The sequence below is a fragment of the Curtobacterium sp. 24E2 genome, from assembly GCF_016925595.1.
GTDB lineage: Bacteria > Actinomycetota > Actinomycetes > Actinomycetales > Microbacteriaceae > Curtobacterium.
In genome coordinates, this window is sequence record NZ_CP068987.1 from 3,757,548 (window position 1) to 3,805,409 (window position 47,862).

General features: G+C 69.1%; 46 protein-coding genes and 4 pseudogenes (1 of these 50 cut by a window edge). 16 read left to right on the top strand and 34 right to left on the bottom strand.

Annotation, left to right across the window (positions count from 1 at the left end; all coding sequences use genetic code 11):
* Both JN350_RS18480 and JN350_RS18485 read left to right on the top strand, forming a co-directional pair.
* A protein-coding gene (locus tag JN350_RS18480) for a LacI family DNA-binding transcriptional regulator (RefSeq protein WP_205463124.1) crosses the window boundary here: on the top strand, nt 1-643 show its 3' portion. It extends 356 nt beyond the left edge of the window; the window shows 643 of its 999 coding nt (coding positions 357-999); its start codon lies beyond the left edge, outside the window; it ends in the stop codon at nt 641-643.
* Nucleotides 640-1,578 (top strand): phosphotransferase, encoded by a 939-nt coding sequence (locus tag JN350_RS18485; RefSeq protein WP_240347433.1) that lies wholly within the window; start codon nt 640-642, stop codon nt 1,576-1,578. Before JN350_RS18480 ends, JN350_RS18485 begins: the two co-directional genes overlap by 4 nt.
* On the opposite strand, the gene JN350_RS18490 is transcribed toward JN350_RS18485, so the two are convergent.
* A complete protein-coding gene (locus JN350_RS18490) occupies nt 1,556-2,392 on the bottom strand; it encodes a serine hydrolase domain-containing protein (protein WP_205463126.1) in 837 nt (278 codons plus the stop codon). The genes JN350_RS18485 and JN350_RS18490 overlap by 23 nt on opposite strands.
* Before the next feature lie 86 nt (nt 2,393-2,478).
* Here JN350_RS18490 and JN350_RS18495 point away from each other — a divergent pair, with 86 nt between their 5' ends.
* Nucleotides 2,479-2,820 carry an SdpI family protein gene (locus JN350_RS18495; protein ID WP_205463127.1) on the top strand — a complete coding sequence of 114 codons (342 nt, stop codon included), beginning with the start codon at nt 2,479-2,481 and terminating at the stop codon, nt 2,818-2,820.
* Nucleotides 2,821-3,325: 505 nt separating this feature from the next.
* On the opposite strand, the gene JN350_RS18500 is transcribed toward JN350_RS18495, so the two are convergent.
* The 11 genes and pseudogenes from JN350_RS18500 to nrdH form a co-directional block, all read right to left on the bottom strand.
* Entirely contained in the window at nt 3,326-3,565 is a 240-nt protein-coding gene (locus JN350_RS18500; RefSeq protein WP_461963347.1) for a GntR family transcriptional regulator, read from the bottom strand.
* Between the two features lie 20 nt (nt 3,566-3,585).
* Nucleotides 3,586-4,461 carry a hypothetical protein gene (locus JN350_RS18505; protein ID WP_205463128.1) on the bottom strand — a complete coding sequence of 292 codons (876 nt, stop codon included), beginning with the start codon at nt 4,459-4,461 and terminating at the stop codon, nt 3,586-3,588.
* 77 nt (nt 4,462-4,538) lie between these two features.
* On the bottom strand, nt 4,539-5,501 hold the full coding sequence (locus JN350_RS18510; protein WP_205463129.1) for a hypothetical protein: 963 nt from the start codon (nt 5,499-5,501) through the stop codon (nt 4,539-4,541).
* Between the two features lie 74 nt (nt 5,502-5,575).
* Nucleotides 5,576-6,178, bottom strand: a complete 603-nt coding sequence (locus JN350_RS18515; protein WP_205463130.1) for an ABC transporter ATP-binding protein — start codon at nt 6,176-6,178, stop codon at nt 5,576-5,578.
* Nucleotides 6,179-6,232: 54 nt separating this feature from the next.
* Nucleotides 6,233-7,330, bottom strand: a complete 1,098-nt coding sequence (locus JN350_RS18520) for a peptidoglycan-binding protein (RefSeq protein ID WP_205463131.1) — start codon at nt 7,328-7,330, stop codon at nt 6,233-6,235.
* 1 nt (nt 7,331) lies between these two features.
* Nucleotides 7,332-7,823 carry a hypothetical protein gene (locus JN350_RS18525; RefSeq protein ID WP_205463132.1) on the bottom strand — a complete coding sequence of 164 codons (492 nt, stop codon included), beginning with the start codon at nt 7,821-7,823 and terminating at the stop codon, nt 7,332-7,334.
* Complete coding sequence (locus JN350_RS18530) at nt 7,820-8,257, bottom strand: hypothetical protein (protein ID WP_205463133.1); 438 nt, start codon at nt 8,255-8,257, stop codon at nt 7,820-7,822. The genes JN350_RS18525 and JN350_RS18530 overlap by 4 nt, the downstream gene beginning before the upstream one ends.
* Before the next feature lie 428 nt (nt 8,258-8,685).
* Nucleotides 8,686-9,660 (bottom strand): class 1b ribonucleoside-diphosphate reductase subunit beta, encoded by a 975-nt coding sequence (gene nrdF, locus JN350_RS18535; RefSeq protein WP_079237121.1) that lies wholly within the window; start codon nt 9,658-9,660, stop codon nt 8,686-8,688.
* A 111-nt stretch (nt 9,661-9,771) separates the two neighbouring features.
* Nucleotides 9,772-11,878: pseudogene (nrdE, locus tag JN350_RS18540) on the bottom strand (class 1b ribonucleoside-diphosphate reductase subunit alpha).
* A 17-nt stretch (nt 11,879-11,895) separates the two neighbouring features.
* Nucleotides 11,896-12,312: a class Ib ribonucleoside-diphosphate reductase assembly flavoprotein NrdI gene (gene nrdI / locus JN350_RS18545; RefSeq protein WP_071291227.1), complete on the bottom strand. Its 417-nt coding sequence runs from the start codon at nt 12,310-12,312 to the stop codon at nt 11,896-11,898.
* Between the two features lie 112 nt (nt 12,313-12,424).
* Nucleotides 12,425-12,658 (bottom strand): glutaredoxin-like protein NrdH, encoded by a 234-nt coding sequence (gene nrdH / locus JN350_RS18550; protein WP_017886897.1) that lies wholly within the window; start codon nt 12,656-12,658, stop codon nt 12,425-12,427.
* Nucleotides 12,659-12,993: 335 nt separating this feature from the next.
* Between nrdH and JN350_RS18555 the strand changes: the two genes are divergently transcribed.
* The 3 genes from JN350_RS18555 to JN350_RS18565 all read left to right on the top strand — a co-directional run bounded on the left by JN350_RS18555 (nt 12,994) and on the right by JN350_RS18565 (nt 15,815).
* Entirely contained in the window at nt 12,994-14,199 is a 1,206-nt protein-coding gene (locus JN350_RS18555; RefSeq protein WP_205463134.1) for an MFS transporter, read from the top strand.
* Nucleotides 14,200-14,389: 190 nt separating this feature from the next.
* The gene (locus JN350_RS18560) at nt 14,390-15,208 is read left to right on the top strand and encodes an aldo/keto reductase (RefSeq protein WP_205463135.1); all 819 of its coding nucleotides are present in this window, start codon (nt 14,390-14,392) and stop codon (nt 15,206-15,208) included.
* Between the two features lie 34 nt (nt 15,209-15,242).
* A complete protein-coding gene (locus JN350_RS18565) occupies nt 15,243-15,815 on the top strand; it encodes a hypothetical protein (RefSeq protein WP_205463136.1) in 573 nt (190 codons plus the stop codon).
* Here the strand turns inward: JN350_RS18565 and JN350_RS18570 are convergent.
* A complete protein-coding gene (locus JN350_RS18570; protein ID WP_205463137.1) occupies nt 15,812-16,063 on the bottom strand; it encodes a hypothetical protein in 252 nt (83 codons plus the stop codon). The genes JN350_RS18565 and JN350_RS18570 overlap by 4 nt on opposite strands.
* An 85-nt stretch (nt 16,064-16,148) precedes the next feature.
* Between JN350_RS18570 and JN350_RS18575 the strand changes: the two genes are divergently transcribed.
* The 3 genes from JN350_RS18575 (at nt 16,149) to JN350_RS18585 (ending at nt 18,827) form a co-directional block, all read left to right on the top strand.
* Nucleotides 16,149-17,009: a LysM peptidoglycan-binding domain-containing protein gene (locus tag JN350_RS18575; RefSeq protein ID WP_205463138.1), complete on the top strand. Its 861-nt coding sequence runs from the start codon at nt 16,149-16,151 to the stop codon at nt 17,007-17,009.
* 70 nt (nt 17,010-17,079) lie between these two features.
* Nucleotides 17,080-17,601 (top strand): ribonuclease H family protein, encoded by a 522-nt coding sequence (locus JN350_RS18580; protein ID WP_111086567.1) that lies wholly within the window; start codon nt 17,080-17,082, stop codon nt 17,599-17,601.
* 188 nt (nt 17,602-17,789) lie between these two features.
* Nucleotides 17,790-18,827, top strand: coding sequence for an NAD-dependent epimerase/dehydratase family protein (locus tag JN350_RS18585; RefSeq protein WP_205463139.1), 1,038 nt, complete (start codon nt 17,790-17,792; stop codon nt 18,825-18,827).
* Between the two features lie 147 nt (nt 18,828-18,974).
* Here JN350_RS18585 and JN350_RS21245 read toward each other — a convergent pair.
* Nucleotides 18,975-19,133, bottom strand: a pseudogene (locus JN350_RS21245) (GNAT family N-acetyltransferase); the annotation flags it as partial.
* Between JN350_RS21245 and JN350_RS19965 the strand changes: the two are divergent.
* Nucleotides 19,081-19,260 carry a hypothetical protein gene (locus JN350_RS19965; protein ID WP_240347434.1) on the top strand — a complete coding sequence of 60 codons (180 nt, stop codon included), beginning with the start codon at nt 19,081-19,083 and terminating at the stop codon, nt 19,258-19,260. The pseudogene JN350_RS21245 and the gene JN350_RS19965 sit on opposite strands and share 53 nt — an antisense overlap.
* A gap of 88 nt (nt 19,261-19,348) precedes the next feature.
* On the opposite strand, the gene JN350_RS18595 is transcribed toward JN350_RS19965, so the two are convergent.
* Complete coding sequence (locus JN350_RS18595; protein WP_205463140.1) at nt 19,349-21,952, bottom strand: DEAD/DEAH box helicase; 2,604 nt, start codon at nt 21,950-21,952, stop codon at nt 19,349-19,351.
* Nucleotides 21,953-22,049: 97 nt separating this feature from the next.
* On the opposite strand from JN350_RS18595, the gene JN350_RS18600 reads away from it, so the two are divergent.
* Nucleotides 22,050-23,066 carry an LLM class flavin-dependent oxidoreductase gene (locus tag JN350_RS18600; protein WP_205463141.1) on the top strand — a complete coding sequence of 339 codons (1,017 nt, stop codon included), beginning with the start codon at nt 22,050-22,052 and terminating at the stop codon, nt 23,064-23,066.
* Between the two features lie 448 nt (nt 23,067-23,514).
* Here JN350_RS18600 and JN350_RS18605 read toward each other — a convergent pair whose 3' ends face one another.
* Complete coding sequence (locus JN350_RS18605) at nt 23,515-25,974, bottom strand: glycoside hydrolase family 3 C-terminal domain-containing protein (protein ID WP_240347435.1); 2,460 nt, start codon at nt 25,972-25,974, stop codon at nt 23,515-23,517.
* A 48-nt stretch (nt 25,975-26,022) separates the two neighbouring features.
* Nucleotides 26,023-27,003 carry an MFS transporter gene (locus tag JN350_RS18610; protein ID WP_240347436.1) on the bottom strand — a complete coding sequence of 327 codons (981 nt, stop codon included), beginning with the start codon at nt 27,001-27,003 and terminating at the stop codon, nt 26,023-26,025.
* Nucleotides 27,004-27,421: 418 nt separating this feature from the next.
* Between JN350_RS18610 and JN350_RS18615 the strand changes: the two genes are divergently transcribed.
* Together JN350_RS18615 and JN350_RS18620 are read left to right on the top strand one after the other, a co-directional pair.
* Nucleotides 27,422-28,012, top strand: coding sequence for a TetR/AcrR family transcriptional regulator (locus JN350_RS18615; protein ID WP_123294964.1), 591 nt, complete (start codon nt 27,422-27,424; stop codon nt 28,010-28,012).
* A 110-nt stretch (nt 28,013-28,122) separates the two neighbouring features.
* A pseudogene (locus tag JN350_RS18620) lies at nt 28,123-28,981 on the top strand (NAD-dependent epimerase/dehydratase family protein).
* Nucleotides 28,982-29,015: 34 nt separating this feature from the next.
* On the opposite strand, the gene JN350_RS18625 reads toward JN350_RS18620, so the two are convergent.
* Together JN350_RS18625 and JN350_RS18630 are read right to left on the bottom strand one after the other, a co-directional pair.
* Complete coding sequence (locus JN350_RS18625; RefSeq protein WP_461963356.1) at nt 29,016-30,602, bottom strand: DUF7059 domain-containing protein; 1,587 nt, start codon at nt 30,600-30,602, stop codon at nt 29,016-29,018.
* Nucleotides 30,599-30,964: an ArsR/SmtB family transcription factor gene (locus tag JN350_RS18630; protein ID WP_123314349.1), complete on the bottom strand. Its 366-nt coding sequence runs from the start codon at nt 30,962-30,964 to the stop codon at nt 30,599-30,601. The genes JN350_RS18625 and JN350_RS18630 overlap by 4 nt, the downstream gene beginning before the upstream one ends.
* A 94-nt stretch (nt 30,965-31,058) precedes the next feature.
* Between JN350_RS18630 and JN350_RS18635 the strand changes: the two genes are divergently transcribed.
* Nucleotides 31,059-32,318, top strand: coding sequence for an MFS transporter (locus tag JN350_RS18635; RefSeq protein ID WP_240347437.1), 1,260 nt, complete (start codon nt 31,059-31,061; stop codon nt 32,316-32,318).
* Between the two features lie 85 nt (nt 32,319-32,403).
* Here JN350_RS18635 and JN350_RS18640 read toward each other — a convergent pair whose 3' ends face one another.
* From JN350_RS18640 to JN350_RS18650, 3 genes are all read right to left on the bottom strand, one after another.
* The gene (locus JN350_RS18640) at nt 32,404-32,859 is read right to left on the bottom strand and encodes a TIGR02611 family protein (RefSeq protein ID WP_240347438.1); all 456 of its coding nucleotides are present in this window, start codon (nt 32,857-32,859) and stop codon (nt 32,404-32,406) included.
* A gap of 119 nt (nt 32,860-32,978) precedes the next feature.
* On the bottom strand, nt 32,979-33,905 hold the full coding sequence (locus tag JN350_RS18645; RefSeq protein ID WP_205463143.1) for a hypothetical protein: 927 nt from the start codon (nt 33,903-33,905) through the stop codon (nt 32,979-32,981).
* 219 nt (nt 33,906-34,124) lie between these two features.
* Entirely contained in the window at nt 34,125-34,457 is a 333-nt protein-coding gene (locus JN350_RS18650) for a TraR/DksA family transcriptional regulator (RefSeq protein WP_205463144.1), read from the bottom strand.
* A gap of 50 nt (nt 34,458-34,507) precedes the next feature.
* Between JN350_RS18650 and JN350_RS18655 the strand changes: the two genes are divergently transcribed.
* A complete protein-coding gene (locus tag JN350_RS18655) occupies nt 34,508-35,545 on the top strand; it encodes an LLM class flavin-dependent oxidoreductase (RefSeq protein ID WP_205463145.1) in 1,038 nt (345 codons plus the stop codon).
* Between the two features lie 9 nt (nt 35,546-35,554).
* Here the strand turns inward: JN350_RS18655 and JN350_RS18660 are convergent, their stop codons facing one another.
* Nucleotides 35,555-36,064, bottom strand: coding sequence for an ASCH domain-containing protein (locus JN350_RS18660; protein WP_240347439.1), 510 nt, complete (start codon nt 36,062-36,064; stop codon nt 35,555-35,557).
* A 123-nt stretch (nt 36,065-36,187) separates the two neighbouring features.
* On the opposite strand from JN350_RS18660, the gene JN350_RS18665 reads away from it, so the two are divergent.
* Entirely contained in the window at nt 36,188-36,634 is a 447-nt protein-coding gene (locus tag JN350_RS18665; RefSeq protein WP_205463146.1) for a DUF2510 domain-containing protein, read from the top strand.
* A gap of 114 nt (nt 36,635-36,748) precedes the next feature.
* Here JN350_RS18665 and JN350_RS18670 read toward each other — a convergent pair whose 3' ends face one another.
* The 11 genes and pseudogenes from JN350_RS18670 to JN350_RS18715 all read right to left on the bottom strand — a co-directional run bounded on the left by JN350_RS18670 (nt 36,749) and on the right by JN350_RS18715 (nt 47,502).
* Nucleotides 36,749-37,765 carry a site-specific tyrosine recombinase XerD gene (locus tag JN350_RS18670; protein ID WP_205464524.1) on the bottom strand — a complete coding sequence of 339 codons (1,017 nt, stop codon included), beginning with the start codon at nt 37,763-37,765 and terminating at the stop codon, nt 36,749-36,751.
* 19 nt (nt 37,766-37,784) lie between these two features.
* Nucleotides 37,785-38,366 (bottom strand): DUF1349 domain-containing protein, encoded by a 582-nt coding sequence (locus tag JN350_RS18675; protein WP_240347440.1) that lies wholly within the window; start codon nt 38,364-38,366, stop codon nt 37,785-37,787.
* Complete coding sequence (locus tag JN350_RS18680; protein ID WP_205463147.1) at nt 38,363-38,938, bottom strand: NUDIX domain-containing protein; 576 nt, start codon at nt 38,936-38,938, stop codon at nt 38,363-38,365. The genes JN350_RS18675 and JN350_RS18680 overlap by 4 nt, the downstream gene beginning before the upstream one ends.
* 168 nt (nt 38,939-39,106) lie before the next feature.
* On the bottom strand, nt 39,107-40,822 hold the full coding sequence (locus JN350_RS18685; RefSeq protein ID WP_205463148.1) for a CTP synthase: 1,716 nt from the start codon (nt 40,820-40,822) through the stop codon (nt 39,107-39,109).
* A 94-nt stretch (nt 40,823-40,916) separates the two neighbouring features.
* Nucleotides 40,917-42,610: pseudogene (recN, locus tag JN350_RS18690) on the bottom strand (DNA repair protein RecN).
* Between the two features lie 25 nt (nt 42,611-42,635).
* On the bottom strand, nt 42,636-43,565 hold the full coding sequence (locus JN350_RS18695) for an NAD kinase (protein WP_111086586.1): 930 nt from the start codon (nt 43,563-43,565) through the stop codon (nt 42,636-42,638).
* Complete coding sequence (locus JN350_RS18700; protein WP_240347441.1) at nt 43,562-44,374, bottom strand: TlyA family RNA methyltransferase; 813 nt, start codon at nt 44,372-44,374, stop codon at nt 43,562-43,564. Before JN350_RS18700 ends, JN350_RS18695 begins: the two co-directional genes overlap by 4 nt.
* 13 nt (nt 44,375-44,387) lie before the next feature.
* On the bottom strand, nt 44,388-44,555 hold the full coding sequence (locus tag JN350_RS18705; protein WP_159572718.1) for a hypothetical protein: 168 nt from the start codon (nt 44,553-44,555) through the stop codon (nt 44,388-44,390).
* A gap of 10 nt (nt 44,556-44,565) precedes the next feature.
* On the bottom strand, nt 44,566-45,537 hold the full coding sequence (locus JN350_RS18710; protein WP_131922791.1) for an HAD-IIA family hydrolase: 972 nt from the start codon (nt 45,535-45,537) through the stop codon (nt 44,566-44,568).
* 31 nt (nt 45,538-45,568) lie between these two features.
* On the bottom strand, nt 45,569-46,378 hold the full coding sequence (locus tag JN350_RS19970) for a tetratricopeptide repeat protein (protein ID WP_132100937.1): 810 nt from the start codon (nt 46,376-46,378) through the stop codon (nt 45,569-45,571).
* Nucleotides 46,369-47,502 carry a hypothetical protein gene (locus JN350_RS18715; RefSeq protein WP_205463151.1) on the bottom strand — a complete coding sequence of 378 codons (1,134 nt, stop codon included), beginning with the start codon at nt 47,500-47,502 and terminating at the stop codon, nt 46,369-46,371. Before JN350_RS18715 ends, JN350_RS19970 begins: the two co-directional genes overlap by 10 nt.
* Nucleotides 47,503-47,862 lie beyond the last annotated feature (360 nt).

Consider the following 47,862-nt stretch of genomic DNA (forward strand, 5'->3'; position numbering starts at 1 on the left):
GCGCGTCGACGGGATCGTCGTGACCGGTCGCTCCAGCGACCCGCGACCCTCGATCACCGGGCTGCTCGGCGTGCCCGCCGTGTACGCCCTCTCACCGTCGCTCGACCCCGACGACGTCTCCATCGTGCCGGACGACGAAGCCGGAGCTGCCCGCGCGATCGACCATCTGATCGGCTCCGGCCGACGTTCCATCGCGGTGATCTCGGGCGCCCGCCGACACACGGCGAGCTCGCACCGCGTCGAGAGCGCGAAGCGTGCGATCGCCGCTGCGGGAGCCACGCTCGCCGGTGGCGATGCCCTGTACGGAGAGTGGAGCGAGCGGTGGGGGTACGAAGCCGCCACGCGACTGCTCGGCACCGAGTTCGACGGCGTGTTCTGCACGAGTGACCAGATCGCACGCGGGGTCGTCGACTGTCTGCGCGAAGCGGGGATCGCCGTGCCGACACAGGTCGGGGTCGTCGGGGTCGACAACTGGAGCGTCATCACCGACGCTGCGCGGCCATCGATCACGTCGGTCGACCTCAACCTGCGCGAGGTCGGGCGGCAGGCGGCGGACCTGCTCATGCGGAAGATCGGCGGGGAGGCCGTCGAGGGCGGGGTCAGGACGGCGGATTGCTTCCTGGTGCCGCGGCAGTCGACGTGAGCGCGTCAGGCTCGTTGGCCGCGGTGCTCGCTGCCGCCGGCCTGCCGACCGATGGGCACTACGAGGCGAAGGGTGGGTGGGTCAGTCGGGCGTGGGTCGGAACCTCCTACGTCGTGCGGACGGGTCCGCTTTTTGCCGCGGAGGCCTATGAGCACGAGGCGTCCGTCGTGGCGCTGCTCGAGGGGACGGACGTGCCGCACGCTCGGCACATCGCGCACGGGACGTCGGCCGAGGGTGCGTGGTACGTGTCCTCCCGGCTGCCCGGGCGGACACTGCACGATGCATGGCCGACCGCCTCGGTCGCCGAGCGTCGGTCGATCGTCCACTCGCTCGGTGATGCCTTGCGGGCACTCCATGGCGTGCCGGCCCCCGCTGGACTGATGCCGCCGTGGCTGCGTGGAGCCCTGGACGGCGGGTCGTGGCCGGCGTACCACCCGCCGGTCGTGGGTGCGGCGATGGGACTCGTCGAGGATGCGGTGGCTGCCGGGCTCCTCTCGCCGGCGCTCGCTTCTTGGGTTTCATCCCACTTGCCGCTGTTCGACGCCGATCCGCACGTGCTCGTCCACGGGGATCTGCACGGGTCGAACATCATGGTCGACGACGGGCGGGTCACGGGGTTGATTGACTTCGCCGAGGCCGTGGCGCAGCCGGCGGACGTCGAGCTCGACACCATCCTGCGGTGGCGTGCGCGGCCGGAGGAGTTCCCGCCGACGCCGTCGTCGCGGGGACTCGATGCTGCGTCGTTGGCTCCGGTGCGGGGGTGGCTGGAGGAGGCCTACCCCTCGCTGTTCGCGCGGCCATCCCTTGGTTCGCGGCTCGCGTTCTACGACCTGTGGGTGGAGTTGACGATCTTCGGGCACCACCCGGATGCGGCGGTGCGGGCAGTGGCGGAGGGACGGATCCGGCGGACGGTCAGCGGGCCAGTTCCTGCTTGATCAGTGCGGTGGCGATCTTGTCGGCGGCGTGAGGTGCCTTCGCGAGAGCGTGGACGACGGCAGTGACTCCGTCGGCTTCTGCTATCACCGCGCCGGCCGCTCGCACCTCGCCGTTGATCCAGGTCGTCGATCCCTCGCGCTGCCAGCTCACGCGCCGCGCTGCCGGGGCGCCGTCCGCGAGGGCCCACTCAGCGTAGCGACAGAGGTCCTCGAAGGTCGACCACACGCCACCTGCTGCGGCGTATGACGAGCCGAACAGTGCCCACGGCGTGATGGTCTTCCCGAACATCAGTTTCGGGAGCACACGCTGGTCCGGATCGGGGTCGATCGTCGCCGTGCGGATGCCCGCCGGCTCGAGGACGTGCTCGGTAACGGCTTCGAACCAGTCGCCGTGCGCGTGGTCGAACACCTCACCGAGGAGCGCGTAGCCGAGGTTCGAGTACACGTACTTGCCGCGGGGCGTGGCCGGGACCAGCGCTGCGTGGTCGAGTGGTTGGCCGACCGTCGCCCGGTAGGTGTCGCCGAGTGGGTTGCCGCCCATGCCACTCAAGAGGCGCGGGAGGCCGGAGGTGTGGTGGACGAGGTCGGAGATGGTGACGCGCTTGTCAGGCGCCTGCGGGAGGAAGTCAGCGACGGGGCGGTCGACATCGAGCGTGAAGCAGGCCGTGGTGCCGACGAGGCCTTTCGTGATGCTGCCCCACTCGACGAGGGAGCCCGTCGAGTAGGGGTCGCGGGCGTCGCACACCGATCGCCAAGCCCCACTTGAGCGGACGCTCGCGCGCCATTGTCCAGATGCCTTCCGCGGATCCCGCACGGCCCACCCCTTTGTCGATAGCTCCCAGATGCAGAATATTGCCGTTGCCCTGTCGGGGCACTAGCGTTGGCCGCGTGGGTGGAGCAATGGTGTTCGCATTGGCGTCCGAGATCGGTGCAGCCGGCCTCGTGACCTGGCTGACCTGGAGGGCCGCCAACGGAACCTTGGGCCGGAATGAGCTCGCCGGGGTGCGGACGCGGATCACGATGTCCAGCGACACCGCCTGGCAGATCGGGCATCGTGCGGCGCTGCGTCCTACTGTCATCGCCGGGGCGGTCACTGTGTTGTGGTGCGCCGTGTGCATCGGTCTCGAACCGCTCCGCACATCGGTCTCCGTGATCGTCGCCGCGGTGATGCTCGTAGCAGGTGCACTGCTTTCCATCCCGTTGGCTCATCGTGCCGTGCGCCGAGCATCACCCGATGGCTGAGCGGCTCCTCCCGACGCCCACACCACACCACACCACACCACACCGAGTTGTGAATCAACACCCGATACACCGCAAGGAATCATCGATGTCCCCCTGGCTGCTCACCTTCCTCCTCTTCATCCCCGCGATCGCCACGGTCTGGTGGCTGGACAGTCGCGCTACAAGGCGTAACGACGACCCGAACTAGTACAGCGACCATCGGCTCGATTGCGCCGCCGCAAGGGCCGTCCAGCTGTCCTGCGGAGCTTCGTTCAAGTGGGAGAAGATCCAGGTGCTCACCCGCGGTCACTGCCCGGCACTCGCGATCACGGTGCTAGCCGCTCGCACCTCGCGCGAGCACCGATTGTCTCTCGCACCCTGATTGAAGACCGGGTTGCACGCATAAGGAGAGAATCTTCACTCAATATCGACACGACACTCCTTGAACGCAGCCCTGACCAAGCGGAGGCTGCCATCGAGCCCCACGCCGTGCTCGCGCATCAGGTGTGCGAATGCAAGCGCCGCCTCATGCGTTTCCGCACGGCTGGTCTCGGCGTCCGCGAGGACCGTGGTGCCACAGCGACGACGTGTCTCGACCAACCCCGCAGCTTCTGAGCTCCTTGTAGGCGCGCCCGACCGTATTGATGGCAACTCCGAGATCCGCGGCGAGGCGTCGCACCGTCGGGAGCCGAGATCCGACGAGCAATTCCCCGCGAAGGATCTGCGTTCGAAGCTGAGCTCGGATCTGCTGGTACGGCGGCGTCATCGTGTCCTTTGTTACCGTGATCACCGTCGCGCACCGCTCGTGGTTCGGACCGGCGCGGACGCGACCTGCCGGCGAGAGTAGATCGGCCGCAGCACCAGCATGAGTGCACCAACCGCCAGGAACACGGTGGTCGTCCACCGGAAAGCATCGAAGGAGTGCTGCGAGCCAGCGGCCTGCGCCAAGTACAGGACCGGCATGGAGAACAAGACGCCGGCTGCGCCGAGGATGGTCGCGGACCACGCGAGGTCGAGGATGGCCTGACGACGGAGATGGTCATCGAGCACGAGCTCATCGCGGGATGTCGCAGTTCTCGAAATCGTTGCAGCGCGGCGTCCGCGAACCTCAAACAGCACCCAGCCGACGACCCCGAGCAGTGTCATCAGGACGGGCGGATCAAGCAGGAACAGGACGACGATGCCAGCTGACATGAAGGCCCCGACGCGCTCGATCACGAAATCAGCCATCACCGAGCCAATGAAGGCGATGAGCGAGAGCACCCCGACAGTGCGAACTCCCCAGCGTGCTGCCGGGTGAAGGTAGTCCGTGAACGCAACATGCTGCGATCGAGCCACGCGCACACTCTGCTCAGCATCGCGGGACGATTGAAATCCTCCCCCGACGAGGCCGAGGATTCCTCCGACGCCGGCATCGACGATCAGCATCCAGGTGATAGAGCCGCCACGATCAGCCCCGGAGAACCACACCCAGCCCGCGGCCATCACCGCGCCGCAGATGACGCCGATACCTGCACCTGTCACACGACGCCGACGCCAGCGCACCACGGGTAGCGTCGACGTTCGGCCGACGCTGCACGCCAAGCCAGCGATGTATGTAATCAACCCGACCAACACGGATGCGGAGAGCGCGAGCAGGTTAGTCATCGCGAGGGCATTCATGAGGACTCCTTTGTCGCATGGTTTGTCGCTAGGGTTAAACTAGTCACAAGGAACGAGTTGCGTCCAGTCCAGGGACGTTACCGCTCGCGCGTGAGCGCGGCGGCCCCGACGGTGACTGATCGAATGACGCCGCCGGCGGATGCAAGAATCCATGACGCACTACCAGCGAGGGTCCAGAGAAGTGTCTCCGTCGGGCTGAGGTACGCGCCCACTAGCAGGCAGGTGCCGAGCGTCCCCGAGGTGGCGAAGACCGATGCAGCGAGCAGCGTCTCGAATGTGAGCATGGTGGCAAGCGCTGGCCTGCGAGTCCCGGAGAGTCGGTAGGCGGCCATTTCTCCGGACCTGGTCCAGATCAGCAGGGACATGCAGAGTCCTCCGATGGCCCCGAGCGCTGGCGAGAAGTACTGGGCGGGACGGCTGCGCCATTGCGCGACCGGGTCAGAGCTGGGTGCGAGCTGCCGTGCCGGCACGACGTCGCCGCCGCTAACGACGAGCTCCGCGCCGAGACTACGGGCGAGATCGTTGGGCGACGAGAAGCGGTCGAGGACTACCACGCAGGTGTCTGCTGTCGTTGTGGCGCTGGACAGGGGGAACACGACACCGGTGTTTGTCGGAAGCCCTTCCGGTTGCATCGGTCCAGCAGCGAGTTCGAGCGGACGCGTTCCCTCAAACGCAATTCGCCGTGGCTGGCTCGATTCGTTCATTGTTGCGCCGACGATGCCGTCGGCCGAGCGGAGGCCAGGGAACAGGCTCGAGCTTGCGGCATAGACGCTGATGCGGGCGCCTAGCTCGGGAATGTCACGGGTACCGCCCTCGAGAAGAAGTCCCGCGCGCTGCACCCCGTCGTCTTGTGCCAGCGCCTCGCAGGAGGCTCTGGTGATTGTGACTGTGGTGTTGAGCGACGCTGATCGGAAGGTGACAACATTGCTGCCCTTCGACTCCAACTGCTGCAGCTGCTGAATGAACGTCTCCGCCTCGAGGGCAGCAAACGTCACACCCGCCGATCCGAGGAGTGCGGCAAGGAGGACGGCGCTGAACATGCGAGACCGTACGTTAAATACGTTGCGCGTCGCTTCACGGAGCAATAAAGGCAGCGCCCAGTTAGCCGATGCGCTCACTGGCGCTCCCGGAGCCGGATCACCGCGGAGGCAGCCTCCATCATGACCGGGTCGTGCGTGGCGACGATGACGGTCGCCCGACCCGCGATCGTCGAGAAGAGTTTCGCGAGGCTACGAGTGTTGGCCTCGTCAAGGCCTGCGCTCGGTTCGTCAGCGACGACGAGGGGCCGATTTGATGCAAGCGAGCGGGCGATTGCGACGCGTTGCTTCTCGCCGCCTGACAAGGTTCGGCAGCGTTCGTGCATCAGATCTCCGAGGCCGACTGCACGCAGCGCGGCAACGGCGCGCTCTGAGGCATCCGAATAACTTTGCCCGTCGCTGAGCACGCCGATCAAGACGTTGTCGATCGCAGTACGCGCGCTCAGCACGTTTGCATCCTGGGCGATCCAAGTCACGTCGTGCGCAGTCGGTTCCTTCCGTTGGCCGTCGGGTCGGGCGAACCAAATGTTGCCGACCTGCGGGCGGGTGTATCCCGCGATTGCAGCAAGCAGCGTTGATTTGCCGCTGCCTGACGGCCCAACGAGGGCACTGACCCGGTTGCTTTCGAATTGCGTGTCGAAGTTCTCAAAAACCCGCCGGTTCCGGTATGAGAACCCCACACCCTTGACGATTACTTGCATTTGACAAGATCCCCGCGACGAAGAATCGTGGAGTCACGAACGACGCGCTCGCCAATCAGGGCTGCGTCCACCAGGGTTTGGCCGACTCCCGCAGAATCGACGGACACGGAGGAAACCCGTGTTGCGGAAATCTTTTGAACCGCATCTGCACCGCGTTGAAAGAGGCACGTACGTCCGGAGGCGCCGGTGTAGATGGCCGTGGACGGGACAAGCTCCCCTAAGGGTGGGACGGCCCGACTCGACAAACGCACCAGTGAACCGATGAGTCACAGTACCGTTGTCATCTGAGTCCGTCGCCGCGATCGTGCCGTTCCTTACGCCTTCTCGTAGTGCATCAACAAGCGGGCCGACATCACCGAGCTTGGGAGCGACAGAGGGCAGATTGATCCGATCTGCACCGACATGGAAAACCACAGCGCCGTCAATTCCCTGCAAGCTCGCCCCTTCCGTGGCAGATCGGATTGAGAGCGTCGCGACGGACTCAACTCCCTTCATGAACGGCCAAGCTCCGCTCACCACCTGCCCCCGAACGACGGCAACTGACGAGACCGACCCGAAACTCTCCGGAACGTAGATGACGCTGCTGGGTGCGAATTTCCCGTCAGCACGTACCCCGAACTTCGTCTGGAACATCCGGACCGCAGCATCCATAGCAGGTCCAAACCGCTCTCCCACTGCTCCTTCATTGAGATAGCCGGCCGCGGCCAACACCTTGCCGAGCGCAATGACGTCGGAACCGCTGTCGCCAAGTTGAAGGTCTCGGTACAGCGGCGTTTCCCCCACCAGTGCTAACACCGGACGCCCGTCGAGACTCAGCAGCTGTTGTCCGATGGCGATGGCGTCACCGACGCGCACGTTCACCGAAGTGATCGTTCCGGACGCTTGACTGGAAGCCTCAGGAGGAGCCCCGGCTTCCACGGTGACGGCAACGGCCTGCCGTGCAGCCGAATCACGGCTACCGACAACGACTAGCTCGGGCGTCACTCCAGTAGTTGATCGATGCTGCTCGGCCTTCGCGCCGTAAAACGAGCCCCCAAGCAGGCCAAGCGGCAAACCCCAGAGGACGATCAGCAATACCGTCCCGATCAGGCCGGGCGCGGCACGGCGACCCTTGTGGTCATTCGTCGACATATTATCGCTCGGAAGCGCATTGCGACAAATCGACATTGTGCTTCTGCATCAGCTTCACATTATCGGTGTACTTCCCAGCCGGCGTGACACCATTCGACTCCAGGCATGCCTTGATGATCTCCGCGGACTCGGATGAATCTTCATGTGCAGCCTGCCACGCTCCGTCGAGCTGCGCCCAGTAGAGCTGATAGCATTTCTTTTCCGTGCCGGACTGAACTGCGGCATCTGGAATACCGAAGTCCATGAGCTGAAACTCGTCGACTTGCGGGTCCATCAACTGGTACCCGGCTTCACTCAAGCACGCTTGATAGGCGTCAAAACCAGACTTGTACTCATCCCACGTCACGGCCCCGTCGTCCAGCGCCGTTCGCTGTTGCTGCGAAATCGCTGCTGCAGATTGCGAGCGGGACGGCTCGGGAGCCGTCCCGCTGCAACTGCAGAGCAGAGCCGCGACACTCGTCGCGATCGCGACGGCAAGCAGCCCCCGAATCATGTGGTGATGTTCTTCGGGCTAGCGGCGGGGGTGGGGTCAGTGACGGTGTGCTGGCCCTGGAAAACGTCGTACCCGACGCCGCCCTGAACCACCATACCGCTAGCCTGCTTCCAGGGCGACCAGATCGCGGATCCACCCGTGACCGTGTACTTGACCCGCACCTTGACGTAGCCACAAATGCTCTTCTGACCCGAGGTAGAACTATTGCCCCGCTTCGTGCTCGTACCCACGAAGGAGTCATAGTAGGTGCATTTGCCGTTCTTCGTCCCCAGCGCGCTCGCCGGTGCAGCGAAGAACGTACCCCCGGCGATTATCATGAGCGCAACACCGAACGTTGCGATTGTTCTCTTAGCGAACATGTGAATCCCGTCCGCCGGTAGGAACGATCCCCCGGCTGCTCTTCGTTGAACAGTTTCACGGCGGTTGCCGCTCATCCAGAACGCAACATATCGCACTTCGCATGCTGGCATCAAATCGATCCGGCGGCGCCTAGTTGTTGTGGGTCGTGACGTTGGACACTGTTGTGGGACGCAGAAGCGGCCCGTCGGCAGGATGGGAGTGCTACCCACCCGTTCCTGACAGCAAGGACCCGCTACGTAACCCTCCCGAACGGCCTCGCTATTCGGCGAGGGACGCCGCCGCCTCATCGAACGGCGCCGCACCCGTCCCATCCGCCATGTCGCCGCCGAGATGGGCATCTCACGGGTGCGCCGACCCTCGAGCTCCGTGGACAATCAACCCTGCCGCACACAGCTGGTCCGATGAAGTCCCTGCAGACGGCTCCGCTATCTGCACGCGCAGCGTAGACACGCGAACGCCCCGCCGGCAGAAGCCAGCGGGGCGCTCCCCGTGCGAGCGAGACCTAGAAGTCCCAGTCCTCGTCCTCAGTGTTCACAGCCTTGCCGATCACGTACGACGACCCCGACCCCGAGAAGAAGTCGTGGTTCTCGTCGGCGTTCGGCGACAGGGCGGAGAGAATGGCCGGGTTCACGTCCGTGATGTTCTTCGGGAACATCGGCTCGTAGCCCAGGTTCATCAGCGCCTTGTTGGCGTTGTAGTGCAGGAACTTCTTGACGTCTTCGGTCAGACCGACCTCGTCGTAGAGGTCCTGCGTGTACTGCACCTCGTTCTCGTACAGCTCGAAGAGGAGCGAGAACGTGTAGTCCTTCAGCTCGTCGCGCTCCGCCTGGCCGAGCTGCTCGAGCCCCTTCTGGTACTTGTACCCGATGTAGTACCCGTGGACGGCTTCGTCGCGGATGATCAGGCGGATGAGGTCGGCGGTGTTCGTGAGCTTCGCCCGCGACGACCAGTGCATCGGCAGGTAGAAGCCGGAGTAGAACAGGAACGACTCGAGCAGCGTCGAAGCGACCTTGCGCTTCAGCGGCTGGTCGCCCTGGTAGTAGTCCATGACGATCTGGGCCTTCTTCTGCAGGTTCGGGTTCTCCTCGGACCAGCGGAAGGCTTCATCGATCTCGGGCGTCGACGCGAGGGTCGAGAAGATCGACGAGTAGCTCTTGGCGTGCACCGACTCCATGAACGCGATGTTCGTGTAGACGGCTTCTTCGTGCGGGGTGATCGCGTCGGGGATGAGCGACACGGCGCCGACGGTGCCCTGGATGGTGTCCAGGAGCGTCAGGCCGGTGAAGACGCGCATGGTCAGCTTCTGCTCGGCCGGCGTGAGCGTGTTCCACGACTGCACGTCGTTCGACAGCGGCACCTTCTCGGGCAGCCAGAAGTTGTTGACGAGGCGGTTCCAGACCTCGACGTCCTTGTCGTCCTGGATGCGGTTCCAGTTGATGGCCTGGACCGAATCGATGAGCTTCAGCTTCTCGACCAACGCACGTTCCTTCGTAGAGATGGTGACTAAGTGACGGCCTGGAGGCGCGGTGCGGGCTGGCACCGCGCCTCCAGGCCAAGGATGATTGCGCAAGCAATCAGAGCAAAAGGCTCACAGCATGCAGCTGACGCAGCCCTCGACCTCGGTGCCCTCGAGAGCGAGCTGGCGCAGACGGATGTAGTAGATCGTCTTGATGCCCTTGCGCCATGCGTAGATCTGGGCCTTGTTGATGTCACGCGTGGTGGCGGTGTCCTTGAAGAACAGCGTCAGGGAAAGACCCTGGTCCACGTGCTGCGTCGCCGCGGCGTACGTGTCGATGATCTTCTCGGCACCGATCTCGTACGCGTCCTGGTAGTAGTCCAGGTTGTCGTTCGTCATGAACGGCGCCGGGTAGTAGACGCGGCCGAGCTTGCCTTCCTTGCGGATCTCGATCTTCGACGCGATCGGGTGGATCGACGACGTCGAGTGGTTGATGTACGAGATCGAACCGGTCGGCGGCACGGCCTGCAGGTTCTGGTTGTAGATGCCGTGCTCCTGGACGGACGCCTTCAGCGCCTTCCAGTCGTCCTGCGTCGGGATCGTGATGTTCGCGTTGTCGAACAGCAGAAGCTACGCGAGGGGTCGCGGGGGTCCACGCCTGGTCGGTGTACTTGTCGAAGAACTCACCCGACGCGTACTTCGAGTCGCGGAAGCCGTCGAAGGTCTCGCCGGTCTCGATCGCGATCTTGTTCGATGCACGAAGGGCGTGGAACAGCACCGTGTAGAAGTAGATGTTCGTGAAGTCGATGCCCTCTTCGGAGCCGTAGTAGACGCGCTCACGAGCCAGGTAGCCGTGCAGGTTCATCTGGCCGAGGCCGATGGCGTGCGACTTGTCGTTGCCGTCCTCGACGCTCCGCACCGAGGTGATGTGCGACATCTGCGAGACCGAGGTCAGGCCGCGGATGGCCGTCTCGATGGTCTTGCCGAAGTCCGGCGAGTCCATCGTCAGCGCGATGTTCAGCGAGCCGAGGTTGCAGGAGATGTCCTTGCCGATCTCCTTGTAGGACAGGTCCTCGTTGAAGGTCGTCGGGGTGTTGACCTGCAGGATCTCGGAGCACAGGTTGGACATGTTGATCCGACCCTTGATCGGGTTGGCCTTGTTCACCGTGTCCTCGAACACGATGTACGGGTAACCCGACTCGAACTGGATCTCGGCGATGGTCGTGAAGAAGTCACGCGCCTTGATCTTCGTCTTCTTGATGCGCGAGTCGTCGACCATCGCGCGGTAGTTCTCGGAGATCGGGACGTCGCCGAACGGGACGCCGTAGACCTTCTCGACGTCGTACGGCGAGAACAGGTACATGTCCTCGTTGTTCTTCGCCAGCTCGAACGTGATGTCCGGCACGACGACGCCGAGGGACAGCGTCTTGATGCGGATCTTCTCGTCGGCGTTCTCGCGCTTGGTGTCGAGGAACTTCATGATGTCCGGGTGGTGGGCGCTGAGGTAGACCGCGCCGGCACCCTGACGCGCACCGAGCTGGTTCGCGTAGGAGAAGGAGTCTTCCAGCAGCTTCATCACGGGGATGATGCCCGAGGACTGGTTCTCGATCTGCTTGATCGGGGCGCCGGCCTCACGGATGTTGGAGAGCAGCAGGGCCACGCCGCCGCCGCGCTTCGAGAGCTGCAGCGAGGAGTTGATGCCGCGCGAGATCGACTCCATGTTGTCCTCGATGCGGAGCAGGAAGCAGGAGACGAGTTCGCCGCGCTGGGCCTTCGCCGTGTTGAGGAACGTCGGGGTGGCGGGCTGGAAGCGGCCGGCGACGATCTCCTCGACGAGGTCGATCGCGAGCTGCTCGTTGCCCTGCGCCAGGCCGAGGGCGGTCATGACGACGCGGTCCTCGAAGCGCTCGAGGTAGCGCTTGCCGTCGAACGTCTTGAGCGTGTAGCTCGTGTAGTACTTGAACGCACCGAGGAACGTCTGGAACCGGAACTTCTTCGAGTACGCCAGGTCGTTGAGTCGCTGGATGAAGTCCAGCGAGTACATGTCGATCGTGGCTTTTTCGTAGTACTCGTTCTCGACCAGGTAGTCGAGCCGCTCCTTCAGGTTGTGGAAGAAGACGGTGTTCTGGTTGACGTGCTGCAGGAAGAACTGCTTGGCGGCCTCACGATCCTTGTCGAACTGGATGTTGCCGTCCGCGTCGTAGAGGTTGAGCATCGCGTTGAGGGAGTGGTAGTCCATCCCCGTCTGCGGCGACGTCAGATCGACGTCTGCAACTGCTGCGTCCAAAATGCATCCAATCCTGAGTTGACCGCCGACACGTCGTCAGGGGTCCCGAAGAGTTCGAATCTGTAGAGAAGGGGGACGTTGCACTTCCGCGCGATGACGTCCCCGGCCAGGCCGTAGGCCTCGCCGAAGTTCGTGTTGCCGCCGACGACCACACCGCGGATGAGCGAGCGGTTGTGCGCGTCGTTGAGGAACTTGATGACCTGCTTGGGGACCGCACCCTCGCCGTTGCCGCCACCGTAGGTGGGCAGGAACAGGACGTAGGGCTCGTCCACGTGGAGGAAGGGTTCGCTCGGGTAGAGCGGGATCCGGTCCGCGTCGCGGCCGAGCTTCTCGACGAAGCGCGCGGTGTACCCGGACACGCTCGAGAAGTAGACCAATCGGCTCATGGTGCGCTCCTGTGGTGAAGGTGCGGAACAGGCGGACCGGAGGGTGTCTTGCGGGCGGTGATCCGGGCCTCCTGAACGGAACCGGGTGACCGCCCACAGGACGGGAGGCGACCTACGCCAGTTCGGCGCTGAGCGTCGCGATCTTGTCGGGGCGGAAGCCCGACCAGTGGTCGTCGTCCGTGACGACGACGGGGGCCTGCATGTAGCCCAGGCTCTTGACGTGCTCGAGGGCTGCCTCGTCGGTGGAGACGTCGTGCACTTCGTACTCGATGCCCTTGTTGTCGAGGGCCCGGTACGTCGCTGTGCACTGGACGCAGGACGGCTTGGTGTAGACGGTGACGGCCATGTTCTCCCCTGGTTTCTGGGCCTGATTCCAGGTCCGAAGTTCGTGTGCGGTGCTGAGGACGACGCTACTACATGTTGTGCCCGGCGGACCCGTCGACCACAAGAGAAAGTGTTACACGCCTGTAGTTTCCACAACCCGATCCACAGACTGTGGATTCCCGGAGAGCCCGGTTTTCCGCCACTCTCGCACCGACCACCGACAGTCCTCCACAAGCTGTGGACGGAAGTTCTCGACACCTCCCGTCGGCGTGTCTGAGAACGGTGTCGACGAGGACCTCGTCCACACCTCCCCCGGACGGGTGACACCCCGATCCGTCCGGTCCGTACACTCGTCTCGTGAGCACGTACGGCCCCCTCCTGAAGACCCCCGGCGTGGGTCGTGTCATCGCTGCACAGCTCACCGCGCGCTTCCCGTTCGGGATGCTCTCGCTGGCCTACCTGCTGCACGTCGAGCACGTCTTCCACTCCTACGGCGCCGCCGGCCTGGTGCTCGCGACGACGAGTGTCGGGCAGGCGCTGGCGGGCCCGCTCACCAGCCGGTGGATGGGCAGCTGGGGCATGCGTCCCGTCCTCATCCTGACGAGCATCGTCGCGCTCGTGAGCATGGGCGTCATCGGCTTCGTGCTCATGCCGCTCTGGGGCTACGTGGTGGTCGGGTTCCTCGGCGGCCTCGCGGTCCCGCCCGTGCAGCCAGCGGTGCGCACCATCTACCCCAAGATGGTGACCTCGTCGCAACTCACTCCCTTGTTCTCGCTCGACGCCAGCGCCCAGGAACTCATCTGGGTCGCCGGCCCGGTCATCACCACGTTCGTCGCGACCCAGGTCGGCACGGTCGAGGCGATCGTCGTCGCGATGGTCTTCCTGGTGGTCGGCGGTACGTGGTTCATCGCCTCACCCGAGCTCGGCCGCGTCCGCATCCCCCGCTCGAAGCGCGCGTTCGGCGTGGTGCTGAAGCGCCCGTCGGTCGTCGTCGCCACCCTGACCGGTCTGCTGCTCATCGGGGCGTGCGCGGCGGTCGAGGCCAGCGTCACCAGCGTCTTCGGCGAGGGCAGCCCGAACGCCGGCATCGTCCTGGCCGTCTTCGCGGTCGGGTCGCTCTTCGGCGGTCTGGCCTTCGGCCACCGTCCGATCTCCCCCAACACCCTGTGGACGCGCATGGCGATCGTCTTCGTCGGTCTCGCGCTCGCCCTGGGCGGCACGAGCTTCTGGTGGCTCTGCCTCGCCCTGGTGATCGCGGGCATCGGCATCGCGCCGGCACTCGCGGTGATGTTCGGCTCGGTCTCCGCCACCGTCAAGTTCTCCGACACCGCCGAGGCCTACGGCTGGATGGGCACCGGTCAGCTCATCGGTGCCGCGGGCGGTTCCGCCGTCGCCGGCTTCCTGATCGACAGCAGCGGCTCGATCGGCGGCTTCACCGTCGGTGCGGTCATGGCCGGGGTGGGTGTCGTCGTCGCGCTCGGGGCCAAGCGCTGGCTGCCCGACCTGCGCGGCCGTGACGCGAGCCCCATCCCCGACACCGAGCCGGTGGTCCTGCCGACCTGAGCGGGGCGCGCTTTCGGCGTACCTGGTCGAATCGGGCGTACCTGGTCGGAAGTTCTGACCAGGTACGCCCGATTGCGTTTGCGATCGCGGCCGGCATGGGAAGGAACGTGCTTCCCACGAGCGGGTCGCGTTCTCCACAGATGGCCGGGAGGCCCGGCGCGCGCCCGCCACGCACCGGCAGGATGGGTGCATGGTCAGTTCACTTCCCCTGCGCGACGGCAACGCGATCCCCGCGATCGGGTTCGGCGTCTACAAGGTCGACGACGCCGAGGCCGAGACGGCGGTCGGTCTCGCGCTCGACTCCGGCTACCGGCACGTCGACACGGCCGAGATGTACGGCAACGAGACCGGGGTCGGCAAGGCGATCCGGGCCTCCGGGCTCGACCGTGACGACGTCTTCGTGACGACCAAGGTGTGGAACGACCACCAGGGGCGCGACGCGACATTGCGGGCCTTCGACGGCAGCCTCGAGCGGCTGGGGCTCGACACGGTCGACCTCTACCTGATCCACTGGCCAGCCGCGGCGAACGACCGCTACGTCGACACCTGGCGCGCGCTCGTCGAACTGCGCGACTCCGGCCGGGCACGGAGCATCGGGGTCTCGAACTTCCAGGTGCCGCACCTGCAGCGGCTCATCGACGAGACGGGCGAGGTCCCGGCGCTCAACCAGGTCGAGCGGCACCCGTGGCTCCCCCAGCGCGAGCTCATCGCCTTCCACCAGCAGCACGACATCGTCACCGGAGCCTGGTCGCCGCTCGGTCGCGGTCGGCTCATCGACGAACCGATCCTGACCGGCATCGCAGACGCCCACGGGGTGAGCGTCGCGCAGGTCCTCGTCCGGTGGAACGTGCAGCAGGGGGTCGTGGTGCTGCCGAAGTCGGTGACTCCGTCGCGGATCCGGTCGAACCTCGACGTCGACGGCTTCGTCCTCGGTGACGACGAGCTCGCGGCGATCGCGACACTCGAGTCCGGGCAGCGGACGGGCTCCCACCCCGACTCGGTCTCGTGACGCGGAGCGTGCGTGACGGCGTAGGTTCTTCGGAGTGAACGATCCTCAGCAGACCGCCCGCGAGCACCTCGGGCCGGATGAGCACCTGTACTGGGCCGGCACGAGCGATCCCGCGAAGCTCTTCACGGGGCGCGACGGCTTCCTCATCCCGTTCTCCTTGTTCTGGACCGGCTTCATCCTGTTCGCAGTGGCCGACGTCGTGCGGAACGGGTACCTCGGCGTGGGAGCGATCATCCCGATCGTCTTGTCGCTGGTCGGCCTGCACCTCGTGTTCGGACGTTTCTTCGTGAAGGCCCGCCGCAAACGCACGACCGTCTACGCCGTCACCGACCGCCGCGCGCTGATCATCAGGCCGAACACCACCCGCGAGGTCCCGGTGGGACGCACCGATCGCACCATCACCTGGACCGGCGGCCGACGACACTGTTCGGTGGAGTGGAACACCGGCGATCCGAGCGGAGTGGCGGCGTTCTTCGCCGGCGGAGCGACCGCCAAGATCTACGCGAACACCGGACTCGACGGGCTGTTCGGACCGCAGGTGTTCGCGTTCTGGGACGTCCGCGACGGCGAGCAACTCGTGCGCGAACTCGACCGGGTGTCCGGCTAGCCCCGGCGGTCCTCCTCCGACTGCCACGGCAGGTGCAGGTCGCCCGGTGCGGGCTCGACGTCGCCGGCGTCGTCCGCGCCGCCCGTTCCCGGTGCGGCGGTGATCTTGGACGTGTCGATGCCGTCCGCCTCGAGCTCGGCGTCGCTGCGCTGGTTCGTCTGCGACGCTTCGGTCTCCCGCTCGCTCGACGGGCTGTACGCGGTGTCGGTCGAGTCGGGTTCCGGCGTCTCCGGGATGCTGTCGCTCATGTCCCGGACGGTAGTCCGTGTGCCCCGAGTACCAGTTCGGTCACGACGGTCGATCGCGCCCGGCCCCGGCGATACGCTCGCTGCCGTGGGGGAGATCGAACGACGACGAACACGAGCGCGGACCGCGGCGAGCGCAGTGGCCGGCACCGCACTGGTGGGGTTGCTGCTGACGGGCTGCACGGCGTTCGGCGGGGACGGCACCTTGCCGAAGCCGACCCGACAGGCCACCGAGCGCACCGCGGAGCCGATCCCCGATCCGACGCTCACGACCGAGCAGGTCGGCGGCAACGCGGAAGAGGTCGAGCAGGTCCTGCCCACGGGCACGGTCGCGGCGGAGACCGACGTCACATCCCCGAGCGGTGACACGACCATCCACGTGCGCATCGTGGCGAACGACATGGGTACGTTCACCGCGCAGCTGTCCGACTACCGCACGACCAACCCGCAGCAGATGAGCCTGCAGTTCCGGCACCGGACCGCCAGCCCGCTCGACGGCGGTGACGCGTCGGCGCGGGACACGACCGAGTGGACCGCCGCCTCCGGGCCGCCGAAGACCGTGGTCATGCACGACGCCGGTGCACGACCGGACTACTTGCAGAGTGTCGTCCTCGTCCCTGCCTCGGTGCCGGACGAAGACCCGTCGATGCGCCCGTGGGTGGGATCGGTGCTGGCCGCCAGCGCCCTGGACTGGAAGATCCCGAACCCCTACCCGGACCTGCGCATCACCGTCGGTAAGGACCGACCGGGGGCGTACGGCATCGTCACGGACGCCGACGGACGACCGGCTGACTACCTGGTGGCGCACGGCGACGAGCTGACCACGGTCGCGCAGCGGTTCGGCATCACGCCGGCCGAGGTGCAGTGGCTCAACCCGTACCTGGAGACCCGCGCCGACGACTGGTTGCTCGAGGGCAGCACGCTGAACCTCGACCCCGCGCGCCGCTGACCTCGGAGCGGACGGAACTCGACCGTCCGTTACGCTCGACGGGCACCAGCCCCGACCAGGAGGTCCCCTCGTGACGATCGTCGCCGCAGCAGACGGCTCAGCCCTCGGCAACCCCGGCCCCGCCGGCTGGGCCTGGTACGTCGACGACGACCGCTGGGCCGCCGGCGGCTGGCCCCGGGCAACGAACAACATCGGCGAACTCACGGCCGTCCTGCAGTTGCTCCGCGCGACGAAAGACACCGGCGAGCCGCTGCACATCCTGTGCGACAGCCAGTACGCCATCAAGGCCTGCACCGAGTGGCTCGCTGGGTGGAAGCGGAAGAACTGGCGCAAGGCCGACGGCAAGCCGGTCATGAACGTCGAGATCATCAAGGAGCTCGACGCCGAGCTGCAGGGCCGCAAGGTCACGTTCGAGTGGGTCCGCGGGCACGTCGGCCACGAGATGAACGAGGCCGCCGACGTCCGCGCCCGTGGTGCCGCCACCGCGTACCAGAACCACACCGACGTGCCGCACGGTCCGGGCTGGCCCGGAGTCGAGGTCACCGAGCCGTCCGCACTGCCCGAGGCGACCCCGCCGGCCACACTCTTCTGACCCGGCCGCGCCTGGCCGGTGGCCGAGTCTCGGCCTGAGCGACTGATCTCGCGGCCGCTCGCCCGAGAACTGTCGCTCACCACGAGTCTCGCGGCAGCAGCGCGACCGCCCTCGGTCAGCCTGGGTCTCGGAGACCCAGGAACACCGAGGTACTGGTCCGCGTCGAGACTGCTGGCGATGCTGGACGCATGGAGAACACCGAACACGTCCTGGTCACCGGCGGCTCCGGCTTCATCGCCGGCCACCTGATCCTGCAGCTGCTCGAGGCCGGGCACCGCGTCCGCACCACGATCCGGTCCCTCGACCGTGAACCCACGGTCCGTGCGGTCCTCGCCGAAGCCGGCCTGACCGCCGACGACCGGCTGGAGTTCGTCGCCGCCGACCTGACGTCCGACGACGGCTGGGCCCAGGCGGTCACGGACATCGACGTCGTGCACCACGTCGCCTCGCCGGTGATGCCCGGCCACGTCGAGGACGAGGACTCCGTGATCCGTCCGGCGGTGGAGGGGACACTGCGGGTGCTGCGCGCCGCACACGCGGCCGGAGTCGATCGCGTCGTGCTGACCTCGGCCTTCCACGCGGTCAGCTGGGGCCATCCGCACTCCGACCACGTGTTCACCGAGGCCGACTGGACGGTGCTCGACGGGCCCGGGGTCGACGCCTACGGCACGAGCAAGACCCTCGCCGAACGGGCCGCGTGGGACTTCGTCGCGTCCGAGCCCGGTGCGCCGGAGCTCGTCACGACGATGCCGGTCGCGGTGATGGGTCCTGCGATGGGGCACGCGGTGTCCGGTGCGAACCACATCCTGCAGTCCATGCTCTCCGGAGGGATGCCCGCGACCCCGCGCCTGTTCATCCCCATCGTCGACGTACGTGACGTCGCCGCGGCGCACGTCACCGCGACGACCGCGCCGGATGCAGCGGACAAGCGGTTCCTGCTGTCGAACGGTCCCGCGCTCGAGATGGCCGAGATCGCCGCCACCCTGCGCGAGCACCTCGGTGACGACGCACACGCGGTCCCGACGCAGACGCTGCCCGACGACGTCGTGCGGACCGCGGCCGAGACACAGCCGCAGTTCCGTGCGATGGTGCCCGACCTCGGCTACGCCAAGCGCACCTCGAACGAGCGCGCCCGCACCGTGCTCGGCTGGACACCTCGCGACCCGCACGAGGCGATCGTGGCGGCGGCTCGGAGCCTCGTGGCCAAGGGCCTCGTCCGTCCCTGACCCACGAGGATCAGACCGCCCGCTCCCAGAGCGCCACCGTGCTCTCGAGCCCGTCGTACCGGTACGGCTTCCGCTCCCCGTCGGCGCGTACCCGAGCGCCCGCCAGAACGGCTCGGCACCGGCCGCGTTCGTCGCCACGATCCCCAGTCGCAGGCGGTCGGCGCCGGCGTCGGCTGCCAGGGACACGAGGGACTCGTGCAGGACCCGACCGAGGCCGGACCCCTGCCGATCGCCGCGGACCACGAGCAGTCCGATGTACGCCGTGGTCGGCGCCGGGTACCCGAGCAGCACGTCCGCGAACGCCACGAGCGAGTCGCCGTCCCACAGCCCGATCCCGTGCTTGCCCACGGGGTCGAAGCCGTCCGGCACCGACACGAGTGCACTCAGCGCGTCGGACGGCCCCGGCGGGTACCCGGTGATCCGCTCGGCGTAGCCCGGCACGGTCTCGAGCAGCACCTGCAGCGCGTCGACGTCGTCCGCACCGAGCGCACGCACGACGAACGAACCAGCACCGCCCGGCATCAGTCCACGTCCACGTCGGCCCACCCGTCGAACCGACCGATCTCGGTGACCCGGACCACGGCCTCGCCGGCTTCGTCCGAGGCGTCGAGGTCGATCGTCGCCGAGAACCCGAAGTCCTTGTCACCGGACGGGTCCGCGAAGATCTGCCGAGCGCGCCAAACACGCGACGGGCTCGACGCCCCAGCACCAGCACCAGCACCCACACCCGTCGCGCCCGCCTGGTCGAGCACCAGGTAGGACATGGACCGCGCCTCGGCGTCGGTGCCGATGGTGTCGTGCTCCTCGTAGTACTCCTCGAGCACCGCGTCCCACGCGTCGCCGTCGAACCCGGCAGCGGCGTCGAGCGCCCCGAGCCCGTCGACGTCGTCGCGTGCGGCGAGCAGCACCCGCTGGAACAGCGCGTTCCGCACGAGCACGGTGAAGGCCCGCACGTTCCCGGTGAGCCGTGCCGGCTGCGGCGGCGCGATCTCCTGCTCCTCGGCGAGGGCGAGCAGCACGTCACCGTTGAGCAGCGCTTCCCACTCGTCGACGAGCGAGGAGTCGGTCTGCCGGACGACCTCGCCGAGCCACTCGATCAGGTCGTCCAGCTCCTGGTTCCGCTGTTCCTCGGTGATGGTCTGCCGCATGGTCCGGTAGGCGTCCGACAGGTACCGGAGCACGAGCCCCTCGGAGCGGGTGAGCTGGTAGAACCGCACGAAGTCGCCGAAGGTCATCGCGCGCTCGTACATGTCGCGGACGACGGCCTTGGGCGAGAGTGCGAAGTCGAGGACCCAGGGCTGTTCCGCCGAGTACGCCTCGTAGGCCGCCGTCAGCAGCTCGTCGAGCGGCTTGGGCCAGGTGACCTCTTCCAGCAGCTCCATCCGCTCCTCGTACTCGATGCCCTCGCGCTTCATGCGGGCGACCTCTTCGCCACGCTCCTTGAACTGCTGCTGCGACAGGATCGCCCGCGGGTCGTCCAGTGTCGCCTCGACGATCGAGACCATGTCCAGGGCGTACGTCGGCGAAGAAGGGTCGAGCATCTCGAACGCGGCGAGCGCGAACGGCGACAGGGGTTGGTTGAGGGCGAAGTTCGACTGCAGGTCGACGGTGAGCCGGTAGACCCCGTCGACCTTCTCGATCACCTGTGCGTTCACGAGTGTCCGCGCGATGACGAGTGCCCGCCGGGCCATCGCGAGCTGCCGCGCACGGGGTTCGTGGTTGTCGAACACCAGCGAGCGCACCTCGTCGAACGCCGAACCACCGCGGGCCACCACCGACAGCACCATCGCGTGCGTGATGCGCATCCGCGAGACCATCGGCTCCGGTTCGGCGCCGATGAGCCGGTCGAACGAGGCCTGCCCCCAGGAAACGAACCCCTCCGGCGCCTTCTTCCGCTTGATCTTGCTCTTCTTCTTCTGGTCGTCCCCGGCCTTGGCGACCGCGCGGGCGTTCTCGATGTCGTGCTCGGGGGCCTCGGCGACGACGTCACCCTCGGTGTCGTACCCGGCGCGTCCGGCACGACCGGCGATCTGGTGGAACTCGCGTGCCGACAGCTGCCGCATCTTCGTGCCGTCGAACTTCGTCAGTCCGGTGAACAGCACGGACCGGATCGGCACGTTGATGCCGACGCCCAGGGTGTCGGTGCCGCAGATGACGGGCAGCAGTCCGCGCTGTGCGAGCTGCTCGACGAGCCGTCGGTACTTGGGCAGCATGCCGGCGTGGTGGACGCCGATGCCGGCGCGGATCAGGCGCGACAGGGTCTGTCCGAACCCCGCGCTGAACCGGAAGCCCGCGATCGCCTCCGCGATCTGGTCTCGGCGCGCCCGATCAGCGACCTTCGCCGACATCAGCGACTGCGCCCGTTCGAGCGCCGCGGCCTGGGCGAAGTGCACGATGTAGATCGGCGCCTTGCCCTCCTCCAGCAGCCGTTCGACGGTCTCCTGCACGGGCGTCATCACGTACTCGTACTCGAGCGGCACCGGTCGGCTGACCCCGGTCACGCGGGCGGTGGGTCGGCCGGTGCGCCGTGACAGGTCGTCGGCGATGGTGGTGACGTCGCCGAGGGTGGCGGACATCAGCAGGAACTGCGCGCGCTCGAGCACGAGCAGCGGCACCTGCCACGCCCAGCCGCGGTCGGGGTCGCCGTAGAAGTGGAACTCGTCCATCACCACGACGTCGACGTCGGCGTCAGGTCCCTCGCGCAGGGCGAGGTTCGCCAGGATCTCGGCCGTGCAGCAGACGATGGGGGCATCGCCGTTCACGCTGGAGTCGCCGGTGACCATGCCGACGTTCTGCGCGCCGAACAGCTCGACCAGCTGGAAGAACTTCTCGGAGACGAGCGCCTTGATCGGTGCCGTGTAGTAGCTCCGCTTGCCCTCGGCGAGCGCGGCGAAGTGCGCGCCGGCCGCGACGAGCGACTTGCCGGTGCCGGTCGGGGTGCTCAGCACGACGTTCGCACCGGCCACGAACTCGATGACCGCTTCGTCCTGCGCCGGGTACAGCGGCCGGCCGCCCTCGGCTGCCCAGGCGGCGAAGGCCTCGTAGACCTCGTCGGCGTCGACGACGCCGTCCACCGCCGCCGGGATCGCGGCGACGAGCGAGGGCACGGTGGTGACGTCGGTCATGGCCCCATCCTCCCAGGCTGCGGTGACGAGGTGGTCGGCCCGGCCCGGCCCGGTCGACCGGGAGGCCCGGCTCCATACGCGCGCATAGACTCGCGTCATGCGCGAACTCGGCTTCCTCACCTTCGTCCCGAACCACGGCGGCACTGCGGGTGCGGCGAGCGCCCTGCAGGACGGCCTGCGGCTGTTCGAGACGGCCGAGACCCTCGGCTACGGCACGGGCTGGGTCCGTGGCCGCCACTTCGAGCCCTTCCTGACGAGCCCGATGACGTTCTTCGCCGCCGCGGCCCAGCGAACCAGCACCATCGCCTTCGGCACCGCGGTGCTCGGCATGCGCTACGAGGACCCGGTGCGCCTCGCCGAGGACGCCAGCACGGTCGACCTGCTGAGCAGCGGCCGCGTGCAGCTCGGCATCAGCACGGGCATCGCCGGGTACGGGCCGATCCTGGACCCGGTGTTCGGCGCCGTCGACCGCTCGTTCCGCGACGAGGCCGAGGCCCGGGCTGCCCGACTGCTCGAGGTGCTCGACGGCGACGCACTCGGCAGCGCCGGCTCTGGCTACGAGAGCATCCCGGCCGGTGCGGACCTGACCCTGCAGCCGCTCAGCCCCGGCCTGCGCGACCGCGTGTGGTGGGGCGGCGGGAGCATGGGCACGGCGGTGCGCACGGCCGAGAAGGGACTGCTCCTGCACTGCTCGACCCTGAACACCGAGGACACCGGTGCGCCCTTCGCCCAGGCGCAGGCCGACCAGATCGCCGCGTACCGGGAGCGGTTCACCGAGCTGCACGGCGGGACCGGCCGTCCGTCGAAGGTCGCCGTCGGCCGCATCGTCGTACCGTTGCTCGACGACCACGACCGCGCGGTCCACGAGGAGTTCCTGACCGGGTACGCCTCTGGCATGGACGACGAGGGCCGGCCGCTCTCCGGCCCGCCGTTCCGGTTCAGCAAGGTCCTGTCCGGCGAGCCGGCCGCCATCGTCGACGCGCTGCTCGCCGATCCCGCCGTCACCGCGACGGACGAGCTGGTGATCACCCTGCCCGCGAACGGGGACGTGGCCGCCCACGAGCGGATCCTGCGCATCGTCGCCGAGGAGATCGCGCCGGCACTGCGGGCCTGAGAACGGATCAGGACACCCGGCGGGGCTCAGATCGAGTCGGTGATGCTCGAGAGCCCTGCCGGATGACCATCTCGTCCCTGATCCGCACGGGATGGTGGGACCATCGTTCCACCTACCGAGCGGTTTGTCACACTCAGTCGCGGCCTCAGGACGAAAAAGTTGATCATCCGTCATCCGTTTTGCCCGGATCGCACGAAGTCCGTCAACCGGTTCGCCGAACCCCTTCCAGGACGGAAACGGTCCGGACGAACGAATGCGCCCCCGCGCGGACGCGGGGACGCATTCTGGACGCACCGGGGAAGCTGGGGCATCGTCAGCCGGATCAGGAGGCTGAGTCGCACAACCAGCGACCCCGTAGTCGGTGCGTGCGCCGACGGTAACCAGCCGACTGGCGCACGTCGATGTTACTCAACAGGCGTCGTCGGCGCGCGGAAACCGGACGAACTGGTCACTCCAGTTCGAGGGCCGCGCTCCCGGACTCGTCGGTGACCGAGGCTCCGACGTGCAGCGTGAAGGTGCCGGGCTCGTACTGCCAGGCCCCGTCCCAGTGCGCGAACGCGCGGGCCGGCACCTCGATCGAGACCTCGGTGGACTCCCCCGCGCCGAGGCGGACCGGGGCGAACCCGACGAGCCACCGCGCCGGACGGTCCACCGCCGACGACTCCCGCGAGGCGTAGACCTGCACGACGTGCTTGCCGGCACGCTGCCCGGTGTTCGCGACCGTCGCCGTGACGATGACCGCGTCGCCCTCGGACACAGTCGGCGTCGCGACCACGCCGTCGATGCTCCACGTGGTGTAGCCGAGGCCGTGCCCGAACGGGTACGCCGGCGTGGTGCCGGCACGGAGCCAGGCGCGGTACCCGATGTGGACACCCTCGTCGTACGACACCTTGCCGTCGACCGGGGTGACGTCGAGCACGGGCACGTCCGCCATCGCGACCGGCCAGGTGGTGGGCAGTCGACCGCCCGGTTCCTGCGCGCCGGTCAGGACGTCGGCCAGGGCGTTGCCGTACTCCTGCCCGCCGAACCAGGTGAGCAGGACCGCGGCGACGTCGTTCCGCCACGGCATCTCCACGGGCGAGCCGGCGTTCACGACGACGACCGTGTTCGGGTTCGCCGCCACGACCGCGCGCACCAGGTCGTCCTGGTGCCCGGGCAGCGCGAGCGACGAGCGGTCGTAGCCCTCGGACTCGACCTTCGAGTTCGTGCCGACGACCACCACGGCGACGTCGGCTGTTCGGGCAGCCTCGACTGCGGCATCGATGAGCACCGACGGGTCCTCGTCGGACGGCTCGGTGCCGAACTGGTACGCGAGCACGCCGCCGAGGGTCTCGTCCTGGATGACGTCGTACTCGATGCGGATCGCGACCTGCTGCCCGAACGTCACCGACACGGGCACCGAACGTGCCGGCGGGTTGAGGAAGGCCGCGCCGAGCTGGTCCCCCTCGAAGGGCACGTCCTCGTCGAGGACGAGCTCGCCGTCGATCCACATCCGCGACCGGCCGGCCGCACCGATGCCGATCCGCACGGTGCCGGTGGACGGCGCGGTGTAGGTCGTGGTGATGTCGAGCCGGTCGGCCTCGCGCGTGGGGGCGTCGCCGCCGAACCAGAACAGCGCCGTGGCGCGACGGTCCTCGACGTACAGCTCCTCGCCGTCCTTGACGAAGGCGACGCGGGCGCCGGGCTCGCCGGTGCCGGGGTTCGTGATGGTGGACAGCGGGAACTCCGCGATGCCCTCCTGCACGACGGCACCGATCGCGTAGTCGATCGTGGCGCCCGGGAACGCCGAACGGATCCCGTCGAGTGGCGACACGACCTGCGACGGCACGACCGTGGCCGAGCCACCACCCTGCGTGCGGGCCTGGTCGGCGTTGTGGCCGATGACCGCGATGCGGGAGACGGCGGGCGCGTCGAGCGGCAGCACGCCGGTGTTGCGGACGAGGACGGTGCCCTCGGCCTCGGCCTCGCGCACGAAGGCGACGCCGTCCTCGACGTGCACCGGCTGCGCGGCCACGGGCTCGAAGCCCTCGAGTGCGCCGACGCGGGCGGCCAGGGTCAGGATGCGGCGGACCTTGCGGTCGATCGCCTCGATCGGCACGGCACCGGACTGCACGGCGGCGAGCAGCGGTCCCTCGCTCCACCACTGGTTCGGCCCGGGCATCGCGACGTCCTGGGACGCCTTCGCCGAGTCGACCGAACGCACGCCGGTCCAGTCGGACACGACGATGCCGTCGAAGCCCCACTCCGAGCTCAGCGGCGTCTCGAGCAGGTCGTGCTCCGACGCGGTGACGCCGTTGATCGAGTTGTACGACGACATGATCGCCCAGGCGTGCGCCTCGGTCACGGCCTTCTCGAACGCGAGCAGGTACAGCTCGCGCAGCGCCCGGTCGGGGACCTCGGTCGACGCGGTGAAGCGGTCGGTCTCGTAGTCGTTCGCGATGTAGTGCTTCGGGGTCGCGGCCACGCCGTTCTCCTGCACACCGTCGACGTACGACGCAGCCAGGTCGCCGGTCAGGACCGGGTCCTCGCTGAACGCCTCGAAGTGCCGGCCGCCGAGCGGCGAGCGGTGCAGGTTGATGGTCGGGCCGAGGACGACGTCGACGCCCTTGCGGCGTGCCTCGACGGCTGCTGCGGCGCCGTAGCGCTTCGCGATCGCGCGGTCCCACGACGCCGACAGGGCGGTCGCCGAGGGCAGGTTCAGCGACGGGTCGCGTTCGTCCCAGACCTCACCACGGACGCCCGAGGGGCCGTCCGACATCAGGATCCGGCGCAGCCCGATGTTCTCGATGGGCCAGGTGGTCCAGAAGTCGCGCCCGGTCAGGAGCTGCACCTTCTCGTCGGTGGTCAGTTGGTCGACGAGCGCGTCGATGCGCTCGGCCGTACTGGAGGCAGGTGTCACGTCGTTCACGGTAGTCACGGTGGTCGGTCCTTTCGTTCAGAGCCTGGGGAAGCTTGGTCAGCGCACGCCGCGGATGCGGGACACCGAGACGATGCCGAGCAGTCCGACGACGGCGCCGGTGATGAAGAAGCCGCTGTACCCGCCGGTCAGGGCGATGACGCCCGGGGCCGCAGCGGGCACGATCGACTGGGGCAGGGCCTGCGCGATGTTGACGACGCCGAGGTCCTTCGCGTTGTCCTCGTCGGACGGCAGCACGTCGGTGATGAGCGCCAGGTCGACGGCGTAGAAGACGCCCATGCCGGCACCCATCACGAACTCGCCGACCAGGACCATGCCGAGCGACGGCGCGAGCGCGATGATCACGAGCCCGACCACGCCGACGATGCCCGCGATCGCGACGAACAGCTTGCGGCGGCCGAGCTTGTCCGACAGCCAGCCGGCGATGAGCGAGGTGAGGACGATGCCGACGACGTTCCACAGCGTGCCCTGGAACACCGCGTTCGCGACGTGGTCCGGGTCCACGCCGATGTCGTCCCGCAGGAAGTACGTCAGGTAGCTCACCGCGGTGTACTGCGCAGCGACCATCAGGAACCGGGTGAGCCAGGCCCAGCCGAGGTCCGGGTGCTTCACGGGGTTGAAGACGAACGAGCCGAAGACCTGCCCGATGCCGAGCTTCGACGTCGGCCTGTTGGTGAGCACGCGGTCGCGGAACACGAGCGCGTAGAGCACGACGACGATCGACCCGATCGCACCGGGGATGATCATCTGCGTCGCCGAGGTCGAGAAGAGCTGCACGAGGAACGTGCCGCCGACGAGCGCGAGGTTCTGGGAGAGCCCGAGCAGCGCCGCGACCCGGCCGCGCTGGGACCGCGTGACGTGGTCCGGCAGGACCGCGGTCAGGGCGGCGATCGTGGCGTTGTAGGCGACCTGCGTGACGCCCCACGCGACCACCAGCACGACGGTCGAGGTGGTCGTCGCGACGACCACGAGGCCCGCGAAGCCGACCACGGTGCCACCGATGATCCACGGACGACGCATGCCGAGCCTCCCGGCAGTCCGATCGCTGAAGCGACCGGCCAGGGGTTGGCGACCATCGCGGCGAACGCGCCGACACCGAGTGCCAGGCCGAGCACACCCGCTTGGTTGTCCGGCGCGATCTCGGCGACCTTGAGCGCCATGGCGACCAGCACCGGCGGCAGCAGCGCGATGTACAGGCCGAGCATCGCGATCGGCATGCCGAGCGTGTACATGAGCGGGGCACCTCGGCCGCGCGTGGGTGCGACTGCGGTCGGGGTGTCGTTGATGGTCAGGGCATCGCCAGCCACTGCAACCTCTTCTCAGGGACGCCACCTGCATCGGTGACTCGCACGCCTTCGTCGGCGGCTCGTGCCACCGTAACACCAAAACCAAGCACGGCTAGGTTTTCCGTGTGCACTCCGAGCGGTACAGTCCTGCCATGGCACGACGGGGTTCGTACGCGAAGGGCATCGCGAAGCGCGAGGAGATCCTCACGGTCGCGCTCGACCTCGTCGCCTCGCAGGGGTTCCGCCGCACCAGCATCAAGGACATCGCCGATGCCGTCGGGCTGACCCAGGCCGGCCTGCTGCACTACTTCGACTCCAAGGACGAGCTCTGGGTCGAGATCCTGCGACGACGCGACGAGATGGACCTGCAGCACGACTGGCAGGCACCGGACCCGGCCGCCCTGCTCGCCGCGATCGTCCGGCACAACGCCGAGGTCCCCGGCCTGGTGCAGATGTTCGTCAACCTCTCCGCGGCCGCTGCGACCGACCCCGAGCACCCGGCCCACGCGTACTTCCAGGAGCGCTACGAGCGCAGCCGTCGCGACCTGTCCGCCGACTTCCGCACCATGCAGCAGGACGGCCGGCTCCGCGCCGACGTCGATGCCGAGGAGCTGACGAGCGTGCTGCTCGCCGTGTCCGACGGCATGCAGATCCAGTGGCTGTTCGACCCGTCCAGGGACATGGCGCAGCACGTCGAGCTCGTCGCCCGGCTCGCGATCGCCCAGGTCGCCCCCACCGCCTGACGCTCCCCCGCCGGACAGCGGGGTACGGACAGGGCCTGGTCGGGTCAGGCGGCGCCGGGCAGGATGGGGCGTGCCCGAAGGGCGACCCGACGACGATGTGGAGTGACGCGATGACGCGTGTAGTGGTGACCGGCGGCAGCGGCAAGCTCGGACGAGCGGTGGTGCGCGACCTCGATGCACACGGGTACGACGTGGTGCTGCTCGACCGCGTCCCCTCCCCGACCAGCCCGAGGGCGTGCAGTTCGTCCGGATCGACCTGACCGACTACGGCCAGGTCCTGAACGCCCTGCTCGGCATCGACGACCGGTACGACCACGTGGACGCCGTCGTGCACCTCGCGGCCGTGCCCGCTCCGGGGCAGGTCCCCGACGTGGCGCTCATCACGAACAACGTGACGGCGTCGATCAACGTCTTCCACGCCGCACGTGCCGCGAAGATCAAGAACCTGGTGTGGGCGTCGAGCGAGACCCTGCTCGGCATCCCGATGGGCGAGCACCACCCGCCCTACCTGCCCGTCGACGAGGAGTTCGCGGTCCGCCCGCAGTCGTCGTACTCGCTCGGCAAGGCCGTCGAAGAGGAGATGGCGCGCCACTTCACCCGCTGGGACCCGGAGCTGAAGATGATCGGCCTGCGGTTCTCGAACGTGATGGACGAGACCGACTACCCGGCGTTCCCGTGGGACGCCACCCCGAGGCGAAGACCTTCAACCTGTGGTCCTACATCGACTCGCGCGACGGTGCTCAGGCGGTCCGCAAGGCCGTCGAGGCCGAGCTCACCGGGTTCGAGGCGTTCGTCATCGCGAGCCCCGACACCGTGATGGACACCCCGACGATCGAGCTCGTCGAGCGCTACGTGCCCGACGTCGAGCGTCGCGCGGACATCGACGGCGTCAGCTCGCTGTTGTCGTCCGAGAAGGCCCGCGAGCTGCTCGGCTACGCCCCCGAGCACAGCTGGCGCGACGGCCGCTAGCAGCGCCCGCGACCGCCACTGAGCCGTCCGTTCGCTAGGCCGGCAGCAGCAGCCCGTCGAGCACCAGGTCGCGCGCCGCCGGCAACAGGTCGGCGGCGAGCACCTGCTCGTCGACGCCCGTGATCTGCGCGAGCGCACCGACGATCGCCGCGACCGACAAGTCCCCGTCGCAGGCTCCGACGAACGCGGCGAGCGCCGTGTCCGCGTCCACCCGCCGTCCGAGTCCGCCGCCCTGCACGAGCGTCATCACCGTCGGGTCGTCGTTGCCCGGCCAGTAGTAGCGCTCCTCGGTGACGTCGCCCGCCACCGTCAGGTGCGTCGTGGCGAGCGCGGCGTCGTCGTGCGCAGCGAGCCACGCGGCCGCGTCGAGGACGCGAGCGACCGTGGCACCGAGCCCGGCGGGGTTGGAGCCGAGCGTCTCGGGGACGCGCTCGAACCGGCGGAGGCCCACCGTTCCTCCTGGCAGGGCTCGACGCACCACGACGTAGCCGAAGCCGACGCCGGTGACGCGGCGGTCCGCGAAGTCGTCGAGCCAGGCACCCATCAGCGTGTCGAACTCGGGAGTTCCGGGCTTCGTGCCGCCGTCGCGGATCCAGGTCTCGGCGTACGACGTCGGGTCCTGGCGCTCGCGCTCGATGACCCACGCGTCGAGGTCGGTGTCCGCGAACCAGCTGCGCACGCGGTCGAGCCCGTCGACGCCCCAGTGGTACTCCCAGTTGCCGAGCAGCTGCGCGGTGCCACCGGGCTCGAGGTGCTCGGACAGGCCTCGGAGCACGGTCTCGACGAGCGCGTCGCCGACCATGCCGCCGTCGCGGTACTCGTACGAGGGGACACCCGGCCGGCGAGGCGTGATGACGAACGGCGGGTTCGACACGATGCGGTCGAACCGCTCCCCCGCGACGGGTTCGAAGAGCGAGCCGTACCGGAAGTCGATCCCGTCGATGCCGTTGAGCTGCGCGTTGAACCGGGCGATGTCGAGGGCGCGGCGCGAGATGTCGGTGGCGACCACGTGCTCGGCGAAGCGCCGGGCGTGCATGGCCTGGATCCCGCATCCGGTGCCGAGGTCGAGCACCGTGCGGACGGGGACGGGGACCTGCAGGCCGCTCAGGGTGGTGGTGGCGCCGCCGATGCCGAGGACGTGCTCCTCGCTGATCGCGTGACCGAGGGCGAGTTCGCCGAGGTCCGAGACGATCCACCAGCTGCCGGCGCCGAGGTCGTCGACGAAGGCGTAAGGACGAAGGTCGACCGTCGGGCGGACGTCGTCTCCGTCTGCCGTCAGCAGCCCTGCCGCGACCACGACGTCGAGCCCGGCGGACGGGAACGCGGCTGCGGCGTCCGCGCGGGACGTCGGCAGGCCGAGCACGAACAGCATGGCGAGCGTGCCGAGTGGGGATGTCTCGCGAACCGCGAGCGCACGGAGTGCCGCCACGCGCGAGCCCCGGTGCAGCGACGCGGCCGCTTCGGTCCCCCACAGCGCGTCGACCCGATCGACGGTGAAGCCGGCGGCGTCGAGGTCCGCGGCGAGCGCCGTCGTCACGGCCGGGTCGGCACCGATGTCGGGCAGCCGGTGCACGGCCGCCCCGGCACCGGCGGCGGCACCCGCGCCGGGCACCGTGCTCACGATTCGATCCCGTCGCGCAGCAGGGCCGCGGGCACCTGCCAGTCGAGCACCAGGTCGAGCAGCCCCGGGAACCGCTGCTGCACGTCCTCGATCCGGACCCGGCTGATGCGGGTCAGGCCCTCGAGGTGCTGTTCGAGCAGTCCGGCCTCGCGCAGGACCCGGAAGTGGTGGGTGAGCGTCGACTTCGGTCGGTCGATCCCGACCCAGCCGCAGCTCCGTTCACCACCGGCGGCGTCGACGAGGTAGCGGTGCAGGATCGCCAACCGGATCGGGTCGCTCAGGGCGTCCAGGACGACGGGGAGGTCCATCTCGGCCACGGACGGCTGGGGCAGCCGCTCGGGGGCATCGACGTGCGCGGGCATGGACGGGACGCTACCACCGTTCGGCTCGCTGTACGACTTGCGTCGTACAGCGGACTGCGGTACGAATGCAGTCGTACAACGGACCATCGGAAGGATGCTCATGCAGCAGTCAGCTCGCTCGGTCGCCGGGTTCTGGATCCTCGCGGCGATGCTCCTGGTGTCGGTCGCGTCGTCCGCGGTCCCGTCGCCGATCTACCCGGTCTACGCCGCCGAGTGGCACCTCACGCCGCTCATGCTGACCGGCGTCTTCGCCATCTACGTCGCCGGGTTGCTCGCGAGCCTGCTGATCGCCGGCCGGCTGTCGGACCACGTCGGCCGCAAGCCCGTCCTGGTCGCCGGCGGCCTCGGCGTCGCCCTGTCGCTCGGGCTGTTCGCGATCGCGGACGGCGTCGGAGCACTCATCGTCGACCGCATCGTGCAGGGCGTCTCCGTCGGGCTCCTGATCGGTGCGCTCGGAGCGGCCCTCATCGACAACTCGCTCGAGCGGCACCCGACCCTGGCCGGCGTGCTGAACGGTGTCATCCCGCCGATCGCGCTGGCCACCGGCGCGATGTCGAGCGGCGCGCTCGTGCAGTGGGGTCCGGCGCCGGAGCAGCTCGTCTACCTGGTCTTCGGCGCACTGCTCGTGCTCCTCGTGCTGGCGCTGTTCATCGTGCCCGAGCAGGTCCAACGGCGTCCCGGCGCACTCCGTTCGCTCCGCCCGACGATCAGCGTGCCGCGGAGCTCGCGCCGGCTGTTCCGCGGGGTCGTCGGTTCCCTCGTCGCCAGCTGGGCCCTCGGCGGCATGTTCCTCTCGCTCGTCCCCTCGGCCCTCGGTGCCGTGTTCGGCATCACGAACCACTTCGCGGCCGGCGCACTCATCGCCGTCGTCACGGGCGTCGGCGCACTGACCGGGCTCGCGACGCAGCGGATGGACGCTCGTCGCGCCGTGCTCGTCGGGCTCGTCGCCCTGGTGCTCGGCCCGATCGTGACCGTGGCATTCGTGATGGCCCACTCGCTGCCGGGCCTCGTCGTCGGCAGTGCGATCGCCGGCGTCGGCTTCGGTGCCGGGTTCCAGGCACCGCTGCGGATGCTGCTCGCGACCGCGGCACCGACCCACCGCGCCGGACTGCTCTCGACGATCTACGTCGTCAGCTACCTGGCGTTCGGGGTCCCTGCCGTGATCGGTGGGCTGCTCGAACCGTCGATCGGACTCGTCCCCGTCATCGCCGGGTACGGCGGGTTCATCGTTCTCGCGGCCGTCGTCGCGCTCGTGCTGCAGCTGACGTCGAAGGACGCGGCCGCCGTCGAGGAGCAGGCCGCCGAGGTCATCGAACGCACCGCCACCGGCTCGATCCGCGTCGCAGCGGAGTAGCGGGCCGTCCGCTTGGTGCGAGGTTGACCACACGGTGCGAGGCCACAGCACCGCACGGAGTGATCAACCTCGCACCAGCTGACGGCTAGTGCCCCGGGTGCGCCGAGTTGGCGCCGCGCGCCCGTCCACGAGCACGCACCCCGACCGTCCGAGCAGCACCCGTGTGGGCGGCGTCGACGTCGGCCTTGCCCCGGCCGGCAGCATCGCGCAGGCGCTTCGGTCCGTGCCGCTTGGCCCAGTCCCAGAAGCGGTGCAGCTGCGCCTTGAGCCACACGATGATCTTGTGGAAGAAGTGGAACTCGCTCGCCAATACCGTGAGGCCGATGAAGACCACGAGCCACCCCGGCCCGGGCAGCGGCACCAGGATGAGTCCGATGATGACGACCAGTCCGCCGACGATGCCGACGAGGACCTTGTAGAACAGGTGCAGGTGGGGCCTGGCGTGGATCCAGGTCCGCATGTCGTGGAACCACTGGAAGCGCTGACGCGGCGCACCGTCGGTCCGGCTCTCGCCGGGTCCGTCGTTCGCGTCGCCGTCCATGCCGAAAAGGTAGGGCGTGCGGCTGGGAATCCGCGGCGCACGCGGTGGACGCGCGGTGCGTGGGTCGGGAGGCGCGGGGCGGCGTGCCCCCGCGCCTCCCGGCCGTCAGGTGGTTACCGCTACTGCTCCGCTCGCGTGAGCGAGACCTCCTGCAGGGCGGCGAACCAGCCGTTGCTCCACGTGAGCATCGTCTCGACGAGAGCGTCCAGGTCGTCGAGGCCGACGGGCTCGGTCTTCGGGCCGATCGACCAGTCCGCGTAGCCCCTCGCCAGGTGAGTGCGCCCGGACAGGTGGCGCTTCGCGAGCGGCAGCTTGTGCTTGCCGAGGCCCTTCCGGCCGTTGCCCGCCGACCCACGGCTCACCGCGATCCGGCCCGGGTTCTTCGAGAGGACCTGTTCGTCCAGCACCTCGAGCGCCCGGATCCAAGAGGGCGCCTCTTCAGCGAGATTCGGATTCGGGAAGTCGGCGTCGGACGTGTGGTCCACGGAGATGCCGACGAAGCCCTCGAACTGCGTGTCCTCGAGGTGCGGGGGCATTCCGCGTCCTGGAACCTGGATCTGTCCGCGGATCCACTTCGCGTCCTCGCCGTCGTGCAGGCGACGCTCGAAGACGATGGACGGCATACCGCCGTCGCCGCGCTGCACGCGGATGTCCCAGTCGGGCATCCGCTCGTGGAGCCCGAGCGCATGGAGGCGAGCCTCGACGGTCGTCTTGAGCAGACGCCCTTCGCCCTCAATGTCGTCCTTGACGAGCCGCGGGGCGTCGAAGCACGCGAGCGCCTCGTCCCAGTCGATCACGCTCACGCGATCGTCGTGCATGACCGAACTTGCGAGCGACTCCTTGCGCGGCACCAACACGAACAGCGTGCCGGTCTTGCCGAGGGCTTCCAGCTGCGCGGCGACCTGCCGCGCGGTCAGCTCGTGGTCCAGCTTTGCCTCGATCCCGACCAGTCCGCTGTCAAAGGTCAGCTGCACATCGAGACGAACAGTCCCCCGCTCAGTCTCGACGTCCTTGTGCGGCACCTCACACTCGACCTTCTCGAACAACCCGAATTGCTTGCCACTCACGCGTTCGAGGAGCTGGACGAACCGCTCGTGGTCATGTCGGATCTCAGCGCCGAGGGCACGAGTCGCCATCGGCTCGGTGCGGTAGATGGTCTGCGTCATGGTGCCATGATCTCGGGGAGCTGACGACTCGTACTGGCGCGACGCGCGGTCCGCGGTGAAATAGTAAAGAAATCTCACCTGTGAGGAAATCTTCGTGCGTCACGCGTGGGCGACGCACGTCGCGGCCCACGGGACGGCGGCCAATCGGGCCGCTGGGATCGGTTCCCCGCCGACCGCGCAGATCCCGTAGGTGCCGGCATCGAGCCGCGCGAGCGCGGCGTCCACCTGCTCGATCCGCTGCCGGGCCGCATCACGGACGGCGCCGAGCGAGCCCCGCTCCCACGCGAGGGTCGCGCCCTCGGGGTCGTGCTCGTCGTCGGAGTTGGCGTCCTGGCGGGCGTCACTGACGTCGCGCATGCTCCGCTCGACGTCGGCGAGCAGCCGCTCGTTGCGAGCACGTTCGGCCTCGAGTGCGGGGCGGGGATCCTCCATCCCGGACACGGTAGTCGCGGCGGAATGGCCCCGCCCCCGGATGCGTTCGCATGGACATGACGAAGATCGGGTTCCTGTCGTTCGGACACTGGCGCGACGTGCCGGGGTCGAAGGTGCGCAGCGGGCGAGAGTCCCTGGTGCAGGCGATCGACCTCGCGGTCGCTGCCGAAGAGGCCGGCGTCGACGGCGCCTACTTCCGCGTGCACCACTTCGCACCGCAGCAGGCGGCACCGTTCCCCCTGCTGTCGGCGATCGCCGCGAAGACCAGCCGCATCGAGATCGGGACCGGCGTGATCGACATGCGCTACGAGAACCCCCTCTACATGGCGGAAGAGGCAGCGGCGACCGACCTGATCTCCGGCGGACGACTGCAGCTCGGCGTCTCCCGGGGCTCACCCGAGACCGCCCTCGCCGGTTACCAGCAGTTCGGCTACGTGCCGGACGCGTCCGACGAGAACGGCGGCGACATGGCCCGCGCGCACACCAGCGTGTTCCGTCGCGCCATCGCCGGCGAACCGATGGCGAACGCCAATCCGCAGATGACCGGCTCCGTCGGATCGCTGCCGGTCTCCCCGCTCTCCGACTCGCTCGGCGACCGCATCTGGTGGGGTGCCGGCACACGGGCCACCGCCGAGTGGACGGCCGAACAGGGCATGAACCTGATGTCGTCGACCCTGCTCACCGAGGACACCGGCGTGCCGTTCGACGAACTGCAGGCCGAGCAGATCGAGCGTTTCCGCCGCGTGTGGGCCGAGTCAGGCTGGGAGCGCACCCCGCGGGTGTCGGTCTCCCGCAGCATCATCCCGATCATCGACGACGAGTCGCAGCACTACTTCGGCGTCCGCGCACAGGTCGAGGGGCAGGACCAGGTCGGACACCTCGACGGTGGGCTCGCCCGGTTCGGCCGCTCGTACATCGGATCGCCCGAGGACCTCGTCGCGGAGCTCGCGGCCGACCAGGCCGTCCGCGCTGCCGACACCGTGCTCGTCACGGTGCCGAACCAGCTCGGCGTCGACTTCAACGCGCGGTTGCTCGCCGCGGTGAAGGACGTGTTCACCGAGGTCGACGCGGCGCCCGTTCCGGCCTGATCTGCTCGGTCAGGCGCTGACGGTCGGCGGCTGCGTCTCCGCAGGCGCCGCCAGCGTCGGCGTCGACGTCGGCCAGATCAGCCGGAAGCGCTCGCAGACCACCGGCATGTCCGGTTCGAAGCCGCGCGGGTTCTCGGAGTGCGCACGCCAGTACGCCTCGTGCACCCTCCGCCAGTGCTCGAGGGTCCGGTCGCCTTCGCCTTCGGCGCGCGCGTGCTCGGCCCCGACCGCGTCGAACGGGACGATCCGGATGTCCGTCGTCTCGATGACGGCCCGCGGCACGCCGGCGCCGTCGGTCACGATGCTGAGTTCACCGGCCTCGGGCAGCGGGTCACCCGTCGCCTCGTAGTCCCAGAGCGACGACGCCGTGCCGTCCTTGACCCCACGGAGCACCAGGCCGAGCAGCTCGTCAGCCTGTTCCGGCGTTGCACCGAACGACCACGCTTCCGGCACCTCGGTAGGCAGTTCCGGGGCCTCGGCGCGCCGCTCGCTCCAGAAGTCGTCGAGGGTCGTGGTCACCAGCCGACCGTAGCGCACCGCCGGGTGTCCGCACTTGTGCCGACACCCGCCTTGGGACTGTGTCAGGACCGCCCCGACTCGTACCGTTGAGGAGCACCGTTCCCCGCACCTCGAGGAGTCCCCGTGACACTGCCGGCCGCAGGCTGGTTCCCGGACCCGCAGGACGCCAGCCGTCTGCGCTGGTGGGACGGTCACGCCTGGGGTGCTGCAACGCGCGTCCTGCCGAGCGCTCCGGAACCGGTCATGCCGATCGTCGTCGCACCCGTCGGCCCCGCGTTCTCCGTGCACACGGCCTCGATCCGGACGCACGCGTGGGCGTCCGGCGGCGGTCGCGACCGACGGCTGTGCGTGTTCACGGTGCTCGCGGTGCTGCTGGCCTTGACGTCGATCATCGTCAACCCGCTTGGTGTCTGCAGCGCGCTCGCCCTCGTGTGCGGGCTCGTCGGTGTCGTCCGCCCCGGTGCGACCGGCGGGTGGGCGGTCGCGGCGAGGAGCGCGTCCTCAAGCGCGGTCGTGGTGGCGGTCGCGACGGGCGCGGTGGCGGCGTCGGCCCAGTTCCACCTCTTCTGACGGGCCGAGTACCGCCACCGGCCGACTTCGTGAGCAGAAGTGGTCGGGTACCGACCAGCGACCCGACCATTTCTGCTCACGAAGTGCACGCCCGGACCCGCCGAACGACGAGCCCTACCGCCGCGCCCGCGGATGCGCCGTCTGGTACACGTCCCGCAGCATGTCCGCCGTGACCATCGTGTAGATCTGGGTCGTCGCGACGCTCGCGTGCCCGAGCAGCTCCTGCACCACGCGCACGTCGGCCCCGCCCTCGAGCAGGTGCGTCGCGAACGAGTGCCGGAAAGTGTGCGGCGACACGTGCGCCTCGAGGCCCGCCGCCGCTGCCGCCGACTGGATCACGAGCCACGCGCTCTGCCGTGAGAGCCGAGCGCCCCGGGCGCCGAGGAACAGCGCCGGCGTCGAGTGCCCGCGTGCTGCGAACACCGGCCGCGCACGCACCAGGTAGGCGTCGATCGCCGCCCGGGCGAAGCTGCCGAGCGGCACGACCCGCTGCTTGTTCCCCTTGCCGGTGACCTTCACGACGGCGAGGCCGTCGGCGTCGGGAGCCGAGTCATCGGACAGCGTCGTCACGTCGTCCACCGACAACCCCACCGCCTCGGAGATCCGCGCGCCGGTGGCGTAGAGCAGCTCGAGGAGAGCCTTGTCCCGCAGCCGGACGGGATCGTCGACACCGGTGAAACCATCTCCGGAGCCGGCCGCCGACACCGCGCCGAGCAGCCGCTCCATGTCCTCCACCGAGATCGCCTTCGGCAGCCGCATCGGGGCCTTCGGCGGCCGGACGGCGGTGCCGGGGTCGAGCGGCAGCCAGCCCTCGCCCGCCGCGAAGGCCGTGAACGACCGCACCGAGCTGAGCATCCGCGCGATCGACCTCGGTGCCAGCGGACCGTCCGGCTTCGTCGCCAGGTGGGTCACGAACTCCGAGACGTCCGCACGCGCCAGCCGCCCGACGTCGTCGATCGCAGAGGCCCCGCCGGCGCGGTCCGCGCCGTCGGACTCGACCACCGGAGCCGTCGCCAGCCACGAGGTGAACACCGCCAGGTCTCGCCGGTACGCCGACAGCGTGTGCTGCGACAGGCCCCGCTCGATCGCGACGTGCCGCAGGTACGTCTCCGTGGCACGGTCGAGCGGGATCACGACAGCAGGCGCACGGTCAGTGCAGCGCCTCGTCAGGTGCGCCGACCCGGTACCCGGTGAACGTCACGGTCAGGCCGGCACGCGTCGGAGCGGCACACAGCAGTCCCGCCGAAACGGCGGCAGCGGGATCGAGGTACGCGACGCGCACCAGCCGGGGTTGCTCGTCGTCGGCCCACGCCCGCACGGTCACCGCATCGCCGTCGCGGCTGACCCGGACCGTCACGACGCGTCCCACCCACTCCGGCACGGGCGCCACCGACCAGTCCGAGGAGTCACGGGTCACCACGGCGCCGAGCTGCGGCGTCCCGTCGGAGACCTCGACACCGGCCTTGATCCAGTTCCGCTCGTCGACGCGCAGGAAGACCCCTGCCTGGTCGAACTGCTCCGTGTAGTCGAGGACGAACGATGCCTCGATCGAGAACGATCCCTCGAGGGGCTGCACCAGCGCGTGCTCGGAGTCGTGGACGAAGCCGTACGACGTGGTGCGCCAGGCATCACTGCCCGGGGCCGCCGTGACCCGCAGCACATCGCCGTCGAACTCCACGGCTTCGGGCTCGTGCGTCCACGTCGCCACGTCGACCAGTTCTCGCAGGCTCACGCGCGGCCTCGCTCGAGCGCATCAACCGCGAGCACGGCCACGACCAGTCCGGAGTTGTGCAGCCGACCGTCGAGGATCGCCTCCACCAGCTCGGCCCGCGGCACCCACCGCTTGACGATGTCGGCTTCCTCGGCCTCGCGCTCGAACGCCGTCGTCGTGGGCCGCACGCCCCGGGCGCGGTAGACCTGCAGGAACTCGTTGCTCCCACCGGACGAGGTGTTGTACCGGACCAGCGGCTCCCACGTGTCCGCTTCGAGGTCGGCCTCCTCAGCGAGTTCACGTGCGGCAGCGACCTGGAGGTCCTCGCCTTCGACGTCCAGCAGCCCGGCCGGCAGCTCCCAGTCGCGCACCTGCACCGGGTGTCGGTACTGCTGGATCACGAGGACACGGCCCTCGTCGTCCTCGGCGTAGACCGCGACGGCACCGGTGTGGTCGACGTACTCCCGCACCATCGTCTCGTCGTGGTACGCGATCGCGTCGCGACGCACGTCCCAGACGGCACCCTCGTACACGACGGTGGACTCGGTGACCTCGAACGAGGCGGGTTCGTCAGCGATGGGTGCGTCAGTCACGGAACCATCCAAGCACGCGCCCCTCGCGGAATCAGGTTCCGGACACAGCACCGCGTCGTTCCGTGGTTCCGTGTCCGGAACCAGGTGCCGTGGACGCGACCACAGACGGACGGGAGGCGCGGTGCCAGCTGGCACCCCACCTCCCGTCCGACCGTGGCTGGGCTGCGCTTACGCGACCTGCTCCTCGTTCTGCGGGTCGAAGAGGCTCGATGCCTCGTGGCGCTCGATCGCGGCGGCGACGAGCCCCGCGAACAGCGGGTGCGCGTTCGTCGGGCGCGAGCGCAGCTCCGGGTGCGCCTGCGTGGCGATGTAGAACGGGTGCACGTCGCGCGGCAGCTCGACGTACTCGACCAGGGTGCCGTCGGGCGACGTGCCCGAGAACACCAGGCCGGCGTCCGCGATCTGCTGCCGGTACGTGTTGTTGACCTCGTAGCGGTGACGGTGGCGCTCGGACGCCTCGGGCGCACCGTAGAGCGACTCAGCCAACGACCCCGACGTGAACGTCGCCGGGTACAGGCCGAGGCGCATGGTGCCGCCCAGGTCGCCGCCGGCGATGATGTCCACCTGCTCCGCCATGGTCGCGATGACCGGCGTCGAGGTCTCCGGGTCGAACTCGGTGCTCGACGCATCGGTCAGGCCGGCCTCGTGGCGGGCGTACTCGATGACCATGCACTGCAGGCCGAGGCACAGGCCGAGCGTCGGGATGCCCTGCTCACGGGCGAAGCGCAGCGCGCCGAGCTTGCCCTCGATGCCGCGCACGCCGAACCCGCCGGGGATGCAGATGCCGTCGACGTCGCCGAGCTGCTTCGCAGCACCCTCGGGCGTGGTGCAGTCGTCCGAGACGACCCACTTCAGCGTCACCTTCGCGTCGTGCGCGAACCCGCCGGCACGGAGTGCCTCGGTGACCGACAGGTAGGCGTCCGGCAGGTCGATGTACTTGCCGACCAGGGCGATCGTGACGTCCTTCTTCGGCTCGTGCACGGCTCGGAGCACCGGGGTCCACGCGGTCCAGTCGACCGGGCCGGCCTCGAGCTTGAGCGCGTCGACGATGACCTGGTCGAGGCCCTGGTTGTTCAGCAGCGTCGGCAGGTCGTAGATCGACGGGACGTCCACGGCGTTCACCACGGCGTCCTCGTCGACGTCGCACATCAGCGCGATCTTCTTCTTGTTCGACTCCGACACCGGACGGTCCGACCGCAGCACGAGCGCGTCGGGCTGGATGCCGATCGAGCGGAGCGCGGCGACCGAGTGCTGCGTCGGCTTCGTCTTCTGCTCACCCGAGGCGTTCATGAACGGCACGAGCGACACGTGCACGAAGAACACGTTGTTGCGACCGAGCTCGTGGCGCACCTGGCGCGCCGACTCGATGAACGGCTGCGACTCGATGTCGCCGACGGTGCCGCCGACCTCGGTGATGATGACGTCGGGCTGCGGGTCGTTCTCCGCCTGCTCGCGCATCCGACGCTTGATCTCGTCGGTGATGTGCGGGATGACCTGCACGGTGTCGCCGAGGTACTCGCCACGACGCTCCTTGGCGATCACCGTCGAGTACACCTGGCCGGTCGTGACGTTCGCCGACTGCGCCAGGTTGATGTCGAGGAAGCGCTCGTAGTGCCCGATGTCGAGGTCCGTCTCCGCACCGTCGTCGGTCACGAAGACCTCGCCGTGCTGGAACGGGTTCATGGTGCCCGGGTCCACGTTGAGGTACGGGTCGAGCTTCTGCATGACGACCTTGAGGCCGCGAGCCGTCAGGAGATTGCCGAGGCTGGCTGCCGTCAGGCCCTTGCCGAGAGACGAGACGACCCCGCCGGTCACGAAGATCTGCTTCGTCACCTTCGGGGTCGGGGTGTTTGCCTGGGTACCGCTGCTGAGAGTGTCCGCCACGGGATTCCATCGTACGTCAGAACTGCCGGGAGGCGCGACCCGGGTTCGCCGTGGGCGTTGCGCGGGGTGGGTGGCCGGGTCTTCGGGCCGTGCGTCAGGCCGTCTGGCCGGCCACGTCGAGCAATTCGCGGGCGTGCTCGACGCCGCTCGCGCTGTCGCCGAGCCCGGAGAGCAACCGCGCCATCTCCTGCAGGCGGTCCTCGCCTTCGAGCCGTCGCACACTCGACGACGTCACGGCGCCGCTGGCGTCCTTCACCACGTTCAGGTGGTTGTTCGCGAACGCCGCGACCTGCGCCAGGTGGGTGACGACGATGACCTGCGTGCGCTCGGCGAGCTTCGCCAGCCGACGGCCGATCTCGATCGCCGCCGCACCGCCCACGCCGGCGTCGACCTCGTCGAAGACGAACGTCGGCACGGTCGTGCTGCCGGCCATCACGACCTCGATCGCGAGCATCACGCGCGAGAGCTCGCCGCCCGATGCCCCCTTGCCGATCGGTCGGGGGTCGGTGCCGGAGTGCGGCTGCAGCAGGATCGACACCTGGTCGCGTCCGTGTCGGCGGTACTCCCCGCGTCGGTGACCTCGACCACCAGGGTGGCGCCGGCCATCGCGAGGGTCTTCAGCTCGGTCGTGACGCGCTTCGCGAGGTCCGCCGCCGCCTTCGTGCGGGCAGCGGTCAACGCGGCCGCTGCCGCCCCGAGTGCCTGCTCGTCCTGTTCGACGGACTGCTGGAGCGCCGCGATGCGGTCGTCGTCGCCGTCCAGCTCGAGCAGGCGGTCGCTCGCCCGCTGCCCGTAGGCGATGACGTCGTCGACGGTGTCACCGTACTTGCGGGTGAGGCCGGCGAGCAGGGCGCGTCGTTCGTTGATGAGCTCGAGGTCGTGCCCGGCCTCGGGCTCGAGCGAGCCGAGGTAGCTGGAGATGCTCGCCGAGGCCTCGGCCGCCTGGATGCCGAGCTCCGTGAGCTGTTCGAGCACGGGCTGCAGGGCGGCGTCGGAGTCGGCGACCCGCTCGACGGCGCGTCGGGCGGACTCGACCAGGCCGACGACGTCGGAGACGCCGTCGAGGGACTCGCTGGACAGGGCCTCGTGCGCCAGGGCCGCGGACAGCCGGAGTTCCTCGAGGTTGCCGAGCCGGTCGGCGCGCTCGGCGAGCTCGACGTCCTCGCCGGGCTGCGGGTCGGCCGCTTCGATCTCGTCCGAGGCAGCGCGGATCCGGTCGGCCTCGGCCACCCGCTCGTCGCGGTCGCGCGTCAGTGTCTCGAGTTCGCCCGTGTGCTGTCGCCACGCGTCGTACGCAGCGACGTACCGGTTCAGGGCCTTCTCGAGGGCCGCCCCGCCGAAGCCGTCGAGCGCCGCACGCTGCGCGGTCGACGAGGTCAGTCGGATCTGGTCGGACTGGCCGTGCACCGTCACGAGCTGGTCCGCGAGTTCACCGAGCACCGCGACGGGAGCGCTGCGGCCCCCGACGGTCGCACGGCTGCGGCCCTCGGCCGAGACGGTGCGCGTGAGGATCAGTTCGCCGTCCTCCACCGCGCCGCCGGCGTCCTCGACGCGTTCGGCGACGGCAGCGTGCTCGGGGACGTTCCACCGGCCCTCGACCACGGCGCTCGAGGCACCACGGCGGACCGAGCCGGCGTCCGCCCGAGCACCGAGCAGCAGCCCGAGGGCCGTGACGATCATGGTCTTGCCGGCGCCGGTCTCGCCGGTGACGACGGTGAACCCCGGACCGAGTTCGAGCGTGGTCTCGCCGATGACCCCGAGGTCACGGATCGCGATCTCCTCGATCATCGGTGGTGCTCCTCGCCTCGGCCGGTCACAGGTGGTCCTCGTCCTCGTCGGTCTGCGGCCCGCGCCACCCGGTGACCGGGAGCCGGAACTTCGCGACCAACCGGTCGGTGAACGGGGCGTCCTTGAGGCGCGCGACCCGCACGGGGTCCGGCGACCGTCGGACCTCGACGCGAGCGCCCGGCGGCAGGTCGTGCGTCCGGCGACCGTCACACCACAGCACCCCGACACCGCTCGTGCGCCGCAGGACCTCGATCGCGAGCGTGCAGTCCGGGCCCACCACGATCGGGCGGGCGAACAGGGCGTGCGCGCTGAGCGGAACCATCAGCAGGGCGTCGACGTCGGGCCACACGATGGGACCGCCGCCGGAGAACGAGTACGCCGTGGACCCGGTGGGGGTCGACACGACGACGCCGTCGCACCCGAACGAGGACAGCGGGCGACCGTCGACCTCGGTCACCACCTCGAGCATGCGCTCGCGCGAGGCCTTCTCGATGGTGGCCTCGTTGAGCGCCCAACTCGAGTAGACGATCTGGTTGCCGACGACCACGTCGACCTGCAGGGTGACGCGCTCCTCGACGTGGTACTCACCCGACAGGGCGCGCTCGACGGTCTCGGCGAGGGCGTCCCGCTCGCTCTCCGCCAGGAAGCCCACGTGCCCGAGGTTCACGCCGACGATCGGTGCCCGCGTCTCGCGCACGAGTTCGGCCGCGCGCAGGATCGTGCCGTCGCCGCCGAGCACGATGACGATCTCGAGCTGGTCCGCCTGGACGTCCACGCCCAGGATGTCGACCTGTCCCACCGAGGCTTCGGCCCGCCGGATGTCGGCGTACTCGTCGAACGGCATCACCGGGATCAGACCGGCGGCGTGCAGGAGGTCGCAGACCTCGACCGCAGCGTCGATCGAGTCACGGCGACCCGTGTGGGAGACGAGCAGTATGTGCCGGTCGTCGCTCATGCGGTCCCCTCTGTGAGTTCGGTTGCCCGGACTCTCCATTCTGTCGGATTGCCACCGACACCACGCTGGAAGCGCGCGAGGTACTCGTGGTTCCCGTGCGTCCCGATGATCGGCGACGCCGCGAGCCCGGTGGTCCCGAAGCCCAGGTCCCATGCCGCCCACAGCACGTTCATCAGGGCGTCGTCGCGGAGTGCCGGATCGTGCACGATGCCCTCGCGCACGCCACCGCGACCGACCTCGAACTGCGGCTTGACCAACAGGACGAAGTCGTCGGCGGGGACGGCCTCGGCCAGGGCGGGCAGCACGAGCCGGAGCGAGATGAAGGACAGGTCACCGACCACCAGGGTCGTCTCCCCTGCGGCGACGTCGAGCGCGAGGTAGTCGGAACGGGTCAGGCTGCGGGCGTTGGTGCCCTCGACCACGACGACACGCTCGTCGACGGCGATCGTCGGGTGCAGTTGCCCGTGCCCGACGTCGAGCGCGATGACCCGGCGGGCACCTCGGGCCAGGAGCACCTGCGTGAAGCCACCCGTGCTCGCACCGACGTCGAGCACCACACGGCTGGACGGGTCGACGCCGAACGCATCGAGCGCCCCGACCAGCTTCTGGGCAGCGCGGGAGACCCATTCGTCGGCCGCGTCGACCACGATGTCGGCAGCCGGCGAGGTCGGGGTGGAGGGCTTCACGACGGGACGACCGTCGACCGTCACCCGGCCGTCCTGGATGAGCTTGGTGGCAGCGGTGCGAGACCGCGCGAGGCCACGTGTGGCGAGGAGGGCGTCGAGGCGGACCGGGGTCGCGTCGGGCACGGCTCCGTCCGGTTCAGGCACTCGCGGTGCCGCCGCTCTCGAGCCGCGTGCGCAGCTCGTCGTGGAGTGCCGAGAACGCGTCTGCACGTTCGACGAGCGGCAGGGTCTCGGCCGCCGAGGTGCGCGCGGCGAACTCGTCCTGCGGTTCCAGGTCGGCGGACGGCTGCTCGGGGTTGGGCACGTCCGACACGCTACTCGCCGCCGTACAGCTGCGGGTCCACGTCCAGGCCGTAGATGGCCAGGCCGGACTCCCAGATCAGCGCCGCGCCGGCGCGGAGCCGATCGATGTCGCTGCCGGCGTCGAGCACCCGCACCACGTGCCCCCGCATCGCCACGGTGGCGCTGCCGACGGTGACGTACCGCGTGCCGTCGTCGTCCTGCCGCCGGACGGTCACCGGGTAGGGCTCGGACAGACCGCGGAGGTCCTCGAGCACGAACACCGGACGCGAGCGCTGATCGGCCGCGAGCACCTGCTTCGCCTGGTCGATGCCGGTGAGCACGAGGACGCTCGGGATCCCGACGTCGTTCGCCCCCTTGATGTCGGTGTCGAGACGGTCACCGATGAACAGTGTCTTCCCGCCGCCGAACCGCTCGACCGCGGCGTCGAAGATCGGGCGCTCCGGCTTGCCGGCGACCACGGGCATCCGCCCGACGGCCTGGTGGACCGCGGACACGAGCGTGCCGTTGCCGGGCGCGATGCCGCGCTCGACCGGGATCGACCAGTCCATGTTCGTGGCGACCCACGGGATCGCCGGGTCGGCCAACGCGAAGGACGCCTCGGCCAGTTCCTTCCACCCGAGGTCCGGGGAGAAGCCCTGGATCACCGCGGCCGGGGAGTCCTCGGCACTGGTCGTCACCGTGAAGCCGGCGGCCTCGACGATGCTCGACAGTCCCAGCCCACCGGTGACGAGCACCGTCGCGCCGGCGGGCACGAGCGTCGACAGGAGCTGCACGCCGGCCTGCGACGACGTGACGACGTCGTCCTCGGACACCTCGAGCCCGTAGCGCTCGAGGTGTTCGGCGACGTCGATCGGTCGTCGGGACGCGTTGTTGGTGATGTACCCGACCCGTGCGGTCAGCGAGGCCCGTGTGAGCGCCTCGACCGCGTGCGGGATGGCGTTCCGCCCCCGGTAGACGACGCCGTCGAGGTCCGTGAGCACCACGTCGACGCCGTCCGTCGGCGCGGTCGGGACGTCAGTCGGCTGCGGAGCCGTCGACGTCGCGGGGGTTGTCGTCGTCGAGTTCGCCGGGCTCGTCGGCGTCGCCGGGTTCGCCGACGACGTCGGGCTCAGCGAGGGCTGGCTCGTCGTCGTCGAGGTCGGCGTCGTCGTCGAGCTGGTCGGTGTCGTCGAGCTCGCCGGCATCTCCGTGTTCTTCGACTTCGAGCGTTTCCTCGACCACATCAACTGTCTCCCAAGCGTTCTCGTCGGCGGCTTCGGCGAGAGCCGTTGCCGCACGGTCGACACGGGCCCACCACTCGTCGGCCTCGTCCTGGCGGCCGAGCTCTTCGAGCGTGGCCGCGTAAGCACTGTAGAGCGCCGGTGACCACGTGTAGGCCGTGGACGGGTCCAGCTGTGGAATCTCCAGCTCGCCCAGGGCTGCTGTGGGGTTGCCGAGGTCGATGCGTGCGCCGGACATCGCGATCGCGAGTTCGACCTGCACGGCGGTGTCGAGCGCGGCACGCTCGACCGAACGGCCGAGTTCGAGCGCACGCTCGGGGCGGCCGAGGCCTCGTTCGCAGTCCACCATCATCGGGAGCTGGTCGTTGCGGCCGGAGATGCGACGGTAGGTGCGGAGCTCGCGCAGCGCGGTCGCGAAGTCCCCCAGGCGGTACGCCGTGATCGCAGCGGTCTCGCGGACGACACCGACGCGACCGGCACGACGGGCAGCGCTCAGGGCGTGCTCGTTCGCCAGGGCGGGGTCCTCGTCGACGAACAGCGCCGCAGCCACGAGGTGCCGGGCGACCCAGTCGGCGTTGTCCTTGCTGAGCGTCTTCAGCTCCATGCGCGCCGCAGGGTCGAGGTCGCGCGCATCGATCTCGTCGGGGATGTCCGGGTCGTCGTGACGCGGGCGGATCGACTTCGTGCCGTACGGGTCGCGGTCTTCCCAGTCGTCGCGGGCCGCCTCGCCGAACCGTGCCCCGGCGTGACGCGTCCCGTCGCCGAAGCGGCGGCGGTCGTCGCCACCGTCGTGACGCGGGAGGTCTCCACCGCGCGCCGGACGGTCCGAAGCACCCCGGAAGGACGGTCGGTCTCCGTCACGACGCGGACGGTCGCCGTCGCGCGCAGGGCGGTCGCCGTCACGAGCCGGACGGTCAGCACCACCGCGGTACGCGGGACGGTCGGAACCACCGCGGTACGACGGACGGTCGCCGTCACGAGCCGGGCGGTCTGAGCCGCCGCGGTACGGCCGGTCTCCATCGCGAACAGGACGGTCGGAACCACCGCGGTACGCGGGGCGGTCTCCGTCACGGCGCGGGCGATCCGAGCCACCCTGGTAGGGGCGGTCGCCGTCACGACGCGGGCGATCCGAACCACCCTGATAGGGGCGGTCGCCGTCACGACGCGGGCGATCCGAACCACCCTGATAGGGGCGGTCGCCGTCACGACGCGGGCGATCCGAACCACCCTGGTAGGGGCGGTCGCCGTCACGACGCGGACGATCCGAACCACCACGGTAAGCCGGACGGTCGCCGTCACGGGCGGGACGATCGGAGCCGCCGCGGTACGCGGGACGGTCCGAGCCACCGCGGTACGCGGGGCGGTCGCCATCACGACGCGGGCGATCCGAACCACCCTGGTAGGGGCGGTCGCCATCACGACGCGGACGATCCGAACCACCACGGTAGGCGGGACGATCTCCATCACGCGCGGGGCGGTCCGACCGGAACGGACGGTCCCCGTCGCGGCGCGGACGCTCGGCACCGCGGGGGCCGTCGCCGCGCGGCGGACGGCCGGAGTCGCCGCGATCGCTCCGCCACGACGGACGATCATCACGGTCTCCGGAGCGGAACGGACGGTCGCCACCGCTCCGCGGCGCACTGTCGCGACGTGCAGCGCCGTCGCGGAACGGACGGTCGGAGCGCTCAGGGCGGTCGCGGCGGTCGCCTTCACGGCGTTCAAAGTCACGTGGACCGGACGACCAACGGCCTCCGCTCGCAGCGTCTCCGCGCGGACCTCCGTCGCGTCGAGGGGCTCGGTCGTCCCGTCGGGGTCGGTCTCCCCGGTCGCCGTCGTTCCGCCGCTCGTCGTCGTTCGCCACCGTTGCTCCTCATCGCGTGCCCGAGCCGAAGGCCGGGCGTTCGTCCGCTGTGTCGTTGTGTTGGGTGCCGCGTCGGTCGGACCGACGTTCGAGCTCCAGTCCATCACGAACCGGAGCCGACGTCGAGCAACGAGCGGCAAAACAGAAATGGCCACCGGCCACCACCGTGAACGAGGGTCTCCCCTGCAAATTCACGATGGAGGGCCGATGGCCACATCTTCTTACGT

What these genes read in the sequence shown, in the direction of transcription:
- JN350_RS18610 (WP_240347436.1), bottom strand. Translation starts at nt 27,003, where the DNA reads ATGCGTCGTCCGTGGATCATCGGTGGCACCGTGGTCGGCTTCGCGGGC.
- JN350_RS18530 (WP_205463133.1), bottom strand. Translation starts at nt 8,257, where the DNA reads ATGAGCGGCAACCGCCGTGAAACTGTTCAACGAAGAGCAGCCGGGGGA.
- JN350_RS18695 (WP_111086586.1), bottom strand. Translation starts at nt 43,565, where the DNA reads ATGAGCGACGACCGGCACATACTGCTCGTCTCCCACACGGGTCGCCGT.
- JN350_RS19965 (WP_240347434.1), top strand. Translation starts at nt 19,081, where the DNA reads ATGTACGCCGTGGTCGGCGCCGGGTACCCGAGCAGCACGTCCGCGAAC.
- JN350_RS18595 (WP_205463140.1), bottom strand. Translation starts at nt 21,952, where the DNA reads ATGACCGACGTCACCACCGTGCCCTCGCTCGTCGCCGCGATCCCGGCG.
- JN350_RS18655 (WP_205463145.1), top strand. Translation starts at nt 34,508, where the DNA reads ATGGACATGACGAAGATCGGGTTCCTGTCGTTCGGACACTGGCGCGAC.
- JN350_RS18525 (WP_205463132.1), bottom strand. Translation starts at nt 7,823, where the DNA reads ATGATTCGGGGGCTGCTTGCCGTCGCGATCGCGACGAGTGTCGCGGCT.
- JN350_RS18615 (WP_123294964.1), top strand. Translation starts at nt 27,422, where the DNA reads ATGGCACGACGGGGTTCGTACGCGAAGGGCATCGCGAAGCGCGAGGAG.
- JN350_RS19970 (WP_132100937.1), bottom strand. Translation starts at nt 46,378, where the DNA reads ATGGAGCTGAAGACGCTCAGCAAGGACAACGCCGACTGGGTCGCCCGG.
- JN350_RS18560 (WP_205463135.1), top strand. Translation starts at nt 14,390, where the DNA reads ATGGTCAGTTCACTTCCCCTGCGCGACGGCAACGCGATCCCCGCGATC.
- JN350_RS18500 (WP_461963347.1), bottom strand. Translation starts at nt 3,565, where the DNA reads ATGACGCCGCCGTACCAGCAGATCCGAGCTCAGCTTCGAACGCAGATC.
- JN350_RS18510 (WP_205463129.1), bottom strand. Translation starts at nt 5,501, where the DNA reads ATGTTCAGCGCCGTCCTCCTTGCCGCACTCCTCGGATCGGCGGGTGTG.
- JN350_RS18640 (WP_240347438.1), bottom strand. Translation starts at nt 32,859, where the DNA reads ATGGACGGCGACGCGAACGACGGACCCGGCGAGAGCCGGACCGACGGT.
- JN350_RS18520 (WP_205463131.1), bottom strand. Translation starts at nt 7,330, where the DNA reads ATGTCGACGAATGACCACAAGGGTCGCCGTGCCGCGCCCGGCCTGATC.
- JN350_RS18585 (WP_205463139.1), top strand. Translation starts at nt 17,790, where the DNA reads ATGGAGAACACCGAACACGTCCTGGTCACCGGCGGCTCCGGCTTCATC.
- JN350_RS18635 (WP_240347437.1), top strand. Translation starts at nt 31,059, where the DNA reads ATGCTCATGCAGCAGTCAGCTCGCTCGGTCGCCGGGTTCTGGATCCTC.
- JN350_RS18505 (WP_205463128.1), bottom strand. Translation starts at nt 4,461, where the DNA reads ATGAATGCCCTCGCGATGACTAACCTGCTCGCGCTCTCCGCATCCGTG.
- JN350_RS18630 (WP_123314349.1), bottom strand. Translation starts at nt 30,964, where the DNA reads ATGCCCGCGCACGTCGATGCCCCCGAGCGGCTGCCCCAGCCGTCCGTG.
- nrdI (WP_071291227.1), bottom strand. Translation starts at nt 12,312, where the DNA reads ATGAGCCGATTGGTCTACTTCTCGAGCGTGTCCGGGTACACCGCGCGC.
- JN350_RS18600 (WP_205463141.1), top strand. Translation starts at nt 22,050, where the DNA reads ATGCGCGAACTCGGCTTCCTCACCTTCGTCCCGAACCACGGCGGCACT.
- nrdH (WP_017886897.1), bottom strand. Translation starts at nt 12,658, where the DNA reads ATGGCCGTCACCGTCTACACCAAGCCGTCCTGCGTCCAGTGCACAGCG.
- JN350_RS18495 (WP_205463127.1), top strand. Translation starts at nt 2,479, where the DNA reads ATGGTGTTCGCATTGGCGTCCGAGATCGGTGCAGCCGGCCTCGTGACC.
- JN350_RS18570 (WP_205463137.1), bottom strand. Translation starts at nt 16,063, where the DNA reads ATGAGCGACAGCATCCCGGAGACGCCGGAACCCGACTCGACCGACACC.
- JN350_RS18650 (WP_205463144.1), bottom strand. Translation starts at nt 34,457, where the DNA reads ATGGAGGATCCCCGCCCCGCACTCGAGGCCGAACGTGCTCGCAACGAG.